This is a genomic window from Mesorhizobium sp. M2D.F.Ca.ET.226.01.1.1, from assembly GCF_004022705.2.
Lineage (GTDB): Bacteria > Pseudomonadota > Alphaproteobacteria > Rhizobiales > Rhizobiaceae > Mesorhizobium.
The window spans coordinates 246,299-303,969 of sequence record NZ_RZOY02000001.1 but is presented as its reverse complement, the minus strand read 5'-3'; the positions used below and the strand labels follow the sequence as shown (position 1 = coordinate 303,969).

Genomic DNA, 57,671 nt, shown 5'->3' with positions numbered 1-57,671 from the left:
GTGCGTCGGCCATCCACCAGACCATGCGCAGACTGATCCTGGATGGTGACATCGGGAAGGTGCAATCGATCCTTCTTACCCGCGAGGGACCGTACAAGCCCGCGGCCAAGCGCAGAAAGGACGATCTCGACAGCGAAGGCGACATCTATCTCGACATGTCAGTCGACGACATTGACCTTGCAAGGTTCCTGACGGGCGGAGAACCGCGTGAAGTTTCGGCCACTTGCACTATTGCCGATGGCAGACCCAACCAGATCTCCTATTCGTTTCAACTGAACGATGGCAGCCTGTTTCATGCATTCGAGAGTTTTGCGATCGCCGACCTGGAAAGCACGGTCGTGGTGGCTGGAGATCGCGGCACGCTGATCGCCCACGGTACGCTGAACGGCAAGGCTTCGGGTACGCTCATGCGTCGGCATGCAGCCAAGAACGAGCTCGTGCCGGTTCGCGACGGGGATTCGCACGTTGCTGCAGTCGAGGATTTTGTCAGCGCCGGAGAGCGAAGGCTGACCTGGCTGGCACGGGGGTCAGATAGCGTAGCTGCCCTTCGCGCCGCGGAGGCTGTGGCTAAGGCCGCCTTGAGGCGCCGCACCGCCACAGTTCAAGGAGGGCAGCAAACGAGGGGCCTCCTGAAGCGAGATCAATCTGTCCAGGAAGCTGCGGGCCAGTAACATGCGCCAGCTTGGGACCGTCGTGTTTCCCAGCGGACGTTCTATCGCGGGAGACGTTGGCTTCAGAAGGCAATGAGCAGGACCAGATCAGGATTGCCTGGTCTCACGGGATGGCCTTCCCGAATACCCCATTGCGCGGGATATCTGACCCGCGATCTCGGCGATTCGCCCTCCGGTTGAGGGGACATCCTCGTCAGTAACGCGCGCGACTGGTCCGCTGATGCTGATTGCGCCGAGCGGGCGCCCCGATTGATCGAAGACGGGCGCACCGATGCAGCGCCCTCCAATGGCGGACTCCTCGTTGTCGACCGAATAGCCCCGCTCCCGGATCAGCGGAAATTCCGCACGCAGTTGGTCGACGGTGGTGAGGGTGTTGTACGTGTAACGGGGCAGCCCCGGCTCTTTCAGCAGCACGTCAACTTCATGCGCATCAAGCCAGGCGAGAATCGACTTTCCAAGAGAAGTGGCGTGCCATGGGTTGACTACTCCGACGGATGCTCCCTGACGCAGCGTCTGCATGGCCTCGATACAGTCCACGACAACAACCTCGTGGCGCAGCCAAAGGGCGAAGCTGACCGTCTCGTTGAACTGTTCATGCAAGGTTTCCAGATAGGGGTGGGCGACCGTCCGAACGTCCCTGCGGTGGAGTGATTTCTGCCCAAGAATATAAAGCCCAATGCCCAGGACGTAGCGATTTCCATTCACCTTTTCGATCAGCCCATGCCCGACAAGACTGGCGACATAGCGCGAGGTGGTTGGCTGTCCCAGCCCGACCTCTCGTGCGATCATCGACAACGACATGGGCTGGTCAGACCGCTCAAGAACGCGCAAGACTGCAACCGCCCGATCGACTGCGTCGAAGCGGGCACTTTTTTCCTCATCGGTGAACAGGTCGTTTGGCAAGATCGTTCCAGCGAATCCCTTAGCAATCGCCCCTTGGTGCTCCTAGTCGAGCCGGCCGTCAATCAAGTCGCGGCGCGGCCTCTAACAGCATTCTTGTGTAAGAGTGCTTTGGCGAACGCAGGACCTCATTCGTTCGTCCCGCCTCAACGATGCTCCCATCCTTCATGATGATGATGGATTGTGCAATTTCGGAGACCAGCGGCAGGTTGTGCGTTATGAACAGCATCGCAAGGCCGTCCTTCTTCAGATCGAGCAGAAGCTCGACCACGGCCGCCTGCACAGACACATCGAGAGCCGAAGTGATCTCGTCACACACCAGCAGCTTCGGTTTGACCGCGAGCGCGCGGGCCACGGCGACGCGTTGACGCTCACCTCCGGATAGATCGGCCGGGTAAAGATCGGCAACCCGTTGCGGTAATCGAACGCGGTCAAGAAGCGACCGTACTTCTGCGCCGACCTTTGCCCTGTCGGCGAGTCCCGTCAGGCGAACAGCACGAGCGATGCTTTGGGCGACGGATTCTTTGGGGTTGAGAGAGCGGTCGGGATTTTGGAAGACGATCTGCATGGCGCTCAAATCTGTCTTTGAGCGACTTGAGACAGCGAACGGCATCAAATGCCCCTGGAATAACAAGCTGCCTGAAGCGTTGCTGTGCAAACCTGTCACGCAACGGCCCGTAGTGGTTTTGCCGCTGCCGCTGCCGCCGACCAGGCCCACGCACTCGCCTTTGCCGACCGAGAATGACACTCCGTGCACGACCTCGACGTGGCCGTGAGCTGCTCGCAGGTTCTTCACCTCCAGGACGCTCTGGACCTTTGCACCGTCGGCCTCCGGCACCGCCGCAGGACCGTCGGTTACCAGTCGTGGAATAGCGTCGAGCAGCATGCGCGTATAGTCGTCGTTCGGTGCCACGAAGACCTGCTTGCGGCTCCCTTGCTCGACGATTCTTCCAGAAAGCATGACGGCCACCCTGTCGGCCACGACGTTCACGACCGCAAGGTCATGGGTGACGTAGACCACGCTGGCGCTGCTGGACTTGACCAGCCTCGCTATCAGCTCAAGGATCGTCTGCTGGGTGGATACGTCCAGGCCTGTGGTGGGCTCATCCATCACGATGACCTGCGGAGACGTGATGAAGGCCATGGCAATTGCGATGCGTTGCAGTTGACCGCCGCTCAGTTCGAAGGGATAGCGTCTCAAAAACTTTTCATCGTCTGGTAGATCAACACTCCGCAACGCGTCACGCATCAGCTGCTTCATGCCGGTGCCCGAATGGCCATGCGCCGCAAGAAGCTCGGCCATTTGCTTGCCAACTGACATGCGGGGGCTGAAGCTCGTGGTCGGATTTTGTGGAACCAGCGATACCTTGCCGCCCTGGAAGGCACGTTTCTGCCGCCCCGAGAGCGATAGGATGTCGGTACCCCCAATCAAAATCTTGCCGGACGAAATACGCATTCCCGGCCGCGCAAAGCCTAGCAAACTCAGGGCGACCGACGTCTTTCCAGATCCCGATTCACCGATGATGGCCAGGACTTCACCCCGCTTCACATGGAGGGAGACGTCGCTGACGATTTCGCGGCCGTTCAGATCATGCATGAAAAGGGAATGAACAACGAGCGGGATTGCTTCGGTCATATCAAATCTCTTTCGACCGACCGACCGAGCGCGCAAAGCTGTCGGCAAGCACGTTGACGGCAACGGAGAAGGCGGCAATTGCCAGAGCTGGCGCGATTGCGATCCATGGCGAGATCGTGATGCCAATGCGGTTTTCGCTGATCATCAGACCCCAGTCGGCCGCCGGAGGCGGCAGGCCCAGGCCCAGGTAGCTTAGCGAGGCGTAGAGAATGATCGACCCGCAAAGTCGCACACCGAAGTCGGCCAGGACCGGGGTCAGCACGTTGGGCAGGATGTCAAGGAAGCAGATTGCGGCCCAGCTTTCCCCGCGCGCGAAGGCAGCCTCGACATACTCGTTCTTTGAGATGTCCATGGTGATCAGTCGCACGATACGGAAGATCCGGGGTGAATGCAGGATCACGATCCCTATGATGACCGTGGGCAGGCTTGGCCCCGTCGAGGCGAGAAGGACGAGGAGAAAGATGGCCGGCGGGAGCGCATAGATCACGTCGGAAATGGCAATCAAAAAAATATCGAGCGAGCCTCGCCGGAGCCCCGAGTAGATGCCAAGCGGCACCGCCACGACATAGGCCGCCACTGTCGAGCAAAGCGCGACGACGAGCACAGTCCTTCCGCCATAGAGGAAGCGACTGAAAGTGTCGCGCCCCAGAAAGTCGGTTCCAAGCCAATGCTCGTGGTTTATGGGCGCGAAGGGAGCGCCGACGATTTCATCGAATGCGTACGGACTGAAAAATGGTCCGAGCGAGGCAAGTGCAACGATTATGACGACCAGGACCAGCGCGATGCGAGCTGCTGGCTTCGCCAGGGTCAGGCGCAGGACGGAGCGGCGCATACGGTCTATCTCTCCGGCTAGGTCGTACCGCGCGCCACGCGCAGCCTTGGATTGAGAAGAAGGATCAGCGCTTCGGACACCAGGTTGATAAGTACATAAGTCGCCGTGATGATCAGCGTGATGGCGAGCACTGTCGGGATGTCTCGGTTGATGACCGCTTCGGAAAGCGCGCTGCCGATGCCCGGCAGTTGAAAGACGGACTCGGTGACCACTACTCCGCCAGCCAACCAGGCCGCGTTCAACGCGATCGTCTGGATGGTTGGCGTGATGGTGTTGGGAAGAACATGGCGGATCAATACCCGCGCGGGGCTTATGCCCCTCAGACGTACCATATAGATGTATTCGGCGTTCAACACTTCGAGTGCCACCGCCCGCACCATGCGTACGACCTGGGCCAGCGTTGTGCCGAGCAGGGTCAGGACCGGCAAAATAAAAAGGCTCGATTGAGATGAAAGCGGAAGGCTGTCGTTGATCAGCGAAACCGGCGGCAACCAACGAAGATACACCGCGAAAAGTACGATCAATATCGTGCCGATGACGAACTCAGGCAGGGCAACGGTGACGATTGTCGGAACTGATATCAGGTGGTCAGCCAATCTGTCTTTGTAGATTGCCGCGGCAATGCCGAGCACGAAGGAGAGCGGTATCAGGAAAAGCAGCGATGTGACCGTCAGTATCAGGGTATTGATGGCCCTTGGCCCGATTGCCTCCCAGACTGGCCGCCCGGAAGGTATCGACCGGCCGAAGTCGCCGGTTAGCGCACCTCCGATCCAGCTGGCATATTGCACGACTGCAGGCCGGTCCATGCCGAACTCGCGCCTGAGCGCCTCAACCGCCGAAGGATCAGCCTTGGCACCGAGCGCAGCCCGGGCCGGATCTCCTGGCAGATATAGGGTCGCGGCAAAGACGACGATGGAGACGGCAAAAAGCGTGACGGCAGCCAAGGCTATTCTTGTCAAAAGAAGCTGGAGCAAAGGCTTATTCAAGGAGCTCACTCTTCACAAACAGGGGGCGCCGCGGCCTTAGCCGGCCGCGGCGGCTTGCAGCCTATGCTAGATAGACGTTTTCGAATTGATAGTAGCCAAGATTCCTCTGGGTGGAGGGAACGATGTTCTTCACCTTGGCACTGGAGGCATCGAGAAGATCACGGAAACCCCAGATGATGTAGGCTCCCTCGTTCCAGAGGACCTTCTGGGCCTCTACGTAATACTCGCGGCGCTTGGGGCCGTCGAATGTGGTTCTTGCCTTGCTTACCCACTTGTCGAACTCGTCGCTCGTCCAATCCGGTTCGTTCCAGTAGGCCCCTCGCGCATAGCCTTGGCCGAATTGGGATTCGAGAGTGTGCTGTCCCCAATCCGAACTGCCCATCTGGGTCTTCTTGAAGTTCGGGCCGGAATAGTAGCTGTCGGGCGGCACGACCAGGAGCTCGATGTCGACGCCGATCTTCTTCGCCTGGTTGGCGATGAGGGTTGCCGACGCCTGCATGCCTGGAGCGGCATCCGAGGTGTAGAGGGTGATCGCTTGGCTGTTGTCAAAGCCCGCCTGTTTCAGCAGCGCTTTCGCCCGGTCAGGGTCATAAGCCCGTTGCGGCAGTTCGGAGGCGTAGTCTGGATCGGTGATGCAATGCAGGTCGTTGCCAATCCTGCCATATCCCGACAATGCGTTGTCGAGCAGTTGCTGGCGATCGATCATGAGCCTGAACGCCTGGCGAACGCGCACGTCCGTAAAGGGCTTCAGGGTTGTCATCATGAATTGGTCGGTCGTCGCACCACTCTTGGAGCGCAGCAGGGTGAGTGCGGGATTTGCTTCAATCAAGCGCGCAAGACTTCCGTCGAGCTGGGCCACGGCATCGACCTGGCCAGCCACCAGCGCATTCATGCGCGCGGTCGGGTCGTTGATCGCGATGAATTCGACCCCATCGAGATATGGCTGGCCGGGCTTGCGATAGTTATCGCTGCGGGCAAGCGTCACCCGCTGGCCGCGGGACCATGACACAAACTTGAAGGGTCCGGTCCCTATCGGCTTGTCGAAATCGGTCGTGCCGTCTTTCATAAGGAACATGACCTTGCTGCCCAGCACTTGCGGCAGCAGCGCATAAGGCTGTTTCAAGGCAACTTCGACCGTATTGGGGTCGAGCGCACGCACCCCTTTCGGCTCTAGGAGCGGCGCCAGATTGGGATAGGCATCCGCCTTGTTGTCGGAATTGAGAATGTACTGGATGGTGTAGACCACGTCCTTTGCCGTGAAAGGTGCGCCATCATGCCAGACCACACCTTTCTTGAGCTTGATTTTCCAGACGTTGCCCTCGGCGTTGTGAGTGAAATCATCCGCCAGCTTGTTATAGAGCTTGCCATCCTTATCGAAGTCTGTGAGCCGGTCGAAGATCGACTGGGCGACGGCGAAATCCATATCGCCTGTCGAGATAAAGGGGTTGAGCGACGATTTCGCCCCGGCTGCGCCTAGGCCGACGCGGAGCGTCCCTCCCCGCTTCGGTTCGTCGGCCAGGGCCGGGCGAAGCCCCGCCCCGGCAAGCATTATGCCGGTGCCCAATAACAAGCCTGTCTTCAGCACATCGCGCCGCCCGATAAGCGTCGAACCTACCTTGGGGGGATAGACGTCCTTACTCATTTCCTCATTCCCTCTGTTTTGATGGTTTGCTTTGGCTTATTCACTCGACGGACGGATGGCCGGGCCGGTCACGGCTTAGGCAAGCAGTCCGGCATGCTCGAGGGCCTTCAGGATGTTTTCCTGATCCTCCTTGGCCAAGTCGCCATTTGGCTTGCGCGGTTCACCCACCTTGCGGCCCTGAGCGTTGATGGCGAACTTGATACGGGCGGGGAAATTGACGCTCTTGGTCATCTCCCGTGCCAGCGGCGCGATCTTGTCCGTCAGCTTGCGGCCAAGGACGTAATCGCCGGCTGCGTGCGCGGCAAAGATTTCCCCGTATTGCTTTGGAATGACCGTGTTGATGCCGGAGATCGACGCCTGCGCCCCGAACAGAAAGCTCGCAATGTTCACGCTATCCGCGCCGGCAGCGATGGCGACGCGGTCGCCCACCGTCTGGACCAGTTCCGTCACAGGTTCCAGCGCCACTTCCTTCACGCAGATGACCTCCGGCAGCTGAGCAATGCGCTGCATGACGGACGGCGGGTTGAAGAAATGGTTGTAGTAGATGATGGGCAGAGAGGTCGCCCTCCCGACGTCCTGGATGAACTTGTCCAGCCCGTCCCCCGAGGGGGTATTGTAGATTGGTGGGCCAAGCATCAGCGCGCAGGCGCCGGCCTGCTTGGCGAGCAGACCACGCTTTATGGCGTCGCGCGTGGTGGTCGTGATGATCCCGGCGATCAAGCGCAGCTTGCTGTTGGCCGTGGCTGTTTCAACCAAGAGTCCGAGTTCTTCCGCGGAAAGCTCATCCCCCGAACCGGTGCTTCCCCCCACCACGGCAAGGTGAATGCCGGCGCCTTCCATGAACCGAAGCTCACCCTTGAACAGCTCCAGGTCGAGGTCGCCATCGGGCCTGAAGGTCGAGACGAGTGGCGGGATGATCCCCTTGATCTCGTCTTTTTGAAGCACAGTTGCCATTGCCAATCCTTATTTCACTCAGTGAAAGTCACTATTACTGAATGAACATCCCGCGAAGTGCTGAGGTTGTCAAGAGCGTTTCGCAGCCTTGGATTCGAATGAACGAGATCGGCCCTGCCGCCTCCTGGTTTTCAGTCGGCCGGACCCGTTCGCAGAGAACGCATCTCTATGTGTAGGGCTCAAAAGCCGCATATGCGGGCGACAAGCGCGGTCGCATGCCGACGTTGTCGAAAGCTCGCAACTCCCGGCGCGAGTTGCATCAACCACGTGCACAGCCAAGCGCCAAGACCTTGAATTTTGGGGCGACCGCGCTTGTTCGCAAAGGCACCCCAACCGATCCGTTAAGATCGCTGTTCTTGCGAACTGGAACGGACCATCCCGAGGACGCGATGCGTTATATGCGTCGCCGGATCACGAAATCCGGTGTCCTGCCACGTCGCATCGCTGGCGCCTGGCAGGGATCGCGGAGGCTCTAAAGTCGGCCTGATGGCCCCAATCGAAATCGATGAGGTGGGACCAAGCGGGCTGGCCGCTGTCGTCTACAGCCAACTGCAGTCAGCTATTGTCCGTTGCGCAGATCGCTGATCTTGGCCACAGAAAGCTGGACGTGCGAGAAGACAGCGGTCGTCCCCTCGCCGGTTGGCGATTGAACGCCCAGTCCTATACGCACCGGCCGCCTTGCGATGCCGGGCAGGGTGAACCAGCGCAGGAAATTCCAGTATTTGCCGTCTTCCGAAAAATGGAACGCGATCGTTTCTCCATCGCAATAGGCGCGCAGCCACACGTGATCGCCGGAGTGACCGGGGCCGTCCGAGTCATCGGATGTGCCGCGAGTCACCACGCTCACAATGGTCGGCTTGCGCGCGGCGGAAAATTCGAAGGCGATCTTTGCCCAATTGTCGTCATCGCATTCGATGAAGATCGCGCCGGCGTCGTATGGAGACGCGAATTCCACAGAGACCTTGGCAGACAATGCAAAATGCTGCTCGCCGATCTCGCGCACCACTCGAGTGACATTCGCGACACGGCTTTTGCCGCTTGGGGCGAAGAACCAGTCCGTGCGAGCATTGGCCTGCAGCCGAATCAAATCGTCCTCGATTGCCGCGATGCCGTTGTCGGCTCCTTCAACGCGCATGCTGTCGAGCTTCATGTTCTTTCCTTTCACTCCAGCAACTTTGTCTCGCCCGCTTAACCAGTTCGAACAATGCTCGGACCAGAGCGCTTGGCGTCAACGCTTGATCTTCGACTGACGCGACGCATCGACGGTCGGCAGAGACTGGTCCGAAAGTCAGGGGTGGAGTTCTATGGCCAGCCACACCGAATCGGTATCCGCGTAATAGCGATGCCAGGGGTAGGTCCACTCATTCTTGCCGGTGACCCTGCAAAACGGGTCGTGCGAATAGCCGACTGGCATCACCACGTCTTCATAAATTGTGGTTTCGTCGCGCAGTCGAAATTTCTGCATCCGTCCCGAGCCATGAATTTGTGTGTGTGTTTCCAGGAAGCGGTGCTCATTGTGGATGAAGCAGTCAGTGTCTCCCGGGGACCACCAAAGGTTCAGCTTGAGCGTGAACGTCTGTGGGGAGCCGGGCGCTGCGCGCTCGTTGGTGAATACCAAAGGATCAGTGCTGACCGTGCCAATCTCATCCTGCGGGGAAATGAACAGCGGCGTGTCGCGCGGGAAACTTTTGATTCGATTGCCGAGCCAGTCCCAGCCGCGGAACATGCAACCGCCAAGATTGGTCGCTTTTCGCACCTTCAGAAGCGCTGCCCGCTCCGCGGACTTGATCAGCCCGCCCTTCAGCCATGTCGACTTCCAAGCTGGCACGATCGCCGGATGCTCGTCGCCGGTGACCATCGCGCTGGGACTGATGTTCACAACGACGGCATCTTCAACCGGATAGTCGCGGACATCTTCGACGAGCTTGGCGAAGATGAAGTCGTCGGCAAACGAAAGGTCTCTCGTCTGGTTCGGCACGGCTTTGTCGTCCATCATCAAGGTCTACCTGCGCCAGACCACACCACAATGCGGGAGCCAAAAGAAGTGCGCGTCTGGACGATTCTTGTCGTAACTTGACGCCGCCTCTGCGTCATTTCGCGAAGTGCGCCCCATCCGGATGCGGCACGGCCGACCCCGGTGGGCCAGTGCCTTATGTCGCGGTCCGGACCTGCATCGAACGCCGAAACCCCAGCAAACATTCTCTCCCAGCGCGTCACCTTGCTTCGACGTTCCATGGATTGCGAACTTGTCATGCGCTCGCGATGTTTGCCTACTGTGGAAGATTGGCAGGGCCAGCTTTGACACGCGTCCTACAGACGTTCGGACAGGACGAGAGCTGTTACGCCAAATCCGGCGTAACCTTGCAGCGAAGCGCAGGTTGGAATTCGATCAGAGGATATCGACCCCCATGACAAGGTACGGATCGGCGCTCCTGGGGATTCGACCGCGAGATGAAATCATGCAGACTACCTGTGACTATATCGTCGTTGGCGGTGGCTCGACTGGATGCGTGATTGCCTCGCGGCTTTCGGAAGATCCTGATGCCTCGGTATTCCTGTTGGAGGAAGGTCCGCGCGACTTCAATCCCTACATCCACATACCCGGTGCCTATTACAAGACCGCTCAAGGGTCGCTCTTGAAACGGATCGCATGGGAGCCGACCGCAGCCCAGTCACGCATCGAGCAGCCGACCATGGTCCAGGCCCGCGTGCTCGGCGGTGGCAGTTCAGTCAACGCCATGATCTATATACGCGGCGCGCCATCCGACTATGCGCGGTGGGAGGCGCTCGGCGCCGACGGCTGGAATTATGATGATGTGTTGCCTTATTTTCTGCGGTCGGAAGACAACAACCGGTTCTGCAACCAGGCTCACGCCATAGGGGGACCGCTCGGCGTTTCCGACATCGACCACATCCACCCCCTCTCACGCGCCTGGCTGCAGGCGTGCCAGCAGGCTGGGCTGCCTTATAATCCTGATTTCAATTCGGGCGACCAGGCCGGCTGCGGTCTTTACCAGATCACTGCCAAGAACAAGCGGCGCAGCAGCGCCGCAACGGCTTTCATCAAACCCGCTCGCCACCGACCTAATCTACAGGTTCGAACCGGTTCTACGGTCACGCGCATAATCGTCGAAAATGGGCGGGCCGTCGGCGTGGAATATGTAGCGAAGGGGCGCAAATGGGTGCTTATGGCCAGTCGCGAAGTGATTGTGTCGGCAGGTGCGATTGCCTCGCCGAAATTGCTGATGTTGTCGGGGATCGGCCCGGCCGACGCTTTGCGCGGCCATGGCATTCCTGTCGTTGCCGATCTGCCGGGAGTCGGACAGAACCTGCAGGACCATATCGAGATATCACTCGTCTATCAGCTGAACGGGCCCCATAGCTACGACAAATATAAGAAGCTGCACTGGAAAGCCGCCGCTGGCCTGAACTATCTGCTGTTCAGGGATGGCCCGGCTTCTTCGAACCTGATCGAGGGGGGCGCGTTCTGGTGGGGCAACGCAAGCGAACCGATCCCGGATGTGCAATATTTCATGGTTGTGGGTGCGGGCATTGAGGAAGGGGTTGACGCCGTCCCCGGCGGAAATGGCTGCACGATAAACCTGGGACAGATCCGGCCCCGGTCCCGAGGGGAAGTGACGCTCAAAAGCGCCGATCCTTATGCCAATCCACGGGTGGCGCCGCGATATTTTTCTGACCCCTATGATCTCGATGCGGTGGTTGAAGGAACCATGGGCGCCTTCGATATCATGGAGCAACCGGCCATCCGGCGCTATATTGCGTCGAGACAAATCCCCTCCGCCGCGACGATGACGCCGATCCAAGTAAGAAGGTTCTGCCAAGAGGCCGCGCATGCCGCGCTTCATCCCGCCGGCACCTGCCGTATAGGCCATGACGATATGGCGGTCGTCGATCCCAGGCTCCGCGTCCACGGTCTTGAGGGTCTTCGCGTAGCCGACGCCTCGGTCATGCCAACCCTTATTTCAGGCAATCCCAACGCCGTTTGCATCATGATCGGCGAACGAACCGCGGATTTCATCAAGCGAGGAAAGTAGGATCACCTTGATCGTTCCAGCCGCGAAGACAAAGGCCGACGCTCGTCGGTCATATCCACAGCGACCTGCGCGTTAGCTCGCCGGCACTCGCCCCACTCAGAAGCCACATCCTGTTCCGGTGCGTAGCACCTGGGAAGCTCTTCAAAGCAGTCGAGAAGTCTCATGTGCTATCGGAGGATCGGCACCAGATTCCGCTGGTCCAGCCACCCTGGCGCGACCGCAGAAGCCAACCAACAGCCTGCAATCGGCAACACCGACACCGCGGATTATCAACGAGTTCGCCCGTCACATTATTTGATGGAGCGCTCGAGCCATGCCGCACCTTGCGAGGCACGATCGCGGTTTTGCTAGCGCACTGCGCCGCCCAGAACGAAGCCGGTTTTGAACTGCCGCGATAGTGCCAGATAGAGGACCACGACAGGCAACGAATAGATGATGGAGTAAGCCGCGATCGCCCCGTAGTCGATAGACGTGGCATTCACGAAACCAAAGAGCCTAACCGGAGCAGCTTGCTGATCGTCGGAACTGATCAGCACAAGCGGTATCAGGAAACTGCCCCAGGCGTTGACGAAGCCGAACAGAGCCGCCGACGCGAGACCGGGCATCGTCAGCGGAAGTATCACCGACCACAACACGCGCCATGTTTTTGCCCGTTCGATATAGGCGGCCTCTTCGAGATCGCGCGGTATGGCATCAATGAAGTTCTTTATAAGATAGATCTGGAACGGAAGAGCGGTAACCCCGAGCAGGACTGCGGTCGGGAACATTGTCAGAAGCCCGGCTGAGGTGAACATCTCATACATTGGGACGATGAGGATCGTGATTGGAACACCGGATAGAAACAGGATGCCCAGCAGGATCGGACCTTTCCAAACAATATGATGACGCGAAAAGGAATAAGCCGCAAAGAAGCCCGCAACCGTGCCGATGGCTGACGCGACAAGAGATATGACCAGGCTGTTGCGCAGCGCAGCGAGGTTTCCCGACTCGAGAGAAACGATGTAATGCTCAGCGGTAAGTACCGGAATCTTCGTCTGAAAAGTTGCGTTTTTATCAACGGAAGCCAGCGCAAGCCATAACATAGGTATCGCAAAGAATAGTGCGAGCACAGAAATTACGATGTTGCTGAAAACCTTGGAAAAGCTCCAGCGAGGCACTTTATTGGGAGTGAGATGCGACCAGGGCGGCAACTCTGTCGACTTGCTAGGCTGAACATCTTGAGTCATCTCAGTCATCCCACTTGCAGAGTGCGCGAGTTGTATTCGGCTCACCAGCGGCGCGCTATTGTCGTCCGCGAGCCGTCCGGAGAGCTTCACCTGAAGCGCGCGCCGGCCAGCATTGCGTTTGCGTGTGCCATATCACGCATACGCGTCCTCGCTCCGCTCTGGTAACGCTTACCACGGTGGAACAAAGGTACCTCATCGGCGCTGTTTTCCGAGAAGGACGAATAGCCCTCCCAGCGCTGCCGAGATCAGGACAATCACGTTGCCAAGCAAGGCTGAATAACCCAGGTTGAAGAACTTGAAGCCTTGCAGATAAGAGTAGACCGGCAAGATGTTTGTCTGATTTCCAGGGCCGCCGGCGGTCATCAGGTAGACAAGCGTAAAATTGCCAAAGGTGAGAAGTGTCATGAGAAGTGAGGATGTGACGATCGTGGATCGAAGCATCGGCAAGGTCACCTTGAACAACGTCTGAGCGCGAGAGGCTCCTTCCAATCTGGCGGCAGCGAGTATCTCCTCGGGTACGTTGCGAAGCGCGGCCGAGAACATGATCATCGCGAGCCCAGCGAGCGACCACGAATTTGCCAGGCAGACAATCAGCATGGCCTGATCGTACAGCAAATCATAGTTCGGGTTTCCCAGCAGGGTCGGAATAATTCCGGACTCGGTGCTGCTTGCTTTCCAAACGATGGCAATTGTCGTGGGTGGCAATGTCCATGCGACAATTGCCAGGGCGCCTGCAATCTGGCGGATCAACCGCAAACAGTCCTGCATGGCGATTGCCATGACAAGACCGAGCAGGGTCGCGCCCACTGCTCCCGACCCGACCACAAACAAGACCGTTAGCCAGATCGATTGATAAAAAGTCGCGTCGTGGATCAGGGTATTTACATTTGCCCATCCCGTGAAGCGGTAGTTGACGGCATGCAGCCCTATGAGCTGAAGGTTGGTAAAGCCCAGATAAATCGCATACGCCACAGGTACCAGAAACAAGCCAAGCAGCAGCACGGTGGCCGGCGCGAGCAGCACGAGGCTCGCCGGGTTGAAGCGCGCCTTGTCAAGGCGCGCTTCAAGGCGCAATTTTTCGGGCAACCCTAAGGTGCGTGCGTCCGAGTTTTGGGTTAGCACCGACATCTGCGCATATCCTCTACGGCTCGACGCGATCGTCGCCGAGTTGGTTGACGACATATTCCCGCATCGTCTTCACGACGTCATCGATAGGCGTCTCAGGCTTGAGAACCAGAGTTTCCGTCGCCTGCGCTACAGCAAAGCTCCAAACGCTGTATTCAGTGCTGGCCGGCATGCTGTGCGCGTTCGCGATCAGCTTTGAATACTCCACCTGGAACGGCTTCTTGGCAAAGGCCACATAGCCAGGGTCTTCGGCATACGCCGGCACTGGAGGCACAAGGCCGCCATATTGGTCGAGCTCAACCAGATTGGCCTTCTTCTGCATGATGTCGATCAGGGACCAGGCCAACTTCATGTTCGAGGCCTTGGCGTTAACTGACAGGCTCCACCCACCGAAGGACGCGGCAAAGCCCGGCGCCTGGCCAAGCGATGTTGGCAATGGAGCGAGTGCGATCGAGTTGTCGGGATCATCCCAACAGGGCGTGCAGATCGTCTTGTTCCACATGGTCGGCCAATAGTTGCCAGCAAATCCGATGCCGAGCTCGTGCTTTGGCATATGCTGGGCGCCGTTGTTTGGAGCGTTGGCATCCAAGATTTGGGAGGCGGGCGCCAGCAACCCCTCGGCAGCGGCATCGCGGTAGAAGCTCAGCATCTCGCGCAAGCCCTTGCTGTCCACCACCCATTTTTTTGTCTTTTCATCGAGGATGGTAGGGTCGCTCGAAGCCGAAAGGAGCAGGCCGGCGCCCATGAGCGTGCCTTCCGAACCCTGCGCCGTTCCGGTCATGAGCCATATGGGCCATACGGAAGGAGCGCCCTTCTTGATGGCTCTGGCGGCGTCGAGGATGTCTTTCCACGATTTCGGGCTCCAGTCCTTTGGCAGGCCGGCCTTTGCGAAATTCTCACGATCGTAGAGCAGGCCGAAGGTGTTGACGCCTTCGCTCACGGCATAGACTTTGCCGTCAATGGTCCCTTCCTGCTTGATGGGTTCGGGATAGGACTGCCACCAGTCGCGAGACTTCAGCTCATCATCCAACGGTGCCAGGAGCCCGCTGCCGGACCATTGACCGGCGCTTTGCGCCGCAATCTGGATCACGTCGGGAGCGGTCGCGGGTGAGTTCATAAGAAGACTGAGCTTGGTGTTGAAATCATCGAAGCTGCCAGGAATCGGGATTGGTTCCAGGGTGGCACCGGGGTTGGCGGCCTCGAACTGGGTTTTCATTTCGCCGAACCATTTCTTGGCCAGATCCGGAGAGCTCATGAAGTAGTCCAGGCTGTAGGCGACCTTCAAAGTGTCACCGGCAATTGCCGAACTGCCGGCAGCAATCGTTGCGCCGAGCATGACCGTCGCGCCAAGCAGCGCAGATCGAAACCGAGAAAGTACTCTGGTGTTCATCGCAAACGTTCCTTCCATTCTTCAGTTGATTGGCTGGGTAGGGCGAAGTTCGGATCTTTCCGATTGTCCCGGTAGGTCTTTTCGGAGCGTATTTCCGGTTACGGCATCGAAGAAATGCAAGTCCACGGGATCGAATACGAGGTCGACAGTCTGGCCGATCCGGATAGGTGCGAAGCTCGGGAACTTGGAGTTTACTTCGGTTCCTCGGACGTTCACGAGGACGAAGGTCTCCGAGCCGGTCGTTTCAACTCCGCTGACGATGCCCTGCATTTTCTGAGTGCATCTCGACGGAGCGTCCTTCGTCCAGTGTATGTCGTCTGGGCGAATTCCAAGCTCGACGGACGAGGGGAGATCGTTGTCGGCGAGATATTGCCCGGATACGGAAAACTCCGTTCCAAGGCATTTGACGTCCACCGCACCGCCGGTCGCCGAAAGCGCGGCCGGGAGGATATTCATCTTGGGTGACCCGATGAACGTTCCGACAAATTTGTTGGCGGGTGCTCTGTAGAGGTTGGCGGGCGTATCAACCTGCAAAATGCGTCCCTGATTGAACACGGCGATGCGATGGCCCATGGTCATCGCTTCCACTTGGTCGTGGGTCACATAGACCGTCGTCACGCCAACACGGCGCTGCAGCTCAGCGATCTCTGCCCTCATCCGCGTGCGCAATCCCGCATCCAGATTCGAGAGCGGTTCGTCGAGGAGAAAAATTCGCGGCTGACGGATCATCGCCCGCCCAAGCGCCACTCGCTGACGTTGGCCACCAGATAGTTCATCCGGACGTCGCCGAAGAAGAGTTTCCAGTCCTACGAGAGAGGCTACGTGCTTGACGCGGTCGGCTATCTCTGCCTTGGGCTCGCCCCGAACCGTCGGTCCGAAAGCGAGGTTCCGCTCAACAGTCATATGAGGATAAAGCGCGTAGCTTTGGAAAACCATCGCGACGTCGCGTTGGCCAGATGGCAGGAGCGTGATGTCCTTGTCGTCGGACCAGATTCGGCCGAATGAGGGCAACTCAAGCCCGGCGAGCATCTTCAGCGTCGTGGTTTTGCCACAACCAGAAGGCCCGACGAAGACCATGAACTCGCCGTCCCTGACTTCAAGCTGAAGGTCATATATGGCGGCATAGTTGCCGTAGACCTTCCAGACGTTCTCGAAGCGGATCATGGCTGCGATTCCGAAGGCCAAGAGAAATCGTTCGTCCACACGCAAGGCATGAGGGCGCACTCCTTTATTCGACAGGTGCAGGCAACGTTCTTTTACTGCGATCTAACACGCACTAGACGGCGCGAGCCCAAGGCACTCCAGGCCAAGGCGAGACGGCCGACCGTATGTCGTCAAAACCTCCCTTGTCGATCGCATGCTTTGGTGTCTGGCCTGCGTGAGGCAGGAACCATGTTGTTGTTTTCGTAACACCGGAGCGACCCGACTTGCCCGGTATTTGCCGCCGTTTCCGCTCGAACAGCAATTTCGCAGGGGGGCGAATGTTGTTGCAGCAAGACGCGGGGAGTGCGTCACCCTGCTAAAGAAACGGGTCGATTCGGGGATTTTGCGCCGAGCTTGGGCTTTCCTACTTTATCACATTTAGGTGAACGAGCTTTAAGTTCCAATCGCCAGCGGGCTACGAAACTGGATCGCCTATCGGCAAGCCATGGATCCTCACCGCGTCGTTATGCGTCGGCTATCGGTGACTTGCGAAATTGCCCGAGTGTCGGCTCTCGCCAATTACTGATGAGATTCGAGCGAAAAAACCACCTCGCTCGTTGGTGTTTGTTATGAGAGGCAAAGCGTTTGCATCGCATGGCCAGTGGCACCTAGACAAAAACGACGAAGCCATGCGGAGGTCGACGGCAGTGAAGGAAAGCCCGACGATCGCTTCAGCCATCCAAAACAGCCGTTTGTTCTGCAGCCTCTTCTTCTTAGGCGGCGGCGTCGGCATTGGTGCCTGGGCATCCTCCCTCCCAGTTCTCAGCATTCAGATGAGCCTCGCCAAGGGGCAACTTGGACTCGTCCTGATTTGCTTCGCGCTGGGCGCGATCGCGATGATGGTCAATGTCGGCCGCTTGGTGGCGATTGTTCCGAGTAGTCTGCTCAGCCTTTTGGGCTCGCTCACATTCGGCTTCGCGCTGTTGGCCCTTCCTTGGGCCGGAGGAGCCCTTTCGCTAGCAATGATTGTGTTCCTTGCCGGCGCCGGGTTTGGAACGCTGGACGTGTCGATGAACACAGACGCCTCGGCGTTGGAGCGTCTTATGCGTCGGCAGGTGATGTCGTCATTCCACGCCGTGTTTAGTTTCGGAAGCTTGGCGGGCGCTTTGGTCGTGGGACGGATACTGTCAGGGGGCGGCGCTTTAAGCCTTTGCCTTGGGGTGACTGGAATTGGTGTTGCGACGGTTGCGCTCGTCGCCTGGGCTGGATGGAACCAGTTGAGCTGGATCCACGCCCCTGCCGCCGCTGTCGAGATCGGGGATGCTCGATCCCAGAGTGCCTTCAATAGGCACCTCTACCTCCTGGGCGGTCTAGCATTTCTAGGAATGCTGGCCGAGGGCGGAATGATCGATTGGAGCGCGATCTACATCGTGACGCGATCGGGTGGATCAGAAAGTGCAGGAGCTTACGGCTTCGCTGCGTTCTCGACGATGATGGCAATGGGGCGCCTGTTCGGTGACGCTATCGCCAACTCAATCGGTCAGGTGCGAACACTGCGCTACTGCGCGATGGTTTGCGCAGGTTCAGTGCTCGCAATGATCCTCATGGGCGGCAATCTTATCATTGTTTTCGCGGCGCTCACGGTTTGTGGTCTTGGCCTTGCCAACATTGTGCCTACCCTTTTTGCGGCTGCTGGCCGTGTGGGCGGCAGGTCTGCTGCTCGTGCCATGTCAACCGTAACGACGATCGGATATGCCGGACTGCTGTTAGGGCCAGGATTGCTGGGGCTGATCGCTCAAATCTCCTCGCTCGCGGGCAGCTTCAGCGTCACCGCGCTGGCCTTTGTCGCAATTTCTTTTTCGGCGCCATCTCTGATGCACAGAAAAGACGGTTCAAGCTGAACAACGGCCACTTTGAGGGTTCGGTCGAGTCGGCGTACGCCTAAAGAGTTGACAGTGCCACCTCCCATCGTCCATCCTCGTTGCCTCACCAGGGGAGTCCCGGCAAGGGGCTGAGATACTGCTATCGCGCGCAGTGACCCGTTGAACCTGATCCAGTTCATACTGGCGTAGGGACGGTGCGAGGTTTCGCGGGTCGGCAATCCGACTTCGGCATTCGGGCGGTGCCCGCATCCTGCGCGAAGCGTCACTTCCTCCTCATCGCGTGGACTGGGTCTCCGTTGCACTCGAGCAAGGAGGCTCACTCATGAATGCCCACACCCCGACCGTCACCGTCGGCGAATTGCCCGCTTCCAAGAAAGTCCACAAGCCCGGCCAGCTTCACCCGCAGCTGCGGGTTCCGATGCGCGAGATCTCGGTCCACCCGAGCGCCGGCGAGCCGCCGGTCACGGTCTACGACTCGTCCGGTCCCTACACCGACGCAGCGGTGAAGACCGAGATCGAGCGCGGCTTGCCGCGGTTGCGCGAGGCATGGATCGAGGCACGCGGTGACGTGGAGCGCTACGAGGGCCGCACGATCAAGCCCGAAGACAACGGCTTCGTCTCGGCCGATCGGCTGACGCCAGAGTTCCCGGTGCGCAACAGGCCGTTGCACGCCGTTGGCGGCCGTGCCGTCACCCAGCTTGCCTACGCGCGCGCCGGCATCATCACGCCGGAAATGGAGTTCGTCGCTATCCGCGAAAACCTCGGCTGCGAGCAGTTGCGTTCGAAACTTCAACGTGATGGCGAGAGCTTCGGCGCCGCGATCCCGGATTTCGTGACGCCGGAATTCGTTCGCGACGAGGTGGCGCGCGGTCGCGCCATCATCCCGTCCAACATCAACCACCCCGAAAGCGAGCCGATGATCATCGGCCGCAATTTCCTGGTGAAGATCAACGCCAATATCGGCAACTCCGCCGTCACCTCGTCGATGGCCGAGGAGGTCGAGAAGATGGTGTGGGCGATCCGCTGGGGAGCCGATACGGTGATGGACCTGTCGACCGGGCGCAACATCCACAACATCCGCGAATGGATCGTGCGCAATTCGCCGGTGCCGATCGGCACAGTGCCGATCTACCAGGCGCTGGAAAAGGTCGGCGGGATCGCCGAGGCGCTGACCTGGGAGGTTTTTCGCGATACACTGATCGAGCAGGCCGAACAGGGCGTGGATTATTTCACGATCCATGCCGGCGTGCGCCTGCCCTACATCCCGCTCACCGTCGACCGCGTCACCGGCATCGTGTCGCGTGGCGGCTCGATCATGGCCAAGTGGTGCCTGCATCACCACAAGGAGAGCTTCCTCTACGAGCATTTCGAGGAGATCTGCGACATCTGCCGCACCTATGACGTAGCGTTCTCGCTCGGCGACGGTCTTCGGCCCGGCTCGATCGCCGACGCCAACGACAGGGCCCAGTTCGCCGAATTGGAAACGCTTGGAGAGCTGACGAAGATCGCCTGGGCCAAGGACTGCCAGGTGATGATCGAAGGCCCCGGCCATGTGCCGATGCACAAGATCAAGCAAAACATGGACAAGCAGCTCGCGGTCTGTGGCGAAGCGCCCTTCTACACGCTGGGGCCGCTCACCACTGACATCGCGCCGGGCTACGACCACATCACGTCTGGCATCGGCGCGGCGATGATCGGCTGGTTCGGAACGGCGATGCTTTGCTACGTCACGCCGAAGGAGCATCTCGGCCTGCCCGACCGCGACGACGTCAAGACCGGCGTCATCACCTATAAGATCGCCGCTCACGCCGCCGACCTCGCCAAGGGCCATCCGGCGGCCAAGGTCAGGGACGACGCGCTGTCGCGGGCGCGCTTCGAGTTCAGGTGGGAGGACCAGTTCAACCTCTCGCTCGATCCCGAGACGGCGCGCGCCTTCCACGACGAAACCCTGCCCAAGGAGGCGCACAAGGTGGCGCATTTCTGCTCCATGTGCGGCCCCAAATTCTGCTCGATGCGGATCTCGCACGACATTCGCGCGGAAGCCCAGAAGGAAGGGCTCGCGGCTATGGCAGCGAAGTACCGGGACGGCGGCGACCTCTACATGCCCGTCAACGGCACCACAGGGAGCACGACCAAGCCATGAAGGTGCTCATTCGCGGCGCTGGCGTTGCCGGGTTGACGCTCGCGCACGAACTGGCAACGCGCGGCGCCGATGTGACCGTGATCGAGCAGCGCGGGGAGATCGCCGGCAATGCCTCCTGGCAGGCCGGCGGCATGCTCGCGCCCTGGTGCGAGCGCGAGAGCGCCGAAGAGGCGGTGCTCAAACTCGGACGCGGCGCGGCCGACTGGTGGGACGCGGCATTGCCCGGCCATGTCTCTCGCGGCGGTACGCTGGTGCTGGCGCCTGCCCGCGACATCGGCGAGTTGGACCGGTTCGGCCGCCGCACATCCGGCTTCAGAAAGCTCGGCGCCGGTGAGATCGCGGCGTTCGAACCAGCCCTCGCCGGCCGGTTCGGGCGCGGGCTGTTCTTTGCTGACGAAGCGCATCTCGACCCACGCAAGGCGTTGCATGCACTGGGCGACAAGTTGCTCGGCATGGGCGCGCGTCTCGAGTTCCACGGCAGCACCGCGTCGGCTATCCCGGATATCGAGGTGGACTGCACCGGCATCGCCGCCAGGCGACCGGAACTGCGCGGCGTGCGCGGCGAGATGCTTATGCTGCGAACCGCCGACATCTCGCTTGCCAGGACGGTCCGCCTGCTTCATCCACGCATCCCGATTTATGTCGTGCCGCGCTCGGAAAACCTTTTCATGGTCGGCGCGACGATGGTCGAATCCGATGCCGCAGGCCCGATCACGGCGCGCTCGGCCATGGAGCTGCTCAGCGCGGCCTACGCGCTGCACCCGGCGTTCGGCGAAGCCGAGCTTGTCGAGGCAGGCGTGGGCGTGCGCCCTGCCTTTGCCGACAACCTGCCGCGCGTCGACCGCGACGGAAAGAACCTTCGCATCAACGGCCTCTATCGCCACGGCTTCCTGCTTGCGCCGGCCATGGCGCGGCAGGCCGCCGACCTAATCCTGGGAAATCCCGCAGCAAAGGAGTTCGCCCTTGAAGCTCATCGTTAACGGCCAGAGCCACGAGGTCGCGGCCGAGACGCTTGCCGCTTTGCTCGCCGAACTCGATTTCCAGGGCGGCTGGCTCGCCACCGCACTGAACGGCGACGTCGTGCCGGCCAGGGAGCGCGACCGCTGCCAGCTCACCGAGGGTGACCGCATCGAAATCCTTTCGCCGATGAAGGGGGGCTAATCCATGGTCGAGCTCTACGGACAAAAGCTCTCGTCCCGCCTGCTGCTCGGTACCGCGCTCTACCCCTCGCCTGCCATCATGGCTGAGGCGGTCAAGGCGTCCGGTGCAGAGATCGTCACCGTATCGCTGCGCCGAGAGACCTCCGGCGGCAAGTCCGGCGGCCAGTTCTGGTCGCTGGTCCAGTCGCTCGGCGTTCGCGTTCTGCCCAACACCGCAGGCTGCCATTCGGTGAACGAGGCGGTGACGACGGCGCGGATGGCGCGCGAGGTGTTCGGCACGGACTGGATCAAGCTTGAGGTGATCGGCAACCACGATACACTGCAGCCCGATGTGTTCGGGCTGGTTGAGGCGGCACGGATCCTCGTCGCGGAAGGCTTCGAGGTCTTTCCCTATACGACCGACGACCTCGTCGTCGCCGAGCGCCTGCTTGAGGCCGGCTGCCGGGTGCTGATGCCCTGGTGCGCGCCGATCGGCTCCGCGCGCGGGCCGCAAAACCCCGATGCGCTTAGGAGCCTGCGCGGCCATTTCCCGGACGTGCCGCTGATCGTCGATGCCGGCATCGGCCGCCCGTCCCACGCCGCCACCGTTATGGAGCTCGGCTACGATGCGGTACTGCTCAACACGGCCGTGGCCAAAGCATGCGACCCCGTCGCCATGGCCGCGGCCTTCGGTAAGGCGGTGGAGGCGGGCCGCGAGGCCTATTGCGCCGGTCTGCTCGAGTCGCGCGACATGGCCGTCCCCTCAACCCCCGTCATCGGCATGGCGGCGTTCTCATGAAGCTCGATCCGTTCTACCTGATCGTCGATTCCGCCGCGTGGGTCCAACGTCTCGTGCCGGTTGGCGTGAAGCTGGTGCAACTGCGCATCAAGGACCTGGACGAAGCTTCGCTGCGCCGCGAGGTCCGCACTTCGAAGGCGGTATGCGACCGCCACGGCTGTCAGCTCATCGTCAACGATTACTGGCGCCTCGCGATCGAGGAGAATTGCGATTTCGTCCATCTCGGCCAGGAGGATCTTGCGGAGGCCGACGTGAAGGCGATCCGCAGAGCGGGGCTGAAACTCGGCCTGAGCACCCACGACGACGCCGAACTGGAAACCGCGCTTGAAGCCGAACCCGACTATGTCGCACTTGGCCCGATCTACCCGACCATCCTCAAGGCGATGAAATGGGCTCCGCAGGGGCTGGATAGCATCGCTATATGGAAACAGCGGGTCGGCAACATTCCGGTCGTGGCGATCGGTGGGCTGACCGTCGAGCGCATTGCCGGTGTCTTCGCGCAGGGCGCCGACAGCGCTGCTGTCGTAACCGACATCACCCGCAACGTACATCCCGAGGCACGTATGCTGGAATGGCTGGCGGCTACGGCGCCATGGCGATGACTCCGCATGTGCTCATCGTGGCCGGGTCGGATTCGAGCGGCGGTGCCGGAATAGCCCGCGACATCGAGACCGTTTCGGCGTTTGGGCTGCGCAGCTGCCTCGCTGTCACGGCCGTTACCGCCCAAACGCACGCAACTGTCGAGCACATTGAGCAGATGCCGCCGCAGCTTATCGCCGCGCAGATGCGCGCCGCCTTTGCGGCCAACCCGGTTGCGGCGGTCAAGATCGGCATGCTGGGGACAGCGGCGGCAATCCAAGCGGTCGGCTCTGTTTTGGCGGACGATCGCCAAATGCCGGTCGTCCTCGACCCGGTGCTGGCCTCGACCTCGGGACGACTGTTGTTAGCGGTGGACGCAATCGACGCGCTTTGTCGGGATCTGATGCCGGCTTGCCGGTTGGTCACGCCTAATCTCGTCGAATTGGCTGCCCTGACTCGTTCGGTGCTGGCGTTAGACGAAGAAGCCGCTTGCCGGCAGGGCAAGCAACTATCGAGCACCGTTGGAACCACGGTGCTGGTCAAGGGCGGACACGCGCGGGGACCGCAAGCGGTTGACCTGCTTCTTCCACCGGATGGCCCGGCCGTTCGCTTCGAAGCAGCGCGCCTGAAGCACAGGATGCGGGGCACCGGTTGCATGCTCTCCACCGCTGTCGCGACCTTTCTTGCCCTCGGCGCTTCACTGGAAGAGAGCGTTCGTGGTGCCAAGCAGTATGTTTTCGAACGGTTTGTTCGAGAGGGAGCTCAGTAGACGCCGTCGATCTGTCCCAGCGATCCGCCGACCGCTGCATTGACGACAATTCAACCTGCTGTGCGCGGAGGCAAAGCGCACCACCGAGCCAACGGCCCGGATCTACCGCAGCCAGCATGCAAAGACCGGCGGCGCTGATCACTTGCCCAAAGTTCGGGCGCACTTGTATCAGCACGGCCAACAGCCCTGCCCGCGGCGCGACGGCTGAGCTATTCGTCGAGAAGGATCGCCAAGGGCCTTCGAGTAGCGTGCTTCGCCTTAATGAAAACCTTTACAAATCAGATTTATCCGCTGTAGGTGCGATTAGGAAGTGCCGTTGCGAGAACAGTCGATCGAGCCTTTCGAACGATCGATAGTGTCGCTGGAGGCGCGACACGTCACCGGAGACCAGACCTGTTGGAAAGTCCGATATGCTCCCCGGAACAGGCTACCATCGCGTCTCCGAATGCCAGCAGGAGCCGCACGGCGATCTTTTCCACATTCTTCGTACACGGCAGTGCCTTCGGCACGTGGTCTTCGCTCGTACCGACGGTCAAGGCCCGCCTGTCCATATCTGAAAGCCAATTCGGCTGGTCACTGTTCATGATTGTCGTCGGCTCGCTTTTGGCCATGCTGGCAAGTCGGTCTCTGATTGCGCGTTTTGGCAGTAGACAGGTGGTTCGCGTCGCAGCCCCGATACTCCTGACGACGGTCGTCCTGGCCACATTCACACATGTCCCTTTCGTATTCGCCCTCGTCCTGCTGGTTCTCGGACTAGCGGGCAATACCATGGACGTCGCCATGAATGCGCAGGCCGTTGAGGCTGAGCGCTCCTCCGAAAGAGCCCTTATGTCTTCATTCCACGCCATGTGGAGCCTCGGCGGCCTTACCGGAGCGATTCTGGGAGGTCTGCTTGTCAAAAATGCCGGAAGCTCCTTCGGCGCATTGATTGCCGTTGTGTTGCTGTCGATGCTTTTTGAAGCGAACCAAGGCAAGCTCCTTGCCGGAGGGCCACGTCACGGGACAGCGGCAGCCCGGCCACTCAGCGCCAAGTGGTTGCTCATTGTTGCGGGTGTGCTTGCTGGGGTGTGTATGTCGACAGACGCAGCGGTCCGTGACTGGAGTCCTCTCTACCTCACTGGCAATCTTGCGCTGGATCTCGGTTACTCGGGGCTGGGATATGGCGCATTTGCAAGTGCAATGGCGATCTGTCGGCTGGCTGGCGATCGTGTGAGGACCTTCATGGGTGAAAAGCAACTTCTTGCGACCTCGGCATGCCTCGCAATCATCGGCCTTGCGATCGTGGCATTCGCCGATCTGGCGGTAATGGCGCTATCCGGTTTTGCCTTGCTCGGCGTCGGGGTAGCCAATATCTTCCCCACATTGTTGAGCATGGCAGGAAGGCGCGGCGACGCATCCGGCATCGTGGTCGTGTTCGCGACCGGGTACATAATTGCGCTGGCCGCCGCGCCCAGCTTCGGGACCCTGGCCGAGGCAACTTCCCTGGCCAACATCTACCTGCTGCTGGCAGCCATGTTTCTGTTGGCTGGAACCGCTTCAATTCGTGTCGCCAACCGATTCTGAATGCGGATTTGTTCAGCCGCCACCCGGCATGGGATTTGTTCAATCAGAACCAGGACTGCTTCTGAACGATGTTTGCGAGGGGCCCGCCCTGGACAAAGGCCAAGCAGTTGTCACGCAGTATTGTGTACCGACGCTTCTCAAGATACGGGCCGAACCCTGCCATGTGAGGCGTGATCAACACGTTTGGTATGCCCCAAAGCGCATGGCCTTCCGGAAGTGGCTCCTGATCGAACACGTCAAGCGCTGCTCCTGCCAGGCTCCCCTCCTTGAGCGCGACCACCAGATCGTCAAGTCGGGTGGTCAACCCCCTGCCGATATTGATGAAAAAGCTCGACGTTTTCATTCGTCGAAAGCGATCGAGGTTCATCATACCTTCGGTATGCGGAGTATGAGGTACGGTAAGGATCACGAAATCCGCAGACGGAAGCAAATCATCCAAAACTTCGACGCCGTGGATTTCGGCAAAGCCAGGCGGCGCCGAGGTGCGTCGTGCATCGATCCCGACAATTCGCGTGCCGAAAGCCGAAAGCATGCGTCCAGCTTCTGCCCCGATGCCACCCACGCCCACTATGAGGGCGGTCGCTTCAGGCAGAAACACGACCCCGCTATTCAAAGGCTTGGGAGCCCATCGACCCTTCAGTTGCTCAGTGTGATAGTAAGGCAGATCCCGCGAAAGCGAGAGAACGAACGCCAGGATGTGCGCGCCAATATGGTCATTATAGACTTCCCGGGTGTTGGTTACGATCACTGGGTGCTCTATGAGCGCCTCGTGGAAATAGCCAGGCGGCGGAGCGATCTGCCGGGAGTGAAGCCAACGCAGTTTCCGGGCATGTTGAAGCAGTTCCGGAGGGAGCGCTCCAAAAGCCGCGTCAGCATCCGCCAGGTACGCGATCGCTTCCGCTTCTGTCTCGGGGACATGAACGACCATACCCTCGACATCATGCCGCAACTGCGCTGCGAAAGCCCGCGAGACATCTGACTGAGGTGGAACGAAAACGAAGTTGATCATGGAGACACTGGATCTTTTCGAAAGCAGGCATGGCTTCGCTTTTACGCAAAAAGACGGGCCGGGTTGGTACTCATCGTCAGCCTGAGTCGCTTTTCGGTCTCACACGACTCGCGGACGAGGCGCATTGAAAGCGCATCGTCAACGGCTCCGAACGGTGCTGGTTCGTCTACGCGGGCTCCCCGCCTGGAGTGCGGCCAGTCCGATCCCCAAAGCACCCTTTCTGGGTTGGCGTCGATCAGTTGCTTTGCAAAAGGGATCATCTCATCTGGAGACTTGGCCAGCCGATCCGCGAGCGACAGCTTCACATAGGTTCCGCGGCTGACCAGGTCGGTAAGCTCGCCGAAGCCCGGTTGATCGAGACCATATTCGGCTCGGGCAAGTCCAAAGTGATCGACCACGACAGGCACCGACAGAGTGGCGATCACTTCGCGAACAGCGGCTATCACTGCGAGGTTAGTGTATATCTGTATGTGCCACCCCAACTCACCGATCTGCTTGGCAGCATCCTGTAGCCCTTGACGCGCCAACGCGGGATCGTCCTTGAGTGCGGTCGTTTCAAGGTTGAGACGCACACCTCGAACGCCTGCGGAGTGGTAGTCGCGAAGGGTGGAGATGTTCGTTTCCGGATTAAGCGACACAATTCCCCGCGCGCTTCCTCCGAAACGCTGGAGCGCATCTATCAGGCAGCTGTTGTCGCTGCCGTACACGCTCGGCTGGACAATCACTGTGCGGTCAATGCCGTGGCGTAGCCTGAAGCCTTTGAGAGCCTCTGCGTCCGCGGAGCCCGGCGTATATGTCCTTGACGGGTCGAAGGGAAATTGCCGCGGGTCGCCAAAGACATGGACATGGCAATCCCAGGTGAGTTCCTGCCCTTCAGGCATCGGTTACCTTTCGGAACCTTCCCGCGAAATATGCGAGCGGCACACTTCCAAGCAGCGCCATGTCTTTCACCCTCCCAACCAGAATGCGATGATCACCCCCGTCGTAGACCGCTCCCACCTCGCAATCGGCATAGGCGAGGACGCCCTCGATTAGGATCGATCCGCTATCGAGCCGCCTTGAGGCAAGCCCCTCGAACTTCTCGCCTTTTTTGCTCGCAAAACGCATCGCGATGGCTTCCTGACCCTGCGCCATGAAATTGATGCAAAAGCGGCCGCTGGAAATGATCGCGGGCAACGTGTTTGATTTGTTGTCGACGCTAATAAGAAACTGAAGAGGCTCGACCGAAAGCGACATAACGGCACTCATCGTCAGCCCCACCGGCTCATCCGATTCACTGACACTTGTGATGACCGCAACGCCACTCGGCCAATGCCCGGCGATCGAACGGAAGACGTCACGCGCAACTTCCGGGTTGTTCATGAAATTTGACGATCCTGTTAGCGAACGGCCGTTAGAAGGGCATGCATTCATGACTGTTCTCCCTCATTGCCTGACGGCTTTGTTGCCTTCCATGTCGCAGTAGCAAATGCGTAGAGCGCCTCCGTGGAGGCGTTACGCGCTTCGGATCTGACGAAATTTATCGACTTGCCTGCCCTGAGAAACGACGCGCGACATACGACGAGTTCGCCTACAAGTGCTGGGGCGAGATACTGGATCTTCATCTCGAGAGTGGCCGCCGGAGACGCGTGGGTTTTGAAGAGAAGATGGCCCATGGATATGTCGATCGCCGTTGCCAAAATCCCTCCGTGGAGAGTGCCCACGGGATTGGTGAACTCCGGCGTTACCTCGAACGTTACGTCACACCCCTTGTTAGGATATTCGATCCTTAGGCCGAGAAGCCTGGAAATGAAGAAGTCCCCGAATTCATGGCGATCGCTCGCACCTATTCGTTCGATCACCCCTCGTGTGTCTGGCCTCGGGCTCATTGTCATCGCCACAGGTTCTCAGCCAGATCGAAACTGCCCACCCGCAGATCGGGTTTTGCCTTTTTCAGGTCGGGCTTCGAAATCTTAAGGGAGACGGTGAGCGGAAATTCGTCGACATACTCGATGTATCTTGGCAGCTTATAAGTAGCCAGTCTGCCGCGGCAGTGCTCTAGGATCGCTTTTGGCGGAACCTCACTGGTCGAAAAACCGGGCTGCAGGCGGATGTAAAGTTTAACCTCTTCGCCGCGATAATCGTCGGGCACCGGAACTGCCGCGACCTCCAGTATCCCAGCGAGCCTGGCGACTTCCTCCTCCAGCTCTGTCGCCGAGATGTTTTCATTGCTCCGCCTGATGACGTCTTTGGCCCGGGCGACCCAGAAGTAGTAGCCGTCGCTGTCTTGACGGAAGAGATCTCCGGTCTTGAACCATCCCGCGTCGTCGAAGGCATCGGCGGAGGCGCCAGGCGACTTGTAATAGCCCGACAGCATTCCCGGCCCTCGAACCTGTAGCTCGCCGACACTGCCTCGTGAAACCTCGTTGCCAAGCGTGTCCACGATACGGCAGGACCGAAAGGCGGCCGGAAGGCCAACTGAGCCCGATCCAACCATGCTTGTCGCCCGCGTCGGCATCACGATCGTCGAACCCATCTCCGTCGAGCCGTAGATTTCGCGAATTGGGGCTCTGAGTCTTCTCTCGGCTTCCACATGCAACTCTTTGGGCAAAGCGCAGCACGCCATCCATTTCAGGCGAGATCGGATATCGAGGGAGAAGTCCGGTCGTTTGGCGATCAGATTTGGCAGGGAGGAAAATTGGACCTCATACCCAGTAAGTCGTTCTGCAAAGTGATTGAGCGTAGGCTTGCTGGCCATCAGCACAGTGGCGCCTTGTGTCAAAGCCATCGCCAATCGCCATTGCCCACCCATGTAATAGATGGGATTTTCGATCAGAAGGTTTGCAATTCGAGGGCCTTGCAAGGAACGCACATGACCCATCATGGTGTGCCAACGATGCGGCAGGAGCGCGGGTTTGGGGCGGCCGCTTGAACCTGAGGTGTAGAGAATGCTCGCCGGCATATCGATATCGGGAGTTGCGACCGGAGGCTCTCGGTACCCCTGCTCAGCAAGGGCGGCATCGAAGGACTGGCCAATGTGCTGCCCGGCCTTGGACCCGACCACTATGATCCGCTCCGAAGGGAGTCGAAAGCCCGCCCAGTCGGACACCCAATCCTGCCGTCCGGCGTCAAGGACGAGGAATTCCGAGTCGGATGTCTCCAGGATGTACTCAAGCTCTTTTTCGGTCAGGCTTGGATTGACACCGACTGCAACCGCACCCATACGAGAGAGGGCGATCCAAATTGCGATGATTTCGACGCAGTTAGGCAACGCGATGGCAACATGCGTGCCTCTCTCGACTCCGTGCGAGGAGAGCAGCGCCACGATTTTCCAGACGAAGCCGTTGAGATTGCGATAGGTAAGGGCCCTCCCTTGCCCGTCGATCTCCCTTAAAGCGATCTGCTGAGGATACCTGTCGGCACCAAGTCTGAGCAATCCGCTCAGGCTGGGCGAGAGGCTTCCAGCCTCGATGACTCTCCGATCAGCCTCGATAAGCTCGATTTCCTCGCGCGGGGTCATTACTTCTACACTCCAACTCTGTTCTGAGTTGCGAACTCCAACAGAAGCTTGAGGGTATCCGGAGTACTCTTCCCCGTGCTCCAGACGACGTGAGTGGAATTCGCGGTGGCGAAGCGCCTTTTCCGTTCATCGAAATGGTAGCCGCAGGATTTGACAAAGGGCTCTAGCGCCCCGAGCGCCGACGCTGCCGATGGCTCGACCGGGAATCCATGCTCGCCGAGCTTGGCCGAGAGTTTCAGCATCTCGGCGTCGGCGACGGTGACGCAGGCATCGACCATCTCACCGACCTGAGCAACTGCGAAGATAGACGCCGAAGGGACCGCCAAGCCGTCCGCAATCGTCTTGTTGTTGAGCCCGATATCGTAGACTGAGGTCGGCTTATTTTTACCCGATATCAACTGGACAAGAAAACATGGGGACTGAGTGGGCTCCACGAACACGCAAGCACAGTCGTCCCCGAAAATAGCCTTGAGCCCGAACGTCAACCCGCTTGGCGCGCCGCCTACGCCGCACGGCAGATAAACGACCAATGGGTGGTTTTCGTCGATGCTGATCCCGCGTGACGCCAATTGGTCGGCGAGGAGCCGCGCTCCATAAGAGTAGCCTAGAAAAAGGCGGGAGGAGCTCTCGTCGTCAATCAGATAGGCCGCGTCGTCTCGCGCCGCCGACTTCCGGGCAGCGGCTACCGCCTCCTTGTAGTCGCCGCTATGTTCGACCACTTGGACATCCAACTCAACGAGCCTAGCCTTCTTGAAAGGTGTAGCGTCGGCCGAAATGTGGACTTCTGCCTGAAAACCCAACGCTCGCGCCGTGCGGGCCACACTGTAAGCAAGGTTGCCCGTGCTTCCGACGACAATTCTTCTCGCCTTGAGATTTGAACGCAGCCGCGCCCAGTCGGACGTTGCCGGGTCAAACGATATGCCATCTAACGCTGCACGATCGTCTGCATGCTGCAATACTTCGAAGACACCTCCGCGCGCCTTAATAGACGAACCTATAGCCAGGTCGTGGTCCGCTTTAAGAAAGACGTTCTTCCGTCCCGCAATCGAGCTGATGTCCGCAAGCTTGGAGTCGATTACGCCCGACTCCGGCACTTCTCCCGGGAAGAGATCCGCAAGCACCGCCCGATAGCTTATCCACGAGGCGGCGGCAGCCTCCACGTCCGACTCTGTAATGGACGCGTGCACGACCGCCTCTACAAAGGGCCGCCACCGAATATTCTGCCAAACCATCGGGTAACCCGCCTTAAGCGAGCTCAGTTCGTCCTGCGCGACCGTCGAAGACGACCCTGCTCCCGCGAACTGCGGCAACATTTCCTGCATGCGTCATTCCTCGTTTTTGGCGAGACAGCGGGTTGTTTTCCTAAAGCCAAACATAGCCGACACTGACTGACTTATCTACAAAAATGTTGCCTATAGGAAAATTTAGAGCCACAGGAAATACTTGCGAAGCGTCCGCCGTCTGTGGCCATGCGAGGCTAGGCCTTCATGTCAACGCGCGTCTTCCAGGATCATTGCGGCGGCTTTCTCACCGATCATGATCGTAGGTGCATTTGTGTTCCCAACGATAATCCGCGGCATGATGGACGCGTCGGCCACCCGAAGTCCCTCGACTCCCTTCACCTTGAGGCGAGGATCGACTACGGCAGCGTTATCGACGCCCATCTTGCATGAGCTGGTAGGATGGAGGTTCGACATACCTCGATTGCGGATATCGGCCTCAATCTCGTCATCGGTGTTCACCGTCGGACCGGGCAACACCTCTTCGATGATGAATTCCTTCAAGGCAGCCTGACGCGCGATTTTGCGGGACAGTTTTATGCCACGCTTCAGCGTCTCCATATCTTCGTCGTGCTTGAGGAAATTAAAGCGTATTTCCGGCTTGTCCTGGAAGTTTGAACTTCTGATCCGCACCGTGCCGCGGCTTTGGGGTGCCAGATGCACAGGGCTCAATGAGAACGCCGAAAACGGATGCGGGACGACTCCGGCGGCTGTTCGTGATTTCGCCCCCCAGGTCCCCATGTGGATTTGGAGATCTGGACGGTCCAATCGCTCATCGCTTCGCACAAAGCCGCCGATGTGCATTCCGGTACCCCGCATCGGCCCCCTGCCAAATAGGTACTGGAGCGCGGCTGCACCGCGCCTGAGATAGCTGTTTGCGATGTCGTTCAGGGTCATCGCTGCGGAAGACCTGTAGATGATCGACGTCCAGAAGTGATCCTGCAGGTTCTCGCCAACGCCGGGCAGGTCCACCTCGATCGCCAGCCCGTGGCGTCGAAGGACGTCGCCGGGGCCGATGCCCGAGAGCTGGAGGATATGTGGGCTGTGAAACGCGCCACCCGAAACGACGATTTCACGGCGTGCGAATACCGTCTCAGTCCCGCCCTCCCGAAACACTTCCACCGCTACGGCGCGGTGATTTTTAAACAAGATCCGCTTCACGTTGGAATTGGTCTGGACAACGAGGTTCTTCCTCGACCGAGCCGGGCGCAGGTAAGCTGCCGAGGTATTTGCGCGGCGCCCGTTGTTGATCGCGAATTGATAGAGACCATACCCATCCTGCACGGCTCCGTTGAAATCCGGATTATGTGGGATGCCGGATTCCCCGTACGCCTTAAGTGCCGCCCTGACCAGCGGGTTCGGCGGCGACTGATCGGACACCGTCAGCGGACCGTCGTTCCCGTGATATTCGTCGCATATCCTCATGTTGGATTCTGCCTTCCTGAAGAATGGAAGGACGTCCTCGTACGACCAGCCGGTGCATCCCATCTGGCGCCAGTCATCATAGTCAAGGCGATTACCACGGACATAGATCATGCCGTTGATGCTGCTGGTGCCACCAAGTACACGGCCCCGAGGCTGGAAGGAGGTCCGGTTGTTGAGCTCGGGCTCCGGCTCGCTCTCCAGGTTCCAGTTATACTTCGGATTGTTGTAAAGGAGCGGGTGGCCGAGAGGTATCTTGATCAGTGGGCTCCTATCTTCGGGCCCGGCTTCGAGCAGAAGTACGCTGTATTTACCCGACTCGCTGAGTCTGGCCGCCACGACCGCGCCGCCCGAACCGGCGCCCACCACGATGAAATCAAAAGTCTTTGAATGCGACACCGCATTTTCTCCGGGGAAAAGGGCAAGCACGCGGCTTGTTAGTTGATGACGCAGACGTCGTCGGGCGACCAGCCAAACTTGACCGTCCGGCCCGTCTCGTAAAGCTGAAACCCAGTGTGGGGCAGGGCGCGCGAAACGAGGCTCTGTCCCGCCGGTGCAGTGATGCGATACCTAACGCTCCCGGCGGTGTACAAGGATTCGGTAATGACGCCCTCGTAGACGTTGGGCAACCGGGCCGCTTCCTGGCCGATCATCACATTTTCCGGGCGAATACAGACATATTTTCCGCCGCGGGCGGCGTTGGCCGGATTGATCCTCATCGAAAGGCCTCCTTCGATGGTAGCTGAAGCCTCGGAGCCCGCCGACAAGCCGGTAATCGCAAACACAGAGGCTTCACCGAGAAAGCCCGCGACAAATCGGCTTGTCGGACGCTCGTAGAGCTCTCGCGGAGTGCCGATCTGCACCATGGCGCCATCCTTCATGATGCCGATACGGTCCGCCAGAAACGCAGCTTCCTGCTGATCATGCGTGACGTAGATCACCGTTATGCCGAGTTCCTGCTGGAAGCGTTTGATTTCTTCCTGCATTTCGTCTCGCAGGTTCTTGTCTAAGGCGCCGAGCGGCTCATCCATCAACAGTAGCGAGGGCTGATAGATTGCCGCTCTCGCGAGCGCGACGCGCTGCTGTTGTCCACCCGATAGCATCCCAGGTTTGCGATCACGGTACTGTTCTAACCGCACCATCGCCAGCGACTGTCTAACTCGTTCGGTGACCTGTGCCTTTTGCAGGCCGCGCATCTTCAAGGGAAACGCAATGTTCTCCGCAACAGTCATGTGGGGGAAGAGCGCGTAGTTCTGGAAGACCATGCCGATGTTGCGTCGATACATTGGCTCGGAAAGGATGTCCTTCCCGTTGACCTCGACCCTGCCGGCTGTGGGCTGAACGTATCCCGCCAAAATGCCCAACAACGTGGATTTCCCGGAGCCGCTCGGACCGATGATCGCAAAGAACCCGCCTGACGCGACATCGACACTGGTCGGAGCCACGGCGACAATGGGATAATATTCTTTGGTGAGTTCCCTGATGGCAACAGCGCAACCAGCCTTGATTTTTCCAATACCCATCATCATGCGCCTGAGACCTTGTATTTCTGCTGGCTGAACCGTCGCACAATCGTGGCGCTTAGGATCAGCAACAGCGTAAACGTGAGAAGGGCAGTGGCCGCGGCTGCGATTTCCGGCGTCACTTGATAATTCAACTGCTGCCACAGGAGCAGTGGTAGCGTTCTGGTCGACGGACTTGTCAGGAAAATTGCAAGGACGAGTTCGTCGATCGAGAAAGCCAACGCGAAGACGAAGCCCGAGAAAACGCTGGCGCCGATCATAGGCAGGGTGATGTGCCGGAAAGTCTGGCGAGGGGAAGCCCCGAGGCTCATCGCCGCGTACTCAATGCGATCGGAATATCCCTGCAACGCACCGCATACGGCGATGAATGGAAAGGGTATCGATACCGCGGCATGCGCCAGGATTACCGCCCAGTACGTTCCGTTCAACGACAGCAGCACGCTGATGGGATAAAGACCGATCGCCAGGATGATCTGTGGCAAGATCGCCGGAGCCATCATCAAGGTCGACAGAAGGTTCTTGCCTGGGATTGCTCCACGAATAACGGCTATCGCCACCAGTGTTCCGGCGACGGTAGCTAAAAATGCCGCCGACACGCCGATGGTCAGGCTGTTTATGATCGCGCTCTGGTAGTCCGAATTCGCGAGGAACGACCGATACCAACGGAATGAATAGGCGGTTGGTGGAAACGAAAGGTACGACTGATCCGACAGCGACAGTATGACGATGATCGCCAGAGGCACGAGCATCGCAAGCAACAGCAGCATCGTCATGCCGCGAACGGATAGCCGCAAGATCTTCCACAGGACGCCTTCGTTCTTCATGCTATTCCTCCGCTCGTTGCGGCGGCGCGGCGCACCATTTTGTAAATAAGGAACAATGCCGCGGTTAGAACGAGCGCGACCGTCGCCAGGGCGGACGCAAGAGGCCAGTTCAGAAGTCGAGATGCCTGCTGGTTGATGAGGATGGACAACATCGTTCGAGACCCCCCGAGAAGCGAGGGAGTGACAAAGAAGCCCAGGGAGGAGATAAAGACCAGTATCGATCCTACCATTGCGCCGGGCAGAGACAGCGGAAAATAGACCCGGACGATTTGCGAGAATGGGTTGGCTCCCAATATGGCTGCCGCTCGCATGTAACTCGGGTCGATAGTCCTCATCGTGTTGATGAGGGGGATCACCATGAATGGTATCTGGATATAGACCATCGCGAGGATCATCCCCACTCCGTTATCGAGCAGGCGCAGTGGCTGACTGAGGATCCCAATCGCCAGCAGACTTTCATTGAGCGGACCTTTACGCGCCAGAATGATCATCCAGGCAAAAGTCCGGATGACTGTGCTGACCCAGAATGGAAGGAATATCAAAGCAACACAGATAGCAGCGATCTTCTTGGGCAGATGGGTCACGACAAAGGCAACCGGATACCCGATAACTAGAGTGATCCCCGTGACTACGGCGGAAACATAGAACGTGTAGGCCAGCACGGTTCTGATGCCGGGGTTCGCGAACACGATCCTGTACTGCTCGAACGGCCCAGTATCGCCGGAAAAACTCTTGCCGATGATTAGCACCGAGGGCCAAACAAAGAACGGCAGGATTAGAAGCGCGGCGGGCAACAGTAGCCATAGATGGCCGTTCAAACCGCGTGAACGACGCTTTTCCAGATGTCCACCCATTAGCTAATTCCCAAAATCCTTGCCATTTGCCTGAACGGCTCCTTGTCGATCGCCCCAGCAAACTTGGGCCGCGGGGAGCTTCACTCATGACGGCCTCAATAGGGGTTAGCCTTTCTTCGACTCTGTCGCGTACTTAGTGATCTGGGCGTCGACCGCTCGCCTACGTTCGGCTTCGTTGTTCGAGGCATTACGCGCCATCTCGCTCAGCGAGGCATTGCGATTGGCGTTCACCTTCGTGAAGTGTGGAATGACATAGCGCGCGTAGAGTTCGTAGGATCGACGCGTCTGATCCCAATCCGCCCAATTGTGTGCCATCTGAAGGAAGACGCCGAAATCTCCCTGGCGGCCGATCAGGCGTTCGATCAAAGCAATCGCATCGTCGGGCGTGCCGATTGCGGCGCCGCCGATTCCGTTCATGTAGGCGACGGGATCGCCGTCGACGGGGAAACGGCCCGGCGCTACGCTGTTCGAGTAGTCCATGTAGTCGCGAAGGCCGAACTGAACGTTCTTGGCCGCCTGCTCGCGGGTCTCGGCGATGTGAATGGGTGCGACGAGACGAAGCCCTCGCGGGTCCATTTTCTTGCCATTGGCTTCCGCGACCTGGGTGGCGATTTCCCAATTCGTCTTGAGGGCGTCAAAACCGGCGCGGTCAGCCGCGGCGACGCAAAGCATGGAAAACCCGAATTTCCCAGCAGCCTTCGCACCAGACGGCGAAATCGAACTGGCGAGGGCAATTTCAGGGTGCGGGAGCTGGAATGGTGCAAAATGCAGCCGTGCGTCCTTCAGGACGAACCAGTCGGAGGTGTGGCTAACGGTCTCGCCCCGAAAAAGACGCACGATTACTTCGAGCGCTTCCGCCATCCGGTCACGAGTGTGCTGAGGGTCGATGCCGAGCATCCTCGCATCCGTGACAAGCAGCCCAGGGCCAACGCCAAAGATGACCCGTCCCTGCGTCATGTGGTCGAGTTGGACGATCCGGTTCGCGACCATCAAGGGGTTATGGTAGGGGAGCGACACTACGCCCGTTCCGAGCCGGATCCTGCGAGTCCGCTCCGCGACGGCGGCCAGCAGAATTTCGGGTGACGAGATGATCTCGAATCCTCCCGAATGGTGCTCTCCGACCCAAGCTTCGTCAAAGCCAAGCTCATCCGCCCAGCGAATGATCTCCATGTCTCGGTGCAGCGAGATTGTCGGGCTTTCGGTTACCTTGTGGAACGGCGGTAGGAAGAGCCCGTGCTTTAAAGGCAGGTGGGACATGCGTTTTTCCTTCGTCACTTTATTTTCTTGAGAACGGGTCAATATGCATGCGGACCTCGGCCGCCTGCTTGCGGGTCCAGCCGTATTGGGCGGCCCTTTCGATCATCGCGTCGAAACGGCTGAGCCAGTTGGCATCTTGTGGGCCGAGTCGTCGCAACTGCTGGACTGGCACCCAGACGTGACTGAGGTCTTCGAGGCTACCCCACTCAGACAGGCCGGATCGGATATCCTCATCCGATAAGCCCGCTGGCCAGCTCGCATCCAGCCTTAGGGAAAGTGCCTTGAAATCGTCTGGAGCTAACAGCGCAGCTGTCAGGTCCCTGCCCAGACTAACGATCACACAGACCCTCCCCGTTTTCATTTTCGGAGCTTTTAGCGTCCTTGATGAAGGGCATTCAAAGCTTTCAGAACATTGCGTGTCAAGAAATATCTTTCCCATAAGAAAAAAACTAGACGCCCAGAACAAATTCGATAAAAGTGCGATCCGAAAAAGGGGGCCCCCAAATGTACGAGACGCTTCTTGTCGAAGTCGATGATCGTGTCGCCGTGATCACCATCAACCGCTCGGACCGAATGAACGCGATCAATGATCAGTTGACGGTCGAATATCGGCAGCTGATCGCTGACCTCGATCGCAACGAGGATGTCCGGGTGATCATTTTGAGGGGCGCCGGAGGCCGGGCATTCTCAGCCGGATACGACTTAAAGGAGTATCCCGGGGCCAAACGGAACATCGAACAGATCAATGATCGGTATCTGGATCAGCAGCAATTCCTTCTGTCGAACTGGCGCTGCACTAAGCCTGTGATCGCCATGATCGACGGGTTTTGTTTGGCGGGCGGCCTTGAGTTGGCGCTGTGTTGCGACATTAGATATTGCTCGGACCGATCCCGAATCGGTGTCTTGGAGGCTCGGTTCGCAGGCGCGATCGGCACGATGATGGCTCCCTGGATACTCGGGAGCAAATGCCGCGAGCTTATCTATACCGGCGACGTTCTGGATGCGCGCGAAGCTTTGGAAGTGGGCCTGGTCGAGCGCGTTTTTCCAGCAGCCTCACTCTTTGAAGAGACTTTGCTTATTGCAAAGCGGATGTCACGTGTCGCCGCGAATTGCCAACGGTGGAACAAGCGCTCGATCAATCAAAGCTTTGAGACTATGGGCCTGTTCACGGCCTTGCGCCACGGCGCTGATATGGCCGCCATGATGCGGACCGCCGGGTCGCCCGAACGCGACGCCTTCGACGAGCTTCGGACGAATGTAAGTCTTCAAGCCGCGCTGGAATGGCGCAAGCAGCAGTTCGCTCCATTCGAAAAGCGCAAGACCGAATCCTCCGACGAAGAGTGAAACTGAAGACGCGCACTGCGCGTGGGGTCGGCGTCGGGAAGAATTGCGAGATGGGAAGGAGAAATGCAAGTGCGTCAAGAACCTTCAATCCGAACCGATTACTCGTTCTTACGGAAGACCAAAAAACTCCTCATAGAAGGAGAGTGGGTCGAGTCAGCATCTGGCGGCACATATCCCTCCATCAATCCTGCGACGCGGACAACCATCGTCGATGTTGCCATGGGCGACGGGGAGGACATCAATCGCGCTGTCGCGGCGGCGCGTCGCGCGTTTGAGACAGGTCCGTGGAGCACGATGACACCATACGATCGTCAGAACCTCCTCTTGAGGCTCGCCGATCTGGTGGACGCGAACTTTGAAGAACTCGCTACACTTGCAACGATCGACATGGGCGCGCCGATCTCACGTCAGATGGGTTTTCGTAGACGTGCGGTCGGTCTGCTTCGGTACTACGCGTCGATGGCGGTATCCATCCATGGCGAAACAATCCAGAATTCCCATGGCGGCGACATATTTTCCTATACGCTTCGTGAACCCATCGGCGTCGTCGGAGCGATAACGCCTTGGAATGGTCCGATCCCCTCCACGATCTGGAAGCTAGGCCCCGTCCTGGCAACCGGCTGCACTATGGTGCTGAAGCCTGCGGAAGAGGCCCCCCTTGTTCCATTGCGGTTGGGCGAACTGACCCTCGAGGCAGGAATACCGAAGGGCGTCTTCAATATTGTCACTGGGTCCGGAATAGTTGCGGGCGCAAGGCTCGTCGAACATCCCGCAGTCGACAAGATCGCATTCACCGGAAGCCATGTGACTGGTCAATGGATAATGAAGGCTTCCGCGCCAACGATGAAGCGACTGACCATGGAACTCGGCGGCAAGTCGCCTAACATCGTTTTCGCAGACGCGAATCTGCATAAAGCAATACCAGGGGCTGCGCAGGCGATCTTCAACAATAGTGGACAGATTTGCAGTGCCGGTTCGCGCCTCTTTGTCGAGAGGTCAGTTTACGACCAGGTGGTCGATGGCGTCGCCGAATACGGCAAGAATCTCACGATCGGGAACGGCCTCCATCCGTCCACGCAAATCGGTCCGCTCGTTTCGATGAAGCAGCTGGATCGTGTCTGTGGCTTCTTTGAAAGTGGAATCAGAGAAGGAGCGCGACTTGTCTCGGGAGGATGCCGCCTTATGGACGGCGAACTATCTAGGGGAAACTTTGTCGCGCCAACGGTATTCGCGGATGTCAGCCCCGACGCAGCCATTGGGCGGGACGAAATATTCGGTCCCGTGCTGACCGTCTTTCCTTTCGATACTCCCGAAGAGGTCGTCGCTTTGGCGAACAACACCGTTTTTGGCCTTGGCGCGGGCGTCTGGTCAAGCCGGCTTGATACCGTGCATGCATTGGCAAGACGTATCAAGTCCGGAGTTGTCTGGGCAAACTCATACCAGCTTGCCGATCCAGGGGTTCCTTTTGGGGGATATAAAATGAGTGGCTTCGGACGGGAGTCGGGTCATCAACACGTTGAAGAGTACACAAACGTGAAATCGGTCTGGATTTCGCCGTCAGACTGAGTTTGCCGCACCACAAGCTAAACCGTCCATGCTCCTGCAACGGCAAACTCGGAGATCAAGGTGAAGATAAACAATATCAGGTCCTACATTGTAAATAACGGAACGAAAAAACACTGGATATTTGTTAGGATTGAGACGGACGCCGGCATTGTTGGTTGGGGCGAAGCATATTCGCAGTCGGACAGGGAAAATGCCATTGTTAGCCACCTTGCCCAATTCGGCCGATACCTGGTCGGCCGCGATCCATTTCAGATCAAGTACGCAGTGACCATGCTCCGCGACGACTACGTGCATCGCCGCGGATCGATGGAGTTCTACAGTGCACTCTCCGGGCTTGAGATTGCTCTATGGGACATCGTCGGGCAGGCCTGCAATCAGCCGGTTCACAATCTTCTGGGAGGGCGTTATCGCGACAGGATCAGGGTCTATGCGAATGGCTGGGCCTACGAAGCAAAAACGCCCTCTGCCATAGCGAAGGCGGCCGAGGCCGTCGTCAGCCGTGGCTTCACGGCTCTAAAGTTCGATCCATTTCCCCTGCCCGTGCGTACCTACGTCGACAGGGATGTCGAGCGGCATGCGGTCTCGATGGTGTCGGCGGTGCGCGACGCCGTCGGGGACGATGTCGAAATGCTTATTGAATGCAGCCGACGTTTCAGCCCCAATATCGCTTCCCGTTTCGCCAAGGCAATCGCAGAACTGCGGCCTTATTGGATCGAAGAGCCTGTGCCCGCGTTCGATCTGGAGGGACTGCATGAAGTGCGACAGGTGTCGGACGCTCCGATCGTGGCAGGCGAGACCCTATACACCAAGGACGACTTTCGCTCACTTTTCGCAGCCCGCGCAGTGGACATAATTAATCCCGACATCTCGGCCTGCGGAGGCCTTCTGGAGTTAAAGGAGATCGCAGCCAACGCAGAAGCTCACCATATCGGCGTCAGTCCACATAACTACAATTCGACCACGGTATCGCTTGCCGCGACCATGCAGGCGAGCGCCGGAATGCCGAATTTTCTGCTGACGGAGTATTTCCTAAGCTTCGACGAGGTAGGTTCCGAGATCTGCGATGTGCCACTCGTTCCCGTGAGAGGCTTCATCGACTTGCCCGAACGGCCGGGCATTGGGATCGCGCTGAAAGAAGACGAGCTGCTAAAGCGCGCGGCGAGCGAAACGCCGGTCAGGACGCTACGCACAGTGTCAGCAGAGGCCTAGTCGTCTATGAACGATCGAAGGCGCGCGCCGATAGCTCCCTGTTCGAAAGTGCCGCCAGTTGGGCTCTGTGAAATACGATCGGCGCCATGGTTCGAGACGAGCCGCCGGGATCAAATCAATTCACCATCGCAGTACCCAGCTACCGGCATTCAGTTCGATTGATAGCTACTTCTTCCCGCCGCGGTTTCCACTGCGGCGGGATACGTTCAGTTAGCAATCTCTAGCCGACCACCCAGTTGTTGAACCGGTCGAAGACCTCCTTGCCGTTTTTGACCCAATAGTCGATGTCGATCATCGTTCCCTTGGGGAAATTCTCCGGCGAGTTAGGGATTTCCGCCAGTCGAGCAGGGGACAGCTGGGCGAACGCTTCCTGGTTTGTCGGGCCGTAGGCGATGTTTTCGGCAAAGATCGCCTGATTCTTGGGATCGACGCAGTGGGCGACAAATTCCATCGAGAGCGCCTTATCTCGGACGCCTTTAGGGACGCAAAGGTCTCCGTAGGTGAACAGTGCATTGTTGAAAGTGTAATCGACGGGCGCACCCTTGGCCTTCAGCGGCTGGATACGGCCGTTCCAGACCATGCCAAAATCGACTTGGTTGTCACTTACGAGTTGCGCTGCCTGCGCGCCGGACTCGAACCACGAAATGTTCGAACGAATTCCGTCTAAAGCCTTGAAAGCCGCATCGAGGTCGATCGGATAGAGCTTCTTGGGGTCGACACCGGATCCCAACGCCGCAAGCTCTAGAGTCTGGTTCGCGCTCTTCCAGAGCGTGCGCTGACCTTTCATTTTCGGATCGAAGAACTCCCTCCAATTCTTTGGTATTGCCATACTCTTCGCGGCGTCGACGTTCCAAGCGATCACCGAAGCAGCAATGTAGATGTTGGTCCAGTATGGGTTTGCAGAACCATCCTGAAGACCTTTGGTCGGAACGATCTTATAGTCAATTTCTTCAAGAAGTCCCAACCCGGCAGCGGGGGCAGCCTCCGCGGCATCGAGATCCGAAACGTCGATATCGACTGACTTCGCGTCGACCATTGCTTTGAGCTTTGCCGAGTCCAGGTAGGGCGCGCTGATGACTTTGATCCCGGTCTTCTGCTCGAACGTATCGAAATATGCAGCCTTGAACGCAGCTTCGAGCGCGCCACCGCTGTTTGCAACGGTGATCGTTTTGGATTGCGCGCGAACAATGCTGGGGGCGCCGAGGGTCGCAGCGGCCGCTAGGCCCGCACCAGCCTTGAGAATCTCGCGTCGGCTAATTTTCAGTCCACTTTTTTGCATGATCATCGCAGTCCCCTTTGGTTGAGTTAGCTCTCGTTTCCTACCCACGCATGCCACCGCCTCGCACCCATGGTTCTCAGACTGAACATTCCTATGGGAAAAATGTCAAGGATTTCTCCTATCGGAAAACGGAGAGGGGAAATTTTTCCTTCATCCCGGTTGCGGTGGAACGAAAGGAGCAAAACTGGGTAACGTGCGCACCGGCATTTGCGTCGAGTGCATTAGGTCCCTCATTTGCGGTTCGCCAACGCCGATTCCCAAGGATTCTGCGCACCGAAGAGCCCTTCTCGCGGTAGCTTGTTGCCGCCCAGCGGCAAGGGAAGGTGGCCCAGACGCATCCCGCAGTGTCGTCCGCCCCTAGCGAACCAAATTTGATTATAGTAAAACGATTTTTCGTGTGAGAACTATCTTTTCGGCCGCAAGGCAAAGCGGAGCAAGTAATGAAAAAACCTATGCAACAGGACGGTAGCGAGTTCAATCTCGGGGCCCATATCAAACACCTGCGCCGGAAGAAGCGCTGGACACTTGAGACATTGGGTGAAGCTTCGGGGCTGTCTATATCCGCTCTTTCGAAGATCGAAAACGCGCAGGTGTCGACATCATTCGACACCGTGGTGAAGATCGCTCACGGACTTGGAATGCCTGTTGCGGAGCTTTTTGAGAGTACAGAGCATAATTCAGCTCCAGGTGTGGAAGCGCCGAAACACTATACTGCGAGGAGGGTCTCCACCCGCCGCGGTGAAGGGCAGCCGTTTGCGTCGGACTACTATGATTATGAAGTCCATTCGTCCGAACTTCTTCACAAAGGCATGATCCCGTTGGTCATGACAATTCGCACGCGTGAGGTTCCACCGCGGGCTGATTGGTCGGTACACGACGGCGAAGAATTCATCTTCGTCGTGAGCGGGGAACTAGAACTCCACACCAGCCTCTACTCTCCCCTCGTGCTCAAAGCTGGAGACAGCGCTTACATCGATAGCACGATGGGACACGCATTCGTGTCCAGGAGCGATGAGGATGCAGTGATGCTATCAGTGTGCCTCACCGAACGTCTGCAATTCAACGATGAAGTCGTCGGCAGGGACGGAGGACGCTAGTGTTCAGTTCTGGCATTTGCTGAAGCGGGTCGTAGGGTGAGCCCCTTGCAGGTTGAGCCTTCGGTCAAAGTTGGAGGCCGCGGCGAAGTCGAGACGGCTGCCGAGCAAAGTGCAAAAATCAAAAGCTAGCGCGACCGCCGATAATTTCGGCCACCAATGTCGGATATATTTCCCTGCCTACGGCTTCCTCCAAGCCTGTCGGGAGTGCGCGCCGGTCGATTTCTAATGCAAGAGATCGGATGCGGCAGCCCTCTTTGGCGGACAACTCACGTTTGGCCGCTTGCGGCCGCAACCCGGCATCATCCGAGAGTCGTTGACAGACACGTGTAAACGTTTACTATTCATACGTCGACGATCGCGAATACGACCGCTTTCCAGTTTCTTAAAAGGCGCGCCATGAACGCACACAATCGTACGCTCACTGTATTCTTGCGCGTTGCAAAATTTTCCTGGCCTTTCCTCGCCCTTCTCATCTTTGCAAAACTGTTTCCAACCACGATGTCGATGCTTGCCGAACAAAGCGCTGAACGCGGCATGATTGCTCAGGCGCAGTCCTCAGCGGCTGAGCACTATCTCTCGGTCCTGCTCGACAACAATAAATAGCGGACCGACGATCCCGATTTTTCGCTTAAGACGGCAGGTTTTCCAGGCCGGGCCTTCCGCCGACTGGCACCCCGCGATAAAGACGCCCAGCTTTAGTCAGGTCGCTTCGCATCAATCATCAACCAGACTCGCATCCTTGACGAGGCCGCTTCTACCGGCACGTCGCCGTGTTAACGTTCTTCCCCGCAGCCGTAACAGATGAAGTACCTCAGGGACCTGGCAGACGAAGCGCTGATAGAAGCCGTCCAGCGCCAGACGTTCAGATATTTCTGGGACGGCGCCCACCCCTCAAGCGGCATGGCTCGCGACCGACAGCGGCTTGCTCCCCGGTCCGACAATGATCTCGTGGCAATAGGCGGCACAGGTTTCGGGGTGATGGCGATCATCGTTGCTGTCGAACGCAGTTGGATCGCTCGCGATGACGCGGTGGAGCATCTCAGCCGCATAACCTCTTTCCTGGAGAAGGTCAGCCGACATCACGGGATGTTTCCGCACTTCGTCGATGGTCGGAGCGGGAGAACTATTCGATTCGCTCGCAACGACGACGGCGGCGATTGCGTGGAGACCGCCTTGTTGTTCCAGGGCCTTCTTTGCGCGCGCCAGTACTTTAGCCGAAGATCCTTTGCTGAAGTGCGCCTGCGTGAGCGGATCGATCGATTATGGCTATCAATCGAATGGAATTGGTACTGCCGCGACGAAGAAATGCTCTACTGGCACTGGAGCCCCAACTGCGGATGGGCGATGAATTGCCCCGTGTCGGGATGGAACGAAGGACTGCTGCCTTATGTGCTGGCAGCCGGCTCTGCCACCCATCCGATCAGGGCCGGCGCCTATCACAGGGGGTTCGCCCGCGAGGGCCAGATGTCCAACGGGAAGAGTTTCTACGGCACAGTGCTTCCACTTGGCCCGGACTATGGTGGGCCCCTGTTTTTGGCCCAGTATTCGTTCTGCGGGCTGGACCCTCGGCGCCTGAGGGATCGATATGCGTGTTACTGGCAACAGAATGTGGCCCACACGCGCATCAATTACGAACATTGCGCTCGCAACCCGCATGGGCATTCCGGCTATGGCGCCGATTGCTGGGGACTAACGTCGGGCCATGGCCCCTACGGCTACGTTGCGCACGCGCCAGACCATGACAGGGGCGTTATTACCCCAAGCGCAGCCTTGTCCAGCCTTCCCTACGCGCCGGTGGAATCCATGCGGGCGTTGAGATACTTCCTCACAAAGCCGCTTCATCGCATCTGGGGAAATTTTGGATTTGTCGACAGCTTCAGCGAGAACCTGAGTTGGTTCGCTCGAACCTATCTGGCGATTAATCAGGGGCCGATCATAGCGATGATCGAGAACCACCGCAGCGGGCTGATCTGGGAACTCTTCATGAGCGCGCCTGAGGTGCGTGAAGGCTTGAGCGTGTTGGGCTTCGTCGAGACCTAGGCCGGCTGACTGCGACATCCACAATGACTAGCGAACCCTGCGCCAGAACCCAATGGGGTGTCGGTCAAAGCGATAGCAACGGCCGTGCCCGTAGCAGGGCCTAAAAGGACTAAGAGGATTTTCAGCAGCTCAAAATCATGATTCCCATTGAGCCGAGGCATGTAAACGTTTACAAGACTCCTATACTAGAACGGGCTCGCCGATCATGAATGGAAGTCAATCCTCACCCTCCGGGCAAGGCCTTCACAGCCTGATCAACCAGGCCGAGATGGTCGTCGATCTGGAAGCGGTGCGAGAGAACTACAGGCGCTTGAGCGCCATTGCTGGAGATGCCGATTGCGCGGCCGTCGTGAAGGGCGACGCCTATGGGCATGGCATGGTCGCTTGCGCGCTCGCGCTTTGGCAAGCGGGAGCCAGGACCTTTTTTGTCGCAACCGCCAATGACGGCGTGGCGCTTCGCACCGTGCTCCAGGAGGCAACGATCTCCGTGCTGGGCGGTTTTCTGCCTGAGGAAACGGAGGCATTTGCCGGTTCGAACCTGCTTCCCGTCCTCAACAGCCGCAACCAGATCGAGGAATGGCACAAGGCGGCAAATAGGATTGGGCGTCCCCTCGACTCAATCATCCATTTCGACACCGGCATGAACCGGCTTGGGCTGCTTGCGGACGATACCGCATGGCTTCGCGAGAACTTGTCGCTCCTGTCCAGAATCCCTCCCCTCCTCTATATGTCGCACCTCTCGGCTGCCGACGATCTCGATTTCGAGCGGTGCGAATTCCAGCGAAAGGCTTTCCTGAAAGCAGTCAGTGGGCTGCCTGCCGCGAAGCTGTCGCTGGCCAATTCGGCTGGGGTCTATCTGGGAGAGAACTATCTGTTCGACATGGTGCGCCCCGGAAAGGCGACGTTCGGGATCAATCCCCTGACCGGCCGCAAAAACCCAATGTTGCAACCGGCCAGCGTGATAGCCCCGATCATCCAGGTCAATACGATGAAGCGTGGTTCGCCGGTCGGGTACAGCTCGACATATCGGCTGGTCGAGCAGGCTAAGATCGCAACTGTCGCGATCGGCTATGCCAACGGCTACTCCCGAGCCGGTTCAAGCCGCGCCACGGTCTTTGTTCAAGGTTTCGCAGCCCAGGTTGTCGGGCGCGTCTCGATGGATCTTCTGACCGTGGATGTCTCGGCCGTTCCAGACTGGGCGCTGGTGCCGGGGAGCCCAGTTGAAATTCTTGGGCCCAATGTTCGCGACCACGACCTCGCGAAGGCCTGCGGGACGATTGAGCACGAGGTCTTGATCTCACTTGGCCATGGTTGCGCACGCCGTTACGTCAATGAATAGCTCGCGCCATGGTGTTGGGTGCCCTAGCATGGACCCGCTCCCAGGCCGTGCCAGGCACTCGGCCGCCAATGGGCACCTGGCGTGCTCGTTGGCGGCCCCGAAATCGCAGGCTGCGGGACGGGTTGCTGGCAACTCGCGATCATCATGAGAGACCCGCCCTCAAACGAACCCCCTATCTACCGCAGATTCCCCGATCTTGTCGCTACGCTCGAATCCATTCTGCTGCGCAACGGAACGTCGGATGACGTCGCTCGCGTGCTGGCCACGAACTGTGCGAGCGCCGAACGCGATGGCTCGCAAAGCCATGGCCTGTTCAGGATGACCGGTTATGTGAAGAATCTCAGGAGCGGCTTTGTCGACGGCCGGGCCGTCCCGCACATCCGCGACGCGGGGAGTGCCTTTCTCTACATCGACGCCGGCAACGGCTATGCCAGACCGGCGCTGGAGTCGGCCATGCCGCGAGCCATCAACAAGGCCCGATCGGCCGGCGCGTGCGTGTTAGCGATCGGCAATGCCCACCACAACGGGCCACTTTGGCTGGATGTCGAGCCATTCGCCGAAGTCGGCCTGGTCGCGCTCGGCGTCGTCAACAGCGTCACTTATGTCGTCCCTCATGGCGGTCGCAAGCGGCTCTATGGCACAAATCCGATGGCCTTTGCCGTGCCGCGGATGGATGGGCAAGTGCTGCTGTTCGATCAGGCGACAGCAGCGATGGCTCATGGCGAGGTGGCGGTCGCGGCGCGCGAGAACAAGCTTCTTCCGGAGGGGATTGGCCTCGACGCCGCAGGGCTGCCGACCCGCAGCCCAAAGGCGATACTGGAGGGCGGAGCGCTGCTGCCCTTCGGCGGGCACAAGGGTTCGTCCATCGCCATGATGATCGACATTCTTGCCGGGGCGTTGACCGGCAGCAACTTTTCCCATCAGGTCGACTGGTCGGCCCATCCCGGCGCGGAATCGGCTCACACGGGCGAAACCGTTATCCTGATCGATCCGACCAGGGGAACCGGCTCACTTGGGATGTTCACGCAGCGGATCGAGGATCTGGTCGCAGCGATGGCCGACGCCGGACAGACGCGCCTTCCAGGCGAACGCCGGCTTGCCGCCCGCAAGTTGGCAGCCGAGCGCGGAATCGTCATTGCGCCCGCGATGTGGAAGCAGCTGATGGCCCTGAGAGCGTGAGGCCAATCGAACGATAGTCGTTGCGGTTACCGGGTCACCCAGACAAGCAGATACATGGCCGCTGTCGCGACAACCACCCAGAACCAGCCCCATAGGCGGGATCCCCCCTCGGTTCGGCTGCCGTTGCTTTTTTTTGGCACCTCGTCGTTGCCACACATTCCCAAACCTGGTGGCCGTCGTTCAGATGTCATTGAGCACCCGCAGCGCTGCCTCATGCAGGATGGCGTTTGCCGATGCCAGGATGTTTCCACCTCGCTCCGCGCGGCCCCCGTCGAAGCGGGTGACCACACCGCCGGCGGCCTCGATGACCGGGATCAGCGCTGCGATGTTGCAGGCTTGCAAGGAAAGTTCCACGCAAAGGTCGATCTGGCCGGCCGCGAGCATGGCGAATGCGTAACAGTCGCCGCCGTACCTCGTGAATTTGACCGACGAGGCGAGCCGAGCAAACCCCCTGCCCGGACGGCGTGCGAAGGGTTCAGGAGAATTCGTGTGGCAAATCGACTCCGAGAGCAGCTGGACGCCACTTGTTTTCAAAACCGTCTCGCCCTGGTCAGAGCAACACACCGATCTCGTGCCGTCGGACCAGAAGCATTCCCCGGTATCGGGCTGGCTCATCATGCCCATCGTGGCGCGGCCATTTATCGTGAGGCCTATCAGGGTGCCCCAGACCGGAAGCCCACACCGGAACGCTTTTGCACCATTGATCGGGTCGATGACCCACTGGATCGGCCCTGATCCTGACGGCCCAAATTGGTCGCCCAGCATTGCATCCATTGGATAGTCGGCGGCTATGATCCCGCGAATAGCTTTTTCGGCTGCGCGAGCTGCCTCGCTCACAGGCTCATATGCCACGTCGGTCTTGTTGTTGGCATTCGCCGCCCCTCTCGTGCGGAATCCCGGCAGCGTCTCGGCGGCAGCCGCACCGGCCAGCCTGCGAAAGAATTCGAAGTCCGGCAGCGCCTCGTCGTTCCCCCGACGGGCGGCGCCAAGCGAGAGGTGCCCCTGCATCAGAGCCCCCTCTCCTCAAGAAGGCTATTGAGGCGCGCGCCCGTTTCCACCAGTTGATTGCCATATTGCGTAAGAAGGGATTGCTGGGCCTCTGTCCCGGCGCATGACAAGGCACCGAAGATCGCGGCAAGCCTCTCGCTCAGCGCCCTGCCTTCATGCAGCGCACGCGCGTCGGCAATGAGGGCGGCAAGTTGATCGCGCGAAGGCTTTCCGATACCGGGAACCGTGCGGGATCCACCATCGATGTAGCCCGCGGGCAGTTCGCCCTTGCGGTTGACGATCCGACGGTTGAGAATTGCGTCGAGAATCTGGTCGACGGCCTGTTTGGCGCCGGCCACTCGAGAGGGATGATCGGTGTCGGCGGCCGCGTGCGGCAGAAGCTCGAGCCTGCCTGGAAACTTGAGAGCCAGCTGACGATACGGCACCAGCGGGCCGACGAAGGAGGATGTCTGGCCGTCGAAGAAGATGTCGGCGTCGACCGCGACATGGCGGACCTTTCCGCAATCAAGGGCGGCTGCCAGGGCCGAAGCATCGATGATCTCTCCGCGGTCGTAATTTATGACCACCGCACCATCGTTGAGAAGTGAGAGGATCTCGCCGTCGATCAGTCCCACATTTGCGAAGCGTCCTCGAGCTTGGTCGAATGCTCCGAGGCCGGTGTGGGGGCTTATGAAGTCGGCACCACGTGCGGCGTCCTGAAGTGTCGGTGCATATTTGAGGCCCTCGGCCTCTATCCACTCGCAGTGAATTGCGCGGGCATGCACACACACACGCATGCGCAACGCCTTGCAAAGCTTGGCCAACTCCCTGCCAATATTGCCATATCCAATGATGGCGATCTTCTTGCCTTCGATCTTTTCGGTGGGGAAATCGCGGAGGTTCCTCGCGGTGTCGAAATGCCCGTCGACCACCCTTTGATGCAAGTCATCGACGGGGAGATCGGGGACCACCTTCAGCATCGCCTTGAGCGCCATCTGCGCCGTGGCCCGGCTGTTGAAGCTTGGCGTGTTCATCAAAGGCGCAGGGCCGCCGCCGTTCGGCCCTCCCCAGGACCTGGACTGCATGTTGCCGGTGCCCGCGCCGATGCGCACGCCGCCCTCTGAAAAGACCGCCCCTTCCGGTATTGCCGTAGCTGCCGCAATGACGGCATCGTACTGACCCTTGTCGGTCTGCCGCAGGATCTCGTCTGCGGTGCTCAGGTCCGGCTGATAGGAGAAATGGACGCGGCCCGGCTCAAGCGCTTCACTGCAGACGGCCCCAAGGTGGAAGACGCCTCCCCTTGCCTCGATGTGCGCGCGCACATCGCTATGGTCAGGCATGCCCTCTGGCCCAAATCGCAATCCGATTGGATCAGCTATAAGAACGGTATAGGCTCGGCTGGCATCGCCGATGCGGCCGCTCTCGATTGTGCTCGGTGACGAAGGAAAGCGTTCTCCGAGCTTGGCGAGTTCCTCCTCGATGACCGCAACCTTGGCCCTGAGATAGGCATATTGCAGATTGTCCAGCAGCGCGACGACATCGTCGGGGGCACGAACCCCGCCGATCCAGGCCCGATAGTCGCCCGGCGTGCCCGGGAATGCGTTGACATAACGGGCCACGTCCAGCCCCGGCTCGTGATTTCCGTCAGGATGGGTGATCCCTTCATAGCCAAGGAGTTGCTTGGACCGCGCAATGATGCGCGCGTGCAGTCCCGAGTTCTCCAAGGCCGGGTCCACCGCCTTCAACAGCGTCACCGCGGCGCCACGTCGTTCAGGATTGGTGACGCTGAGCCGAAGCACCGCACTGCGCGAGACCCAATCGTTGATGGCATCCCGATTGGCTGTTGAGCGTCGATTGAGATTCTCCACCGAGCCGAGCCGCCTCTCGGAGCGCAGTAGGCCGAAAGTCGTCTCTGCGAATGCGAGCGCGGAGTAGGTATTGATAACGCCGCCCAGCATCTTGTCGCCTTGCGGATCGTAAAGCGGTCCGACCGCGACCGAGCGATCGCCGCTCAAAGGCCGTTTGGGGTCCGCTGGCACAGCGATTTTGAGCTGGCGAGGAATTGCCCAGGAAGGATCCCGCTGGTTGCGCTCGATCAGCCGCAGCGCTTGCGGCGTGAACGTCGCGACAAAGTAACCGGAGACGCCGCCGATCGCCTTCTGGAACGGCATGAACATGCAGGTTCTTGCCAGCAGCTCCCGCACGACGTCATCACCCCAAGGCATTGCTCCAAGCAGCGATGTCGCGTCCAGCACGGCGTGATGGTTGTCAGGATCGCTGCGGAGCCATTCCAGGAGGTTGGAGATATCCTGCGATGTATAGGTGGTGGCGCCAGTCGTTTCATGGCCGACGCCGACGAAGAGTGCGATCCCCAAGCCGCGCAGATTGTCGGCTGACGGGATGATCCCTTCTGTTGGCGAGAAGTGCACGCGCCGTTCGTCGCCTTGTTTTGAATAGCGATGCAGTTCGACAAGCTGGGCACCCCAGGACTGGCGGAAGAAGCCACCGGAGCCTGCTGCTTCCGATTCCGGCGCTGGCGTGTCGACATAGACCCTTTGCTTGTCGTCGCTCGCGTTCATCAGGTGCATGACGCAAGCGGTGAAGCCGCTATGTCCTCCCCCCAGTCCGACTGCCATCTGGTTCGACTCGGGAAAGCCGAAGTAGCGATGGATTTCGCGCATCATGTCGAGCAGGATCTTGTCGGCCGGATAGCCGCGATGCATGCCGCGGCCGACCTCTGCGGTGGTGAAGGGGCCGATATCGTTGCCTTTGTCGTCGAGCTTTCTGTAGTTGCGTTCCAGCCAGGCATCGAACTCGAAACGCAGGAGCCGCGCATCGACCTCGTCGGCGGTGAGGTCGGTGATGGGGCCGACGCCAAAAAATGGGTTGGCGGTCCGCCTTGGGCGCCCGGCGGCCGTCAGGCGCAGCGCGGCAAGCCGCTCTGCCCTTAGCGTTTCTATGGATGTCATCAGCCTACCTCAAAGCAATGGGGTGCACCTGCGAAGCCGCAGGCGCGTTCCGTTCCCGATCGGGAATGTGCTGGCCAGCTCAGACGCCCGCCAGGCGATGTCGTCAGCGCAGTTGGATCCACACGGCTTTCGTCTCCGTGTATTGATCGTGCGCGGCCAGGCCCTTGTCCTTGCCGCCGAAGCCGGACTCCTTGTAGCCGCCAAACGGCACGGCAAAGTCGCCTTCCGAATAGCAGTTCACCGAAACAGTTCCTGCGCGGATCTGCTTGGCGACGCGGTGGGCGGTGTTGAGATCGTCGGTGTAGAGCGACGCGGCGAGGCCGTAGTTGGTGTCGTTTGCCAGGCGCACTGCCTCAGCCTCATCCTTGAAAGTGATCACCGACAGCACCGGGCCGAAGATTTCCTCACGGGCAATCTTCATGTTGTTCGAAACACCATCGAAGATGGTCGGCTCGACGAAGCTGCCGCCCGTACCCGCCAGTATCTGGCTTCCGCCTAGTGCGATCCTGGCGCCTTCCTTGCGTCCGGTTTCGATATAAGAGAGCACCTTGGCAAGATGCTCCTGCTCGATCATGGCGCCAATGCGCGTCGTGCGCTCGAGCGGGTCGCCAACAGTCCAGGATTCAAAGACTGGCTTCAGTTCATCGAGCAGGCGGTCCTTGATGCTCTCATGGACGATGAGGCGCGAGCCAGCCGAGCAGTTCTCGCCCTGGCAGAAAAGAATCCCGGTCGCGACATTCTCGACTATCGGAGCGAAATTCCTGACGTCGCCCATCACGATGGCGGGGCTCTTGCCGCCGCATTCGAGAATGATGCGCTTCATGTTTGAGTCTGCCGAATATTTCAGGAATAGCCGACCCACCTCTCCCGATCCGGTGAAGCTGACGCAATCGATGTCTCTGTGGAGGCCTATGGCCTGACCGGCAGTCGGCCCCAGGCCAGGAACGACGTTGAACACGCCATCAGGTATGCCTGCCTCGGACGCGAGCGCCGCCAGCCTGATCAAAGACAGGGATGTCTGCTCGGCCGGCTTCAGGACCAGGGAGTTGCCCCCGGCCAGGGCGGGCGCCAGCTTCCACATGGCGACGAAGAGCGGGAAGTTCCAAGGGATCACGCCGCCGACGACGCCGATTGGCTCGCGCACGATCATCGACACGACGTCGCGCGGTGCCGGAGACACCTGGTCGTAGATCTTGTCCGTTGCCTCTGCATGCCAGCGCATTGTCTCTATGGAGTCGGGCAAGTCGACATTGATGGAATCGTTGATAGGCTTGCCGCAGTCGAGCGTTTCGATGAGCGCCAGCTCGGCGCTGTGTTTCTCGATCAGATCCGCAAAGCGCAGCAGGACTTTCTTGCGTTCTCGCGGCGGCAGGCCGGACCAGGTGCCGGCTTCGAAGCTGCGGCGCGCCGCCTTGACCGCGAGATCGACGTCCGCCGCCCCGCCGGCAGCCACGTTGGCCAGCAACTTGCCTGTTGCTGGATTCACCGTCTCGAAGGTCTCGCCCGATTGGGCCGCGACATAGGCGCCATCAATGAAGGCCCTGGTCTCGAATTTCAGCGTCTTGGCTTCAGCGTGGAAGTCTGTGTGGACATTCATGTTAAACTCCTGCAGATCGCATTGAAGGGTGTTGATCAGGCGCTGGGCCAGGTGTCGGAAAGCGTGTACCCGGTGGGGAATGGATCGCTCGGATCGAGCACAAACTGGTGGAAGCCGGTGATCCAGGCCCGCCCGCTGATCACGACGGAGACGGCATCGAGGTCGCCCACCTTAGAAGTCTGAAATATCTCGCCCTCGAACTTTGTCCCGATGATCGATTCGTGGATGAATTTTTCGCCGGGCGCGATCTCGCCGCGGGCATGGAGGAGCGCCAGCCGCGCGCAAGTCCCGGTGCCACAGGGCGAGCGGTCGAGGCGGCCAGGCGAGACGATCACGCCGTTGCGCGATGTCTTTACCCCGTCGCTGACCGTGAGCGGGCCGGCGAAAAGTGTCTGGTTTATGGTGTGAATTGCCGGGTTTTCAGGATGGATCGAAGGCAGCTGCTCGGCCGCCGCGCGCTTGATCTTTTCCCCGACGTCGGACAGGTCGCGCGCTTCCGACGGCTCAATCGCGAAGCCGCAGTCGCGGGCATCGACGATCACGTAGATCATCCCGCCATAGGAGACGTCGACGCGAAGAGAGCCAATGCCAGCGACCTCGATCATCCGGTCGCGATGCATGACGAAGGACGGCTGGTTACGGAACTTCACGCTTTCGCATTTTCCGTTGCGGCATTGCGCTTCGACCTCGATCAGCCCCGCCGGCGCCTCGAGCGCCAATTTGGTGACGGGCTCCTGCATGGCGATGACGCCCGTCTCAAGCAGCACGGTCACCGTGCAGATGGTGTTTGTCCCCGACATCGGCGGATAGGACGCCGGCTCGATGATCACGTACCCCATCTGGGCGTCAGGGTTGGACGAGGGCAGGACGAGGTTGGTGCACAGCGTGACTTTGCCGCGCGGCTCGTGGAGAAGGAACGCGCGAAGATCGTCGCCCTTTGTCTCCAGCCAGCGCGCCTTTTCGAACATCGTCTTGCCAGGAACGTCAATGACGCCACCGGTGATGACGTCGTTGGGCTCGCCTTCAGCATGGGCGCCGACAACGTTGATCATCCGCGATAACCGCATGTGTCATCCTCCTTGTTCAGTCGGTGCGAGGCGATCCGAGGGGTGCAGCCGAATGACGGCCGGTAAATCCCAAGCATGCCGCAGCCGGCCGACGGCATCCAGGCCTGCCCCGGGGAGACGGTGTCCCCGGGACAAGGGCGCTCGCCTCAGGCGGCGGCGCCGAGGGCTTCGTCGACCAGCTTCACCTCCGCCTCGGTGAGCGGCAGGACAGGAAGCCGGCACTCGCCGACGGGGCGTCCCGTCTTGGTGCTCGCTGCCTTGGCGACGGGGTTGAAAGGAGACGTCCAAAGCAGCAGCGACAGCGGGCGCAGCTTCAGCCAAAGAGCCGCCGCCTCGGCTAGGTTCCTGGCTTGAACGAGATCGTAGAGCTTGACCAGCTGCTTCGGGACGGCATTGCCGGATCCGGTGAAGACGCCGGGCGCGCCGCTGACAAGGCTGTAGAAATTCAGATAGTCGCAACCATTGAACACCTTGGCGCCCTGGGCCGAGAGTTGATCGATGCGCATCATGTTCGACGTGCTGTCCTTGATGTATTTGACGTTGTCGATCTCGCTGAAGCGCTTGAAGACGTCAGGCGTGATGTCGAAGCCGGTGTACTGGGGAATGTTGTAGACCATGATGGGGGTCGCGACGGCCTTGGAAATCTGCTCGTAGTGGTAGCGCACTCCCGGTTCGCCTGGCCCCTCGAAGAAGGGCGGCAGGATGAGTAACGCGTCCGCGCCAGCGTCCCGCGCGTGCTTCGAATTGTCGATCGCGTCTTCGGTGCGCAGGGCAGACGTCTGGACAATAAGCTTGGCCCGGCCATTGATCCGCTTGCCCGCGATTTCGGCGATGCGCCGCTTCTCGGTCTCGGTGAGGAAAGGAAACTCTCCGGTCCCGCCATTCACGGCGATGATGTGAATCCCCGCGTCGATCAGCGAGTCTATATTTGCCGCCAATGCGCCCTCGTCGAGCGCAGCGCCATTGTCCTTGAATGGCGTGCAGATCGGCACGCAGATGCCTTTTAGTTCACTCACGTCTTTGCTCCTTTAGCGCGACTGATTTGACCGTTGAACTTGCGGCGCTACCTCATTCCGCCTGGAATGACTTGACGCCATAAGCTATAGATTTCGCTGTATACTTTCTGTTAGCAACCAGCGATCCGGAACCACATTGCCAACTATGGATTTCCATAGTTGTAATCGTTTTCATGCTATAGATCAAGCGCTTGCTGCATTTGATGCTCGTGCTCCTCAGGCGGTGTGGTAAGGCTGCGGGTCGGCGGGCAACGGCGCTATCCCGCGAATGGCGTCCGCGACTTTTTCAGCCATCATGATGACCGGGGCGTTGAGGTTGCCGCTGACGATCTCGGGCATGATCGAGGCATCGACCACCCTCAGGCCCTCAATGCCATGTACCTTTGCTTCCTTGTCGACGACCGCGTCGTCCCCCTCGCCCATTCTGCAGGTGCAGCATGGATGGTAGTTGGTGCCGGCAATACCGCGCAGCCAATTGGCGATATCGTCGTCGGTGGCGATCGAAGGGCCAGGCGTTTCTTCCACGCCGCGAAACTCGTCCCATGCCTTCTGACGGACCACGTTGCGGATCGCCTTCACAGCCTGAACCGCCTGCAGCATGTCGTCAGGGTGCTCGAGATAGTTGAACACGAATTTCGGCGCCGCCGTTGGATCGGCCGACTCCACCCACACGCGTCCCTCGCTCTTTGGCCTCATCAGGCTCAGGAAATACTGGAAGCCGTTCTCGAGCTTGACATTGCCGTGCTGGAATTCGCCCAGCATAGGCACGAACTCGAACTGCACATTCGGTATGGTTTCCTCTTCCCTCGTGCGCATGAAGGTGCCGACTTCGAAGAAATTGGTCGCCCCGAGCCCCTTCTTGAAGAGGAGCCACTGAAGCCCGAGCTTCGCCTTGCCGAAGGTTGAGAGTTCCTTGGCAGCCGATACGTCCTTGGTCGCGCGATACATGACAGGGGCCGCGACATGATCCTTCAACCCTCGTCCGACGCCAGGCAGGTGGTGTTTCAGCGCAATCCCGGCCTTTCTGAGATCGTCCGCAGGGCCAATGCCGGATAGGAGCAGAAGTTGCGGGGAATTCAACGCTCCGCCGCACAAGATCGTTTCGCGCTCCGGCTCAAACTGCTGGGGGCCGGCTTTTGTGGTCACAGCAACCCGAACGACGCGCTTGTTGCTCGTCTCGATGCCCGTGACCCTCGCGCCGGTGAGCACGGTCAGATTGGGCTTGCGGGGCTGGGCATGGATGTAAGCCTGCGAAGTGCTCCAGCGAATGCCGTCATGGACGTTGCGCTGGGTTATGTGAACGCCTTCCTGCTGATATGCATTGTGATCAGCAACATGCTTCAGACCGCTCTCCACCCCCGCCCTCAGGAAGGCGTGATAGAGCGGATTTTCCGCCTTGCAGGTCTCGATCCGCATTGGCCCGGAGCCGCCGCGATACGCGTTCGCTCCTTTGTCGAATGTCTCGGCTTTCTTGAAATAGGGCAGACATTGCGCATAGGACCATCCGTCAGCTCCGATGCTTGCCCAGTTGTCATAGTCCCAAGGATTGCCGCGAACCCAGTTCATGCCATTGATGGAGGACGAGCCGCCCAGCACGCGGCCTCTCGCCTCATGTATGACCCGCCCCTGCAAGTGCGGCTCCGGCTCCGAATTGTAGAACCAGTTGAAGCGGTCGTTCATCAGCGGAAAGCCAAGCGCCGCCGGCATCCGGATATAGATGTGCTGATCGGAGGGCCCCGCTTCCAGGAGCAGAACCGTCGTCGATGGGTCCTCGGCCAGCCGGGACGCGATCACGGAGCCTGCCGAGCCCGAACCTATAACGATATAGTCGAACGCCTTCTTGTCCGTCACCGGAGCACTCCTTACGATCTTGCCGAGG

Annotated in this window: 50 protein-coding genes and 1 riboswitch (2 of these 51 running past the window's edge); of the genes, 18 read left to right on the top strand and 32 right to left on the bottom strand. The window is 59.3% G+C overall.

Annotation, left to right across the window (positions count from 1 at the left end):
- Positions 1–671, top strand: the 3' portion of a protein-coding gene (locus tag EN869_RS01460; RefSeq protein ID WP_245489505.1) for a Gfo/Idh/MocA family oxidoreductase. 385 nt of this gene lie to the left of the window's left edge; 671 of the gene's 1,056 nt are visible here — the last part of the coding sequence; the start codon falls outside the window, past its left edge; it ends in the stop codon at positions 669–671.
- A gap of 87 nt (positions 672–758) precedes the next feature.
- Here the strand turns inward: EN869_RS01460 and EN869_RS01455 are convergent, their stop codons facing one another.
- The 8 genes from EN869_RS01455 to EN869_RS01420 form a co-directional block, all read right to left on the bottom strand.
- Positions 759–1,574, bottom strand: a complete 816-nt coding sequence (locus EN869_RS01455; RefSeq protein ID WP_245489504.1) for an IclR family transcriptional regulator — start codon at positions 1,572–1,574, stop codon at positions 759–761.
- A gap of 58 nt (positions 1,575–1,632) precedes the next feature.
- Positions 1,633–3,207, bottom strand: coding sequence for an ABC transporter ATP-binding protein (locus EN869_RS01450; protein WP_245489503.1), 1,575 nt, complete (start codon positions 3,205–3,207; stop codon positions 1,633–1,635).
- A gap of 1 nt (position 3,208) precedes the next feature.
- Complete coding sequence (locus tag EN869_RS01445; RefSeq protein WP_127227975.1) at positions 3,209–4,039, bottom strand: ABC transporter permease; 831 nt, start codon at positions 4,037–4,039, stop codon at positions 3,209–3,211.
- Between the two features lie 17 nt (positions 4,040–4,056).
- Positions 4,057–5,034, bottom strand: coding sequence for an ABC transporter permease (locus EN869_RS01440; RefSeq protein WP_281035891.1), 978 nt, complete (start codon positions 5,032–5,034; stop codon positions 4,057–4,059).
- A gap of 52 nt (positions 5,035–5,086) precedes the next feature.
- Positions 5,087–6,667, bottom strand: a complete 1,581-nt coding sequence (locus EN869_RS01435) for an ABC transporter substrate-binding protein (RefSeq protein WP_245489501.1) — start codon at positions 6,665–6,667, stop codon at positions 5,087–5,089.
- Positions 6,668–6,742: 75 nt separating this feature from the next.
- Entirely contained in the window at positions 6,743–7,621 is an 879-nt protein-coding gene (locus EN869_RS01430; protein WP_127227977.1) for a dihydrodipicolinate synthase family protein, read from the bottom strand.
- Positions 7,622–8,180: 559 nt separating this feature from the next.
- Complete coding sequence (locus EN869_RS01425) at positions 8,181–8,771, bottom strand: DUF1349 domain-containing protein (protein ID WP_245489500.1); 591 nt, start codon at positions 8,769–8,771, stop codon at positions 8,181–8,183.
- Positions 8,772–8,909: 138 nt separating this feature from the next.
- Entirely contained in the window at positions 8,910–9,617 is a 708-nt protein-coding gene (locus EN869_RS01420) for a hypothetical protein (RefSeq protein ID WP_245489499.1), read from the bottom strand.
- 463 nt (positions 9,618–10,080) lie between these two features.
- Here EN869_RS01420 and EN869_RS01415 point away from each other — a divergent pair, with 463 nt between their 5' ends.
- On the top strand, positions 10,081–11,676 hold the full coding sequence (locus EN869_RS01415) for a GMC family oxidoreductase N-terminal domain-containing protein (protein ID WP_127227978.1): 1,596 nt from the start codon (positions 10,081–10,083) through the stop codon (positions 11,674–11,676).
- 347 nt (positions 11,677–12,023) lie between these two features.
- Here EN869_RS01415 and EN869_RS01410 read toward each other — a convergent pair whose 3' ends face one another.
- The 4 genes from EN869_RS01410 to EN869_RS01395 form a co-directional block, all read right to left on the bottom strand.
- Positions 12,024–12,902, bottom strand: coding sequence for a carbohydrate ABC transporter permease (locus EN869_RS01410; RefSeq protein ID WP_127227979.1), 879 nt, complete (start codon positions 12,900–12,902; stop codon positions 12,024–12,026).
- Positions 12,903–13,094: 192 nt separating this feature from the next.
- Complete coding sequence (locus EN869_RS01405) at positions 13,095–14,030, bottom strand: sugar ABC transporter permease (RefSeq protein ID WP_127227980.1); 936 nt, start codon at positions 14,028–14,030, stop codon at positions 13,095–13,097.
- Positions 14,031–14,043: 13 nt separating this feature from the next.
- Positions 14,044–15,417: an extracellular solute-binding protein gene (locus EN869_RS01400; RefSeq protein WP_245489498.1), complete on the bottom strand. Its 1,374-nt coding sequence runs from the start codon at positions 15,415–15,417 to the stop codon at positions 14,044–14,046.
- Between the two features lie 21 nt (positions 15,418–15,438).
- Positions 15,439–16,581 carry an ABC transporter ATP-binding protein gene (locus EN869_RS01395; protein WP_127227981.1) on the bottom strand — a complete coding sequence of 381 codons (1,143 nt, stop codon included), beginning with the start codon at positions 16,579–16,581 and terminating at the stop codon, positions 15,439–15,441.
- 686 nt (positions 16,582–17,267) lie between these two features.
- Between EN869_RS01395 and EN869_RS01390 the strand changes: the two genes are divergently transcribed.
- The 8 genes from EN869_RS01390 to EN869_RS01355 all read left to right on the top strand — a co-directional run bounded on the left by EN869_RS01390 (position 17,268) and on the right by EN869_RS01355 (position 25,435).
- Complete coding sequence (locus EN869_RS01390) at positions 17,268–18,461, top strand: MFS transporter (RefSeq protein ID WP_127227982.1); 1,194 nt, start codon at positions 17,268–17,270, stop codon at positions 18,459–18,461.
- Between the two features lie 80 nt (positions 18,462–18,541).
- Positions 18,542–18,653, top strand: a riboswitch (TPP riboswitch).
- A 112-nt stretch (positions 18,654–18,765) separates the two neighbouring features.
- On the top strand, positions 18,766–20,586 hold the full coding sequence (gene thiC / locus EN869_RS01385) for a phosphomethylpyrimidine synthase ThiC (RefSeq protein ID WP_127227983.1): 1,821 nt from the start codon (positions 18,766–18,768) through the stop codon (positions 20,584–20,586).
- Positions 20,583–21,566, top strand: a complete 984-nt coding sequence (locus EN869_RS01380; RefSeq protein WP_127227984.1) for an FAD-dependent oxidoreductase — start codon at positions 20,583–20,585, stop codon at positions 21,564–21,566. The genes thiC and EN869_RS01380 overlap by 4 nt, the downstream gene beginning before the upstream one ends.
- The gene (gene thiS / locus EN869_RS01375) at positions 21,550–21,747 is read left to right on the top strand and encodes a sulfur carrier protein ThiS (RefSeq protein WP_127227985.1); all 198 of its coding nucleotides are present in this window, start codon (positions 21,550–21,552) and stop codon (positions 21,745–21,747) included. Before EN869_RS01380 ends, thiS begins: the two co-directional genes overlap by 17 nt.
- A 3-nt stretch (positions 21,748–21,750) precedes the next feature.
- Positions 21,751–22,524 carry a thiazole synthase gene (locus tag EN869_RS01370; protein WP_127227986.1) on the top strand — a complete coding sequence of 258 codons (774 nt, stop codon included), beginning with the start codon at positions 21,751–21,753 and terminating at the stop codon, positions 22,522–22,524.
- Entirely contained in the window at positions 22,521–23,126 is a 606-nt protein-coding gene (locus EN869_RS01365; RefSeq protein ID WP_127227987.1) for a thiamine phosphate synthase, read from the top strand. The genes EN869_RS01370 and EN869_RS01365 overlap by 4 nt, the downstream gene beginning before the upstream one ends.
- On the top strand, positions 23,096–23,872 hold the full coding sequence (locus EN869_RS01360) for a hydroxymethylpyrimidine/phosphomethylpyrimidine kinase (protein ID WP_245489497.1): 777 nt from the start codon (positions 23,096–23,098) through the stop codon (positions 23,870–23,872). Before EN869_RS01365 ends, EN869_RS01360 begins: the two co-directional genes overlap by 31 nt.
- 396 nt (positions 23,873–24,268) lie before the next feature.
- Complete coding sequence (locus EN869_RS01355; protein WP_167506974.1) at positions 24,269–25,435, top strand: MFS transporter; 1,167 nt, start codon at positions 24,269–24,271, stop codon at positions 25,433–25,435.
- 43 nt (positions 25,436–25,478) lie between these two features.
- On the opposite strand, the gene EN869_RS01350 is transcribed toward EN869_RS01355, so the two are convergent.
- The 12 genes from EN869_RS01350 to EN869_RS01295 all read right to left on the bottom strand — a co-directional run bounded on the left by EN869_RS01350 (position 25,479) and on the right by EN869_RS01295 (position 37,443).
- Positions 25,479–26,444 (bottom strand): D-2-hydroxyacid dehydrogenase, encoded by a 966-nt coding sequence (locus tag EN869_RS01350; RefSeq protein WP_127227989.1) that lies wholly within the window; start codon positions 26,442–26,444, stop codon positions 25,479–25,481.
- Positions 26,445–26,485: 41 nt separating this feature from the next.
- Positions 26,486–27,325, bottom strand: coding sequence for an amidohydrolase family protein (locus EN869_RS01345; RefSeq protein ID WP_127227990.1), 840 nt, complete (start codon positions 27,323–27,325; stop codon positions 26,486–26,488).
- Positions 27,318–27,806, bottom strand: a complete 489-nt coding sequence (locus EN869_RS01340; protein WP_167506973.1) for a flavin reductase family protein — start codon at positions 27,804–27,806, stop codon at positions 27,318–27,320. Before EN869_RS01340 ends, EN869_RS01345 begins: the two co-directional genes overlap by 8 nt.
- Positions 27,807–27,853: 47 nt before the next feature.
- A complete protein-coding gene (locus EN869_RS01335; protein WP_127227992.1) occupies positions 27,854–28,312 on the bottom strand; it encodes a PaaI family thioesterase in 459 nt (152 codons plus the stop codon).
- Between the two features lie 2 nt (positions 28,313–28,314).
- The gene (locus tag EN869_RS01330; RefSeq protein WP_127227993.1) at positions 28,315–29,943 is read right to left on the bottom strand and encodes a class I adenylate-forming enzyme family protein; all 1,629 of its coding nucleotides are present in this window, start codon (positions 29,941–29,943) and stop codon (positions 28,315–28,317) included.
- 5 nt (positions 29,944–29,948) lie between these two features.
- A complete protein-coding gene (locus tag EN869_RS01325; RefSeq protein WP_127227994.1) occupies positions 29,949–31,265 on the bottom strand; it encodes a D-serine ammonia-lyase in 1,317 nt (438 codons plus the stop codon).
- Positions 31,266–31,433: 168 nt separating this feature from the next.
- Positions 31,434–33,044 carry a GMC family oxidoreductase N-terminal domain-containing protein gene (locus tag EN869_RS01320; RefSeq protein ID WP_127227995.1) on the bottom strand — a complete coding sequence of 537 codons (1,611 nt, stop codon included), beginning with the start codon at positions 33,042–33,044 and terminating at the stop codon, positions 31,434–31,436.
- Between the two features lie 38 nt (positions 33,045–33,082).
- Positions 33,083–34,174, bottom strand: a complete 1,092-nt coding sequence (locus EN869_RS01315) for an ABC transporter ATP-binding protein (protein ID WP_127227996.1) — start codon at positions 34,172–34,174, stop codon at positions 33,083–33,085.
- Positions 34,171–34,992, bottom strand: a complete 822-nt coding sequence (locus tag EN869_RS01310; protein WP_127227997.1) for an ABC transporter permease — start codon at positions 34,990–34,992, stop codon at positions 34,171–34,173. Before EN869_RS01310 ends, EN869_RS01315 begins: the two co-directional genes overlap by 4 nt.
- Entirely contained in the window at positions 34,989–35,846 is an 858-nt protein-coding gene (locus EN869_RS01305; protein ID WP_127227998.1) for an ABC transporter permease, read from the bottom strand. Before EN869_RS01305 ends, EN869_RS01310 begins: the two co-directional genes overlap by 4 nt.
- 105 nt (positions 35,847–35,951) lie before the next feature.
- Positions 35,952–37,121, bottom strand: coding sequence for an LLM class flavin-dependent oxidoreductase (locus EN869_RS01300; RefSeq protein ID WP_127227999.1), 1,170 nt, complete (start codon positions 37,119–37,121; stop codon positions 35,952–35,954).
- A gap of 1 nt (position 37,122) precedes the next feature.
- Positions 37,123–37,443 (bottom strand): hypothetical protein, encoded by a 321-nt coding sequence (locus EN869_RS01295; protein ID WP_127228000.1) that lies wholly within the window; start codon positions 37,441–37,443, stop codon positions 37,123–37,125.
- A gap of 164 nt (positions 37,444–37,607) precedes the next feature.
- Between EN869_RS01295 and EN869_RS01290 the strand changes: the two genes are divergently transcribed.
- The 3 genes from EN869_RS01290 (at position 37,608) to EN869_RS01280 (ending at position 41,222) form a co-directional block, all read left to right on the top strand.
- Positions 37,608–38,447 carry an enoyl-CoA hydratase/isomerase family protein gene (locus tag EN869_RS01290; protein WP_127228001.1) on the top strand — a complete coding sequence of 280 codons (840 nt, stop codon included), beginning with the start codon at positions 37,608–37,610 and terminating at the stop codon, positions 38,445–38,447.
- A 63-nt stretch (positions 38,448–38,510) separates the two neighbouring features.
- Positions 38,511–40,013 (top strand): aldehyde dehydrogenase family protein, encoded by a 1,503-nt coding sequence (locus EN869_RS01285; RefSeq protein WP_127228002.1) that lies wholly within the window; start codon positions 38,511–38,513, stop codon positions 40,011–40,013.
- 60 nt (positions 40,014–40,073) lie between these two features.
- On the top strand, positions 40,074–41,222 hold the full coding sequence (locus EN869_RS01280; RefSeq protein WP_127228003.1) for a mandelate racemase/muconate lactonizing enzyme family protein: 1,149 nt from the start codon (positions 40,074–40,076) through the stop codon (positions 41,220–41,222).
- 220 nt (positions 41,223–41,442) lie between these two features.
- Here EN869_RS01280 and EN869_RS01275 read toward each other — a convergent pair whose 3' ends face one another.
- Positions 41,443–42,507 (bottom strand): ABC transporter substrate-binding protein, encoded by a 1,065-nt coding sequence (locus EN869_RS01275; RefSeq protein WP_127228004.1) that lies wholly within the window; start codon positions 42,505–42,507, stop codon positions 41,443–41,445.
- Between the two features lie 434 nt (positions 42,508–42,941).
- On the opposite strand from EN869_RS01275, the gene EN869_RS01270 reads away from it, so the two are divergent.
- The 5 genes from EN869_RS01270 (at position 42,942) to EN869_RS01250 (ending at position 48,156) form a co-directional block, all read left to right on the top strand.
- Positions 42,942–43,598, top strand: a complete 657-nt coding sequence (locus EN869_RS01270) for an XRE family transcriptional regulator (RefSeq protein ID WP_127228005.1) — start codon at positions 42,942–42,944, stop codon at positions 43,596–43,598.
- Positions 43,599–43,994: 396 nt separating this feature from the next.
- Entirely contained in the window at positions 43,995–44,201 is a 207-nt protein-coding gene (locus tag EN869_RS01265; RefSeq protein ID WP_127228006.1) for a hypothetical protein, read from the top strand.
- Between the two features lie 198 nt (positions 44,202–44,399).
- Positions 44,400–45,638 (top strand): glucoamylase family protein, encoded by a 1,239-nt coding sequence (locus EN869_RS01260; RefSeq protein WP_127228007.1) that lies wholly within the window; start codon positions 44,400–44,402, stop codon positions 45,636–45,638.
- Positions 45,639–45,906: 268 nt separating this feature from the next.
- Complete coding sequence (gene alr, locus EN869_RS01255) at positions 45,907–46,977, top strand: alanine racemase (RefSeq protein ID WP_167506972.1); 1,071 nt, start codon at positions 45,907–45,909, stop codon at positions 46,975–46,977.
- Positions 46,978–47,058: 81 nt separating this feature from the next.
- Complete coding sequence (locus EN869_RS01250) at positions 47,059–48,156, top strand: Ldh family oxidoreductase (protein WP_245489496.1); 1,098 nt, start codon at positions 47,059–47,061, stop codon at positions 48,154–48,156.
- Between the two features lie 180 nt (positions 48,157–48,336).
- On the opposite strand, the gene EN869_RS01245 is transcribed toward EN869_RS01250, so the two are convergent.
- The 7 genes from EN869_RS01245 to EN869_RS01215 form a co-directional block, all read right to left on the bottom strand.
- Complete coding sequence (locus EN869_RS01245) at positions 48,337–49,164, bottom strand: inositol monophosphatase family protein (RefSeq protein ID WP_127228009.1); 828 nt, start codon at positions 49,162–49,164, stop codon at positions 48,337–48,339.
- Positions 49,164–52,112 carry an NAD(P)-dependent oxidoreductase gene (locus tag EN869_RS01240; RefSeq protein ID WP_127228010.1) on the bottom strand — a complete coding sequence of 983 codons (2,949 nt, stop codon included), beginning with the start codon at positions 52,110–52,112 and terminating at the stop codon, positions 49,164–49,166. The genes EN869_RS01245 and EN869_RS01240 overlap by 1 nt, the downstream gene beginning before the upstream one ends.
- Before the next feature lie 103 nt (positions 52,113–52,215).
- Entirely contained in the window at positions 52,216–53,709 is a 1,494-nt protein-coding gene (locus EN869_RS01235) for an aldehyde dehydrogenase (protein ID WP_127228011.1), read from the bottom strand.
- Between the two features lie 35 nt (positions 53,710–53,744).
- Positions 53,745–54,776 carry a proline racemase family protein gene (locus EN869_RS01230; protein WP_127228012.1) on the bottom strand — a complete coding sequence of 344 codons (1,032 nt, stop codon included), beginning with the start codon at positions 54,774–54,776 and terminating at the stop codon, positions 53,745–53,747.
- A gap of 146 nt (positions 54,777–54,922) precedes the next feature.
- Positions 54,923–55,792 (bottom strand): dihydrodipicolinate synthase family protein, encoded by an 870-nt coding sequence (locus EN869_RS01225; protein ID WP_127228013.1) that lies wholly within the window; start codon positions 55,790–55,792, stop codon positions 54,923–54,925.
- 216 nt (positions 55,793–56,008) lie between these two features.
- Positions 56,009–57,643, bottom strand: a complete 1,635-nt coding sequence (locus EN869_RS01220) for a choline dehydrogenase (RefSeq protein ID WP_167506971.1) — start codon at positions 57,641–57,643, stop codon at positions 56,009–56,011.
- An 11-nt stretch (positions 57,644–57,654) separates the two neighbouring features.
- A protein-coding gene (locus EN869_RS01215; protein ID WP_127228015.1) for an aldehyde dehydrogenase family protein crosses the window boundary here: on the bottom strand, positions 57,655–57,671 show its 3' end. Its footprint extends 1,483 nt past the window's final position; only the last 17 of its 1,500 coding nucleotides appear in the window; its start codon lies off the right edge, out of view; its stop codon occupies positions 57,655–57,657.

Excerpts from the sequence above, each read along its gene's own strand:
- EN869_RS01450 (WP_245489503.1), bottom strand. The coding sequence starts at position 3,207 with ATGACCGAAGCAATCCCGCTCGTTGTTCATTCCCTTTTCATGCATGAT.
- EN869_RS01445 (WP_127227975.1), bottom strand. The coding sequence starts at position 4,039 with ATGCGCCGCTCCGTCCTGCGCCTGACCCTGGCGAAGCCAGCAGCTCGC.
- EN869_RS01435 (WP_245489501.1), bottom strand. The coding sequence starts at position 6,667 with ATGAGTAAGGACGTCTATCCCCCCAAGGTAGGTTCGACGCTTATCGGG.
- EN869_RS01430 (WP_127227977.1), bottom strand. The coding sequence starts at position 7,621 with ATGGCAACTGTGCTTCAAAAAGACGAGATCAAGGGGATCATCCCGCCA.
- EN869_RS01425 (WP_245489500.1), bottom strand. The coding sequence starts at position 8,771 with ATGAAGCTCGACAGCATGCGCGTTGAAGGAGCCGACAACGGCATCGCG.
- EN869_RS01420 (WP_245489499.1), bottom strand. The coding sequence starts at position 9,617 with ATGATGGACGACAAAGCCGTGCCGAACCAGACGAGAGACCTTTCGTTT.
- EN869_RS01415 (WP_127227978.1), top strand. The coding sequence starts at position 10,081 with ATGCAGACTACCTGTGACTATATCGTCGTTGGCGGTGGCTCGACTGGA.
- EN869_RS01410 (WP_127227979.1), bottom strand. The coding sequence starts at position 12,902 with ATGACTCAAGATGTTCAGCCTAGCAAGTCGACAGAGTTGCCGCCCTGG.
- EN869_RS01405 (WP_127227980.1), bottom strand. The coding sequence starts at position 14,030 with ATGTCGGTGCTAACCCAAAACTCGGACGCACGCACCTTAGGGTTGCCC.
- EN869_RS01400 (WP_245489498.1), bottom strand. The coding sequence starts at position 15,417 with ATGAACACCAGAGTACTTTCTCGGTTTCGATCTGCGCTGCTTGGCGCG.
- EN869_RS01395 (WP_127227981.1), bottom strand. The coding sequence starts at position 16,581 with ATGATCCGCTTCGAGAACGTCTGGAAGGTCTACGGCAACTATGCCGCC.
- thiC (WP_127227983.1), top strand. The coding sequence starts at position 18,766 with ATGAATGCCCACACCCCGACCGTCACCGTCGGCGAATTGCCCGCTTCC.
- EN869_RS01380 (WP_127227984.1), top strand. The coding sequence starts at position 20,583 with ATGAAGGTGCTCATTCGCGGCGCTGGCGTTGCCGGGTTGACGCTCGCG.
- EN869_RS01370 (WP_127227986.1), top strand. The coding sequence starts at position 21,751 with ATGGTCGAGCTCTACGGACAAAAGCTCTCGTCCCGCCTGCTGCTCGGT.
- EN869_RS01365 (WP_127227987.1), top strand. The coding sequence starts at position 22,521 with ATGAAGCTCGATCCGTTCTACCTGATCGTCGATTCCGCCGCGTGGGTC.
- EN869_RS01360 (WP_245489497.1), top strand. The coding sequence starts at position 23,096 with ATGGCTGGCGGCTACGGCGCCATGGCGATGACTCCGCATGTGCTCATC.
- EN869_RS01350 (WP_127227989.1), bottom strand. The coding sequence starts at position 26,444 with ATGATCAACTTCGTTTTCGTTCCACCTCAGTCAGATGTCTCGCGGGCT.
- EN869_RS01345 (WP_127227990.1), bottom strand. The coding sequence starts at position 27,325 with ATGCCTGAAGGGCAGGAACTCACCTGGGATTGCCATGTCCATGTCTTT.
- EN869_RS01340 (WP_167506973.1), bottom strand. The coding sequence starts at position 27,806 with ATGAACAACCCGGAAGTTGCGCGTGACGTCTTCCGTTCGATCGCCGGG.
- EN869_RS01335 (WP_127227992.1), bottom strand. The coding sequence starts at position 28,312 with ATGAGCCCGAGGCCAGACACACGAGGGGTGATCGAACGAATAGGTGCG.
- EN869_RS01330 (WP_127227993.1), bottom strand. The coding sequence starts at position 29,943 with ATGACCCCGCGCGAGGAAATCGAGCTTATCGAGGCTGATCGGAGAGTC.
- EN869_RS01325 (WP_127227994.1), bottom strand. The coding sequence starts at position 31,265 with ATGCAGGAAATGTTGCCGCAGTTCGCGGGAGCAGGGTCGTCTTCGACG.
- EN869_RS01315 (WP_127227996.1), bottom strand. The coding sequence starts at position 34,174 with ATGATGATGGGTATTGGAAAAATCAAGGCTGGTTGCGCTGTTGCCATC.
- EN869_RS01310 (WP_127227997.1), bottom strand. The coding sequence starts at position 34,992 with ATGAAGAACGAAGGCGTCCTGTGGAAGATCTTGCGGCTATCCGTTCGC.
- EN869_RS01305 (WP_127227998.1), bottom strand. The coding sequence starts at position 35,846 with ATGGGTGGACATCTGGAAAAGCGTCGTTCACGCGGTTTGAACGGCCAT.
- EN869_RS01290 (WP_127228001.1), top strand. The coding sequence starts at position 37,608 with ATGTACGAGACGCTTCTTGTCGAAGTCGATGATCGTGTCGCCGTGATC.
- EN869_RS01285 (WP_127228002.1), top strand. The coding sequence starts at position 38,511 with ATGCAAGTGCGTCAAGAACCTTCAATCCGAACCGATTACTCGTTCTTA.
- EN869_RS01275 (WP_127228004.1), bottom strand. The coding sequence starts at position 42,507 with ATGATCATGCAAAAAAGTGGACTGAAAATTAGCCGACGCGAGATTCTC.
- EN869_RS01270 (WP_127228005.1), top strand. The coding sequence starts at position 42,942 with ATGAAAAAACCTATGCAACAGGACGGTAGCGAGTTCAATCTCGGGGCC.
- EN869_RS01265 (WP_127228006.1), top strand. The coding sequence starts at position 43,995 with ATGAACGCACACAATCGTACGCTCACTGTATTCTTGCGCGTTGCAAAA.
- EN869_RS01260 (WP_127228007.1), top strand. The coding sequence starts at position 44,400 with ATGAAGTACCTCAGGGACCTGGCAGACGAAGCGCTGATAGAAGCCGTC.
- alr (WP_167506972.1), top strand. The coding sequence starts at position 45,907 with ATGGTCGTCGATCTGGAAGCGGTGCGAGAGAACTACAGGCGCTTGAGC.
- EN869_RS01245 (WP_127228009.1), bottom strand. The coding sequence starts at position 49,164 with ATGCAGGGGCACCTCTCGCTTGGCGCCGCCCGTCGGGGGAACGACGAG.
- EN869_RS01240 (WP_127228010.1), bottom strand. The coding sequence starts at position 52,112 with ATGACATCCATAGAAACGCTAAGGGCAGAGCGGCTTGCCGCGCTGCGC.
- EN869_RS01235 (WP_127228011.1), bottom strand. The coding sequence starts at position 53,709 with ATGAATGTCCACACAGACTTCCACGCTGAAGCCAAGACGCTGAAATTC.
- EN869_RS01230 (WP_127228012.1), bottom strand. The coding sequence starts at position 54,776 with ATGCGGTTATCGCGGATGATCAACGTTGTCGGCGCCCATGCTGAAGGC.